Source organism: Nocardia sp. 2TAF39, assembly GCF_052114905.1.
GTDB lineage: Bacteria > Actinomycetota > Actinomycetes > Mycobacteriales > Mycobacteriaceae > Nocardia.
In genome coordinates this window covers 1-57,671 of sequence record NZ_JBFRFQ010000057.1, presented here as the reverse complement: position 1 = coordinate 57,671, position 57,671 = coordinate 1, and the positions used below count along the sequence as shown (strand labels likewise).

The window sequence follows — 57,671 nt, the reverse complement described above, 5'->3', positions numbered from 1 at the left end:
ATCGACGCGGCTCGGCTTCCGGCCGTCCTCGTTCGGTCTTCGCCCGACGAGTAGACCAACCCGGTCAGGTGTGAGCAGCCCCTGACGTGTATCCGTTGACAGCCCGGAAGAGCCGTAGGAGTAGATCCAGTCATGTCCGACGCCAACCTTCTCGAAGCCGCCGTACGCACCGAGTTCGGCAAGGGCGCCGCCCGCCGCACCCGTCGCGCGGGCAACGTCCCGGCGGTGCTCTACGGCCACCAGGCCGACCCGCAGCACCTCTCGGTCAACGCCCAGGCTTTCGCCGCCATCCTGCGCGAGCACGGCACCAACGCGGTGCTGAACCTCGTCATCGACGGTAAGAAGCAGCTTGCGCTGACCAAATCCGTTGTGGTGCACCCGATTCGCCGCTACATCGAGCATGCCGACCTGCTGATCATCAAGCGTGGCGAGAAGGTCACCGCCGACGTGATCGTCACCGTCGTCGGCGATGCCGCCCCGGGCACCCTGGTCACCCAGGAGGCCACCACCGTGTCCATCGAGGCCGATGCGATGAAGCTTCCCGAGACCATCGAGGTCTCCGTCGAGGGCGTCGAGCCGGGTACCCAGATCACCGCGGGCGCGCTGGAGCTGCCCGCCGGCGTCGGCCTGGCCGCGGATCCGGAGACTCTGATCGTCAACGTTATCGCCGCTCCGGCCGCCGCGGCCGAGACCGAGGGTGCGGTCGGCGAGGCCGAGCGCGCTGAATAACACCGAATCGTCGACCGGGCCCGCGCTCGTCGTCGGACTGGGGAACCCAGGTCCCGAATACGAGCGCACCCGGCACAATGTCGGTTTTCTGGTCGCCGACGTGCTCGCGGAGCGCGTCGGCGGCCGTTTTGGTGTGCACAAGAAATCCGGCGCGGACCTGCTGCAAGCCCGGCTGGACGGCCGTCAGGTGTTGATCGCCAAGCCGCGGTCGTTCATGAACCTGTCCGGGCGGGCGGTGGCCGCGCTGGCCAGGTTCTTCTCCGTGTCGCCCACCGAGGTGATCGTCGTGCACGACGAACTCGATCTTCCGTTCGGCGCTATCCGGCTCAAGCGGGGCGGCGGCGAGGGCGGCCACAACGGGCTCCGCTCCGTCTCCAGCGCCTTGACCACCAAGGACTACCTGCGCACCCGCATCGGCATCGGTCGTCCGCCGGGGCGGCAGGATCCGGCCGACTATGTGCTGAAGCCGTTTTCGGCGCCGGAACGCAAAGAGGTCCCGGTGATCGTCGAGCAGGCCGCCGACGCGGTGGAACTGCTGCTGCGGGTCGGCCTGGAGATCGCGCAGAACCAATTGCACTGAGCGGGAACCACTCTCGCCGCTGTAGGCGGGAGTGGTCGGATCGCTCGCCCGATCGCGCGACAGAGCTGTCGCCTCGGGAAGCTGTCGCTATCGCCCGGAATACCTCGGGGCATCACCCGTGCGGCACATGGATCGCCGTCGCGGTCCTGCGCAACTTGCCCGACGAGGTCTTCGGCAGTGCTCCGGGACCCAGCACCGCCACGGTGCGCGGCCGCACGCCCACCTCGGAGAACACCTCGTGCACGATCTCGTGCTCGATCCGTTTGACCTCGTCGGGGTTCTGGTGGCTGTTGCTCTCCACCACTACGGCGAAGCTCTCCCGCTTCTGGCCCGCGTCCAGGCGTACCGCGACCGCGTTGCCGGGTCGGACACCGGTCACCTTGGTCGCGGCGCGTTCGATGTCGGTGGGATAGATATTGCGGCCGCCCATGATGATGACGTCCTTGATCCGGCCGCACACCACGATCAGACCCTGCTCGGTGAAGTAGCCGATGTCGCCGGTGTCCAACCAGCCGTCGGCGTCCTGGGCGGGACGGAATCCGTCCGTCGTCACGTAGCCGGATGTGACCGCGGGGCCGCGCAATTCGATCACACCCACCGAGCGGATCGGCAGCGGCTGACGGTCGCTGTCGACGATCCGACCTTCCAGATTGTCGACCAGGTAGCCCAGGGTCGCCAGCCTGCGGACGTTGCCGGCGTGCCCGTGCGCGTCCGGCACCGGCACCGCCTTGCCGATCGCTTCGAGCAGGTCGGCGTCGATCACGTCCACCACTTGGCCGAGGCCGGGGTCGGGGACCGAGACGGCGAGCGTGGTCTCGGCCATGCCGTAGACCGGGGTGAGTGCCATCGGGTTGAGACCGAACCGTCTGCCGGCCGTGGCCAGCGCGTCCATGGTGTCCGGGTCGACCGGTTCCGCGCCGTTCCACATGTAACGCACGCTGCTGAGGTCGACCGCGCCGTCGTCGGCCTGTCGCAGCCGCCGGGCCAGTAATGAGTACGCGAAATTCGGTGCGGCGGTGACGGTGCCGCGGTATTTGTCGATCAGCTCGGCCCACAGCAGCGGGCGGGTCAGGAAGTCCAGCGGTGTAACGCAGACCACTTCCGCGCCGAATTGCATAGGGACGGTGAGGAATCCGACCATGCCCATGTCGTGGAACAGCGGAAGCCAGCTGATCATCACGTCGTCATCGAGCTGGAACTTCACCCGGTCGAACATGGCATACGCGTTGACGAAGAAGTTTCCGTGCGTGATCCGCACCGCCTTCGGCGAGCCGGTCGAGCCGGAGGTCAACTGCTGCAACGCGATATCGTCCTCGTCGGTGGGTACCGGGTCCATGTCGGGGCCGTCGGCCAACTGGTCGATGCGCACCACGGTGATGCCGCGCTCGCGCAACAGCGGCTCGGCCGCCTCGAACGGCGCGCCGAGGACGACGGCGCGCGCCTCGATCATGGTCAGCACAGTCTCGGTGTCGCGTGCCCAGAGGACGAGATCGGTGCGCGGGGTCGGTTGATGCAGCATCGTGATCGACGCGCCGCGCATCCAGATGGCTTGGCAGGCCGGGGCGATATCGACCGGCATTCCGGCCAGCACGCCGACCGCGTCGCCGTGTCCGATTCCCGCCGCAGCCAAGCCGCCCGCCATGCGGCGGGCGATCCGGTGGATCTCCGCCCAGGTGCGGCGCTGCGGGGCGGTCGGCTCGCCGGTCACCAGGCCCCGCTCGGAGGTCTGCGCCGTGGCGTACATCTCGTCGGTGAACCTGCTCAAAACCTCAACTCCTCATCACCAACCCGTCGGCCGAGACCCGGCCTCCACCAACTATCCCGCTATCGCCGCGCTGCGTTAACCCCCCTTCTGAAGAACCCAGGTCAGGACCGTATCGCCGGGGCATCGAAGGGCCGCGTATCGGTCGACGTAGCACCGGCGCGGCAGCGGCACCGGGGCCGATCGATCCGCGCGAGCGCGAGATGGCCCTGTGGACCAACCTGCACGGTATCGCCGCTTTACAGGCCAACCGCAGCCTGCGCCTGGTCGGCCCGGGTGTCGACGTCGCGGCACTGGTGGCCAGGACACTGGACGTGCATTTGGCCTGAAAGGGGCTACTCTGAGGCGCTTTCCGGGCGCACCGGGTCCTAGAGGGCCGCGACCTCGGCTACGAACCGGTCCAGTTCGTCGAAGCTGACGAAACAGTGCGGAGAGGCGCGGACTACCGATGCCAGGCCGCGGCCCGTCATGTCCAGCAGGGTCGAGCGGGCGTGGCTGACCGTGACCGTGATGTCCTGCGCCAGCAGCCGGTCGCGCACTTCGGTGGATTCGATGCCATCGACGGTGAACGACACGATGCCGCTGTGCCGGATGCCGATGTCGCGCACCGTCACGCCGGGGATCTCCGGCAGTTCCTTGCGCAGATGCTCGGCGCGAGCGGCGATCGCGGCGTACACATTGTCCGGACCCAGATCGAGCAGATACCGCACCGCGGCGCCTAGACCCAGCCGCCCTGCGACGTCGCACTCCCAGAACTCGAAACGGCTGGCATCCGGTGCCAGGCGGTAGTCGTCCGGGCCGGTCCACTCCGCGCCGTGCAGGTCGAGCCGCTCGGGCTCCATGTGCTGCGCCAACTCGGGCCGCAGGTACAGGAATCCGGTGCCGCGGGGGCCGCGCAGCCACTTGCGACCGGTGGCCGACAGCGCGTCGACGCCGAGCTCGGCCACGTCCAACGGCAGCTGCCCGGCGGACTGGCAGGCGTCCAGCAACACGAGTGCGCCGACCGAGTGCGCGATTCTCGTCGCCTCGGCGGCCGGGTTCACCAGGCCGCCGTTGGTCGGCACGTGCAGCACCGAGACCAGCTTGACCCGTTCGTCGACCAGCGCGGAAAGCGCGTCGAGGTCGATCTGCCCGCTGCCGTCGCTCGGAATCTTCTGCACGGTCGCGCCGGTGGCGCGGGCGCGCTGCAGCGCGGCGATGGCATTGCTCGCGTAATCGGCCTCGGAGACCAGGATGCGATCGCCGGCCGCCAACGGAACCGAGTAGAAGAAATCCGCCCAGGAGCGGGTGGCGCTGTCGCTGAGCGCGATGCTCGTAGGTGCGGCGTTGATCAGCGTGCCGATCGCGGTCTTGACCGCGGCGAGATCGCTGAGCCGCTCGTTAGCGGCGCGGTAGCCACCGATCTCCGCCTCACGCAGCAGGTGACCGATGACGGTGTCGGTGACGACCTGCGGCGGCAGCGAGGATCCGGCGCTGTCGAGAAACACCGGACCGAGTTCGGATCCGGACGCGCATCCGGGAGTGTCGGCTCGTACACGATCGTCATCCAGCATGCCGCCGACCTTATCCGGTGTGAAGTTCGGCTTCTCGTCGGTTTCTTGTCAGTTGCCGTGACTACCCTGGATGGATCGCCGCGCTCGGAATCCGGCATCGGAGTGGAATAGGACCGAGTGGTATGGGGATTACCGAATAACAGCGGACTCGAGACCACTATGACTCGGAACGCACAGTGGAGGTTGGCATGGCGGTCACGCTCAATACACCTGAGTCGGCCCATTGTGCCCCAGAGCAGGGCGAACTATCTTCCCGCGCGGCGGCGGAGGCCTACGTCGGCGGCGTCTGCTTCAAGCTCGGACCACCCCGTCTGATCGGTGCCGAACTCGAGTGGCTCACCGTGCAGGGTGAGTGTTCGGCGTCCGGCCCCTCGGCTGCCCCGCGTCCGCCGCTGGCTGCTCTGGCGGACGCTCTCGGACCGTACGCGCCACGGTCCATAGCCCCCGATTCTCCGGCGCTCGCACTGCCGGGGGGCAGCCGGGTCACCCTGGAACCCGGTGGTCAAATCGAACTCTCCAGCGCCCCTTACGCTGATGCCGCGCGGCTGTGCGACCGACTGCGCGACGATGCCCGCCTGTTGCGGAACCTCCTCGAAACCCGATCCATCCGTACCGTTTCTCATGCGGCTGACGCGGACCGCCGCCCCAAACGAATCCTCCAGCTGCCGCGCTACCGCGCCATGGAGCATGCCTTCGGTGGCGTCGGCCCGTTCGGCAAGTTGATGATGTGCAATACCGCCGCCGCCCAGGTCAGCGTCGACGCGGGCACCGACCGCGCGGAGGTGACCGCACGGTGGACCGCACTGTATGCCGTCGGTCCCGCTTTGCTGGCCGCCTTCGCCTGCTCGCCTGTCCTGCGCGGGGCCCCGGCCGGCGCCTGGGCTTCGCAGCGCATGCGAGCCTGGCTGCGGCTGGACAACGCGCGCACCCGCCCGCCCGTGATGGACTGGACCGACCCGGTGGCCGGGTACGGCAAATGGGCGCTGGACGTCCCGTTGCTGTGCGTGCGAAGTCCCGACGGAGGTGGAGACGGCCGCGATACCGGGTGGTTGGCTCCGCCCGGCGTGACGTTCGCCGACTGGCTGTCGGGCGCACTGGACGACGAGGTGGGGCGCCGCCCCGACGTCAGCGACCTGGACTACCACCTGACCACGATGTTCCCGCCGGTACGCGCCTCCGGGCATCTGGAGGTCCGCTACATCGACGCCCAGCCCGGCGACACGTGGACCACGCCGGTCCAGGTGATCGAAGCCCTCATGTCGAGCCCGTCCGTGGTCGCGGAGGCGACATCGGTCGCCGCGCCGCTCGCGGGCCACTGGCTCGACGCCGCCCGCTACGGCCTGGCCGACCATGACATCCGGTCCGCTGCGGTCGACCTGCTGCGGCTCGCCGCCGCCCACGCGGCCACCGCGGCGGGCGCAAGGGAGATCGAATCCGCCGCCGAACGATGTCGCAGCGGCCGCACCCCGACCGAGGACCGCACCGGGAACGGCGCAAGGCCGGACCGGCCGGGAGCCGTCGCGTGACGGCGCACCCACCGCGCATCGTCGGCCGCGCGCCGGTCGACCTGGCCGGCAAAGGCCGAATCGTCGTGCACCGCGGACTCGTTCGCGACTGTGACGACCCCGATCAGAACCGATCTCGGAGACGTTCCTCGTGACCACTCAGTACCCCACCCCGACCGACCGTTCCGGCACCGAACAGCTGCGGGGCCGGATCGCCGACGTACTCACCCGCGCGCGGCAGCGCACCCTGACTCTCACCGGCTGTATCGACGAAGCCGAGCTGGTGGCCCAGCATTCGCGCCTGATGAGCCCGCTGGTCTGGGATCTCGCGCACATCGGCAACCAGGAAGAACTGTGGCTCGTCCGCGACGTCGGCGGCCGCGAACCCGTGCGCGCCGACCTCGACGAACTCTACGACGCTTTCAGGCACGTCCGTGCGAACCGTCCCGCGCTGCCCCTGCTCGATCCCACCCAGGCCCGCGACTACGTCGGCGCGGTACGTGACAAGGTATGGGATGTGCTGGAGCGCAACGAGTTACAGGGAAAGCCGCTGATCGACGGTGGTTTCGCGTTCGGAATGATCGCCCAGCACGAGCAGCAGCACGACGAGACCATGCTGGCCACCCACCAGCTGCGCACCGGTGCCGCCGTGCTTTCCGGAGCGGCCGCGCCGACCACATCGGCTCCGGTCGCCGGTGAAATCGTCATTCCCGCAGGCGAATTCACCATGGGTACCTCGACCGACGTGTGGGCGCTCGACAATGAGCGTCCCGCCCACCGGGTGTCGGTGCCCGGCTTCACGATCGATGCCGCGCCCGTGACCAACGAGCAGTACCTGGCCTTTGTCGACGACGGCGGCTACGACCGTCCCGAACTGTGGTCTGTGCGCGGCTGGGCGCACCGGACGGAAGCGGGCCTGGTCGCGCCACAGTTCTGGGAGCGCGACCCGGCCGGGCACTGGTGGCGCCGGGTGTTCGGGGTGATGACCCCGCTACGCCCGCACCAGCCGGTGGTGCATGTGTGCTGGTTCGAGGCCGAGGCGTACGCGAACTGGGCGGGCAAGCGGCTACCCACCGAAGCCGAATGGGAGAAGGCGGCCAGGTTCGACCCGGCGACGGGCGCGTCCCGTCGATTCCCCTGGGGCGACACCGATCCCGACGTCGGCACCGCGAATCTCGGTCAACGCCATCTGGAACCTGCGGAGGTCGGCGCCTATCCGGCCGGTGCGTCCCCGGCAGGTGTGCACCAGTTGATCGGCGACGTCTGGGAGTGGACCGCCTCGAGCTTCGAGCCCTACCCGGGTTTCCGCGCCTTCCCGTACAAGGAGTACTCCGAGGTGTTCTTCGGCGGTGACTATCGCGTCCTGCGGGGCGGTTCTTTCGGCACCGACCCGGTCGCCTGCCGCGGCACTTTCCGCAACTGGGACCACCCGATCCGCCGCCAGATCTTCGCCGGTTTCCGCTTGGCGCGGGATCTACGACCGGGAGAAGGCGAGTGAGCGACGCCCGTCCTGGCAGGTCGCGGACCTGGGGACCGTGCGACGTGGCAATCCGTCCGGGAACGAGGGCAGGCGATGTGTAGACATCTGGGCTATATCGGCCCGCCGGTCCGGGTCGGCGACATGCTGACCCTCGGATCGCATTCCCTGCGCACCCAGGCATGGGCTCCCCGAGACATGCGCTGGGGTGGCACCATCAACGCCGACGGTTTCGGTGTTGCGTGGTGGCGCGAGACCGAGGACGACTCGGTCACCGTCAGCCGGTACCGCAATGCCGCGCCGATCTGGACCGATCCGGCCGTGGACGAGGTGCTGCCCCAACTCGAATCCTGGGCGGTGCTCGGCGCGGTGCGTTCGGCGACCGTCGGGATGCCGGTGGAGCGGTCCGCGTGCGCGCCGTTCACCCGAGGGCGCTGGGCCTTCAGCCACAACGGCGTGCTGCCGGACTGGCGCGGCACGCTGAGCGCGGTGGCCGCGGAGTTCGCGCACACCGCCGTCGAACTCGGCGCCGAGGGACTGTTCGCCCCGAATCGGTTGCTGGAGGCAGAATCCGCCACCGACACCGCCGCGCTTTGGGTGATCCTCTGCGACCTGCTGGCGACCGGATCGCCGGACGGTGCGTGGTCGGCCGCCCCGGCGGCACTGAAGCTGCTCGTCGGCGCGGTGCTCGACCGCGTACCGGACGCGCGCCTGAATTTCCTGCTGTCCGACGGTGCGCAGCTGTGGGCGACGACCTGCCACCACTCGTTGTCCGCACTGGTCACCGACACTTTCGCGATTCTGTCCTCCGAACCGTTCGACGACGATCCCCGATGGCAGTCGATCCCGGACCGCAGCCTGGTCACCGCGAGGCCCGGCGCGCTATCCGTCGAAGCCCTCCTCTGACACCGAAAGGTCCGTGCCATGACCGCACCGACGCTGGAGATCCACTTATCCGACGACGACCTGACCGCGGCGTTGCGCTCGGACGCCCGGCTCGGCCTCACCGTGAACCCCAAGTGGCTGCCGCCCAAGTGGTTCTATGACGCCAGGGGTAGCGAGCTGTTCGAGCGGATCACCGAACTGCCCGAGTACTATCCGACACGTACCGAGCGCGCGCTGCTGGAGCGAGTGGTCGGCGAGATCGCGTATGCCGCGCAGGCCGAGGTGCTGGTCGAACTCGGCGCCGGTTCGGCGGCAAAGACCAGGCTGCTACTCACCGCGCTGACCGCGCATGCCCCACTGAAAACCTATGTCCCGCAGGATGTTTCGGTGGCCGCGCTGCGCGCGGCGGCGGATGCCGTCGCGACCGATTTCCCCGGGTTGGCCGTGCACGGTGTGGTCAGCGATTTCACCGACACCCTGCACAACCTGCCGCGCGGAGGGCGCAGGATGATCGCTTTCCTCGGCGGCACCATCGGCAATCTGGTCCCCGAAGAGCGGGCCGAATTTCTGACGAGCATTCGCGACGTGCTGGAGCCGGGCGAGCAGTTGCTGCTCGGTGCGGGCCTGGTCATCGACCCCGCTGTGCTCGTCCCCGCCTACGACGACACGGCGGGCGTCACCGCCGAGTTCAACCGTAACGTGCTGCATGTGCTGAACTCCCGGCTCGACGCCGACTTCGCCCCGGAGAAGTTCCGGCACATCGCGATCTGGGACTCGGTGCACGAGTGGATCGAGATGCGTCTCGAGGCCACCGAAGATATGACGGTCACGGTCCGCGCCCTCGACCTCACCGTGCGGTTTGCCCGCGGCGAGCAGATGCGCACCGAGATCTCGGCGAAGTTCCTGGTCGATGGCCTGAGCGCCGAACTGGCGGCCGCAGGTTTCGACACCCGACACGTGTGGACCGACCCGGACGATCGCTTCGCGCTGGTGCTCGCCCGCCGACGCTGACGGCGCACATCCTCGGCGGGGTCGGGCCGAGGCCGCGCGTCACCACGACGGCGCGCCGCCGACCACCGCCGCCAGCCATTCGATCAGCGGCCGCGTCGTCTCCCACGCGGCGCGGACCTCCTCGGCCGCGCGTGGCGTGTCCAGCCAGGCCGGTGCGCCGAATTCCTTACCGCACGTGAGGGACTTGTGCCGTAGCAGGTCGATGCGCGGATGGTCGGCGCTGTAGCCCTTCGGCTTGGTCTTCAGCTTCTCGCCGCCGACCGTGAAGCCCACCTTGGTGAGTTTCGCGAGGATCGCCGCGAGTTCGGGCCCGCGCACATCGTCATCGATGGTTGCGCGCAACTGCGCGATCTGGGCGGGGGAGCCTTGGTAGAAACCGCCGCCGACGTACAACCCGGCGGCGCCGATCTGGACGTACCAGCCGACGTTCTGCGCGGCGCCGACCACCGCGCCTTGGGCGGTCTTATATGGCGACTTGTCCTTGGAAAATCTGACATCACGATATGGGCGGAAGACCTTGGCCGCTCCGAAATCCGACTCCAGGTCGGCGAGCAGCGCGGTCATCGGCTCCTGCACCGCTCGCGTGTAGGTGTCCTTGTGCGCGGTCCAGAATGCCTTCGAGTTGTCGGCCTCGAGGTCCTCGTAGAAGTCCAGGCCCGCCAGTGGAAAGCCCGCGAATCCGGTCATGACCGGCCCCCGGTCGCGCTGGTAGCGGCCAGCGGGAATCCACCGAATCGACGCATACCGAGAATCTACGTTGTCAAGTCTCCGGAGAACACGACGAATCCGACGATGAAGCCGATCACCGTGCCGATGGCTGCCGCGATGGCCGCCCATTTGCCGAGCGATTCGCCCTTGTTGTGCCCGACCACGCCGAGGACGATCCCGGCAGGCCCGAACAGGATCGGGCAGAACAGCACCGCGATCGCCGCGCAGACGAATCCGATGATCGAGTACACCTGACCGCCCGGCTGCCGCGGCGGCTCGCCGTACGGCTGATACTCCTGCTGAGGATAGGACGGATAGCCGCCGTACTGCGGATTTTGCGGTCCCGCGGTCGGAGGGTAGTTGTAGACGCCGCCCGCGGGGTACTGCGGTTGACCGCTTCGGGGCTCCAGCGGTGGCTGCCCGCCCGGGGGGTACTGCGGTTGACCGGTCGGCGGATACTGCTGCTGGGGCTCCAGCGGTGGCTGCCCGCCTGGGGGATACTGCGGCTGACCGCCCGAGGGGTAGTGCGGCTCACCGCCAGACCCGTACTGCGCGTGGTCGCCGGGCGTGAATGGCCGGGTCGATTCGCCGGGCGGCGGTGTCGAGCCGCCCGACGCGGCGCCGCCCCACGGCTGACCGGGTGCGGCGGGTTCCGCGCCCCACGACTGCTGACCGCTGTCGGCTCCCCACTGACCGCTGTCGGCTCCCCACTGACCGCTGTCGGCTCCCCATGCTCGGGGTTCGGCCGGCTGCCCGCTCGGCTCCGCGCCCCACTGCCCACCCAGCGGTCCCGCGGGCGGAGCGTTGGTGGGCTGCCACCATTGCCCGACGGGCTGTCCCGCCGCGGAGCCGGGTGCTTGCTCGGTGGGTGGCTGTGCGCCGGATTCGTCGCTGGAAACGGCCGACGCGTCATCGGAGGTCGGCGGCGCGGGCTCCTCGCCGGCCGCATCCCCGGCGTTCTTCGGCAGCGACGGTGACGCGGCCTCCTGCTCCGGCGCGTTGTTTGTGGGTTCCGGATCCTTCGGCGCGCTCATCGCACCCTCCTCATATCGTCCCGGTCACCTATGCGTACCACGGCAAACTCTTCGCCAGCGCCGATTGCGGCAGCGTGGCGCGCGTCGGGTCTCAGAGATCCTCGTCGTTCACGATCTCGATGGCGGCCACCTCGGCGGGCCGGTCGTCCTCTTCCGCGGCGTCGGCACGTTGCCCGCGCCGCGTCCACTCCTGATCGAGCTCGTCTCCGATGCCGAGCCTGCCGTCGTCCTCGTTCTCGCGATAGGGGATGAGCAGGTCGTCGGGCGGATCCTCGACGTTGCGCTCATACGCGCGGATCTCGTCCTCCTGGTCGTCGTCCCCCATGTCGGTATCCAACGGGTCACGGTCCATACCGTCAGTATCCCCTGGGATCGCCGCAACTAACCGGCCCCCGACGTGAAAAAGGCGGCCCGGACCGGAGTCCGAGCCGCCGTTTGCGGGACAGTCGCCTATGCGTTGCCGTTGAACAGGCCCGTCACCGAGCCGTTTTCGAAGACCTCACGGATGGTGCGGGCCAGCAGCGGCGCGATGGAGAGCACGGTCAGCTGCGGGAACTTCTTCTCCTCGCTGATCGGCAGGGTGTTGGTCACCACTACTTCCTTGGCGCCGCAGGAGGCGAGGCGCTCGGCGGCGGGCGGGCTCAGCACGCCATGGGTCGCGGCGATCACCACGTCACCGGCGCCTGCCTCCTTCAGCACGCTGACCGCGCCTGCGATGGTGCCACCGGTGTCGATCATGTCGTCGATCAGGATGCAGGTGCGTCCCTCCACTTCACCCACCACCCGGTTGGACTTCACCTGGTTCGGCACCAGCGGGTCGCGGGTCTTGTGGATGAACGCCAACGGCGAGCCACCCAGCGAGTCGGCCCACTTCTCGGCGACGCGCACGCGTCCCGAGTCGGGGGAGACGACGGTGATGTGCTCCAGGCTGTAGTTGTTGCGGACGTACTCCGCCAGCTGCAGCTGGGCGTGCATGTGATCGACCGGGCCGTCGAAGAAGCCCTGGATTTGATCGGTGTGCAGGTCGACGGTGATGATCCGGTCCGCGCCTGCGGTCTTCAGCAGGTCGGCGACCAGACGAGCCGAGATCGGCTCGCGGCCGCGGTGCTTCTTGTCCTGGCGGGCGTAAGGGTAGAAGGGCAGCACCGCGGTGATCCGCTTGGCCGAGCCGCGCTTGAGCGCGTCGATCATGATGAGCTGCTCCATCAGCCACTGGTTCAGCGGCGCGGGAAAGCTCTGCAGGACGAAGGCGTCGGATCCGCGCACCGACTCCTCGAACCGGACGAAGATCTCGCCATTGGCGAAGTCGCGGGCGGTCTGCGGCGTGACCTGCACGTCGAGTTCCTTGGCGACCTGCTCGGCCAGCTCAGGATGGGCGCGTCCCGAGAAGAGCATCAGGTTCTTCTGGTTGTCGATCCATGACGCGGTCACTGCTGTTTGCCATCCTTTTGCTCGATTGCCTGACCCGACATCTCCTTGGCCGCGATGGCTTTCGCCGCCGCGAGCGCCGCGTCCGTCCCTGGACGGTGTTGCTGCACCCAGCCCTCGATGTTCTTCTGCGGTCCGCCGGACACCGCGAGAGCCCCGGGCGGAACACTTCTGCGCAGTACAGTACCCGCCGCCGTGTACGCTCCGTCACCCACCGTCACGGGCGCGACGAACATGGTGTCGCTCCCGGTGCGCACATGGGAGCCGACTGTCGTGTGGTGCTTGGCCACACCGTCGTAATTGACGAAAACGCTGGAAGCACCGATGTTGCTGTGCTCACCGATGGTGGCATCGCCGACGTAGGTCAGATGTGGCACCTTGGAATGCGCGCCGATCGAGGCGTTCTTGGTCTCCACGAAGGCGCCGAGCTTGCCCGAATCGCCGACCACTGTGCCAGGACGCAGATAGCTGAACGGGCCGATGTTGGCGTGCGGCCCGACGGTCGCGCCCTCGCCGTGGGTACGGACCACCTTGGCGCCGTTGCCCACGATGACGTCGGTGAGCGTGCTGTCCGGGCCGACCTCGGCGTCCTCGCCGATCACGGTGGTGCCGAGCAACTGCACCCCGGGGCGCAGGATCGCGTCCCTTCCGATCCGCACGCTGGCATCCACCCAGGTGGAGGCCGGGTCCATGATGGTGACGCCGGCGCGCATGTGCCGTTCCAGGATGTAGCGGTTGAGCCTGCTCGCCGCCGAGGCCAGCTGCACCCGGTCGTTGACGCCGGTGACCTTGGCCGCGTCGAGCAGGCGCGCCCCGTGCACGGGGTGGCCTGCCTCGTGTGCCAGTCGCAGCACGTCGGTCAGATACAACTCGTGCTGGGCGTTGGCGGTAGAGAGCCTGCTGATCATGGTCCGCAGTATCGCGGCGTCGAACGCGTAGACGCCGGAGTTCACCTCGGGGATCGCGGCCTGCTTCGGAGAGGCGTCGGCATGCTCGACGATCTCGACCAGCTGGCCGTTCGCGTCGCGCACGATGCGGCCGTACCCGTTCGGGTCGTCGGGCACGAAGGTCAGCACGGTGACCGCCGAACGTTCGGCGTAGCTGCGGTGCTCGTCGAGCAGAGCCGAGAGCGTGTGCCCGTCCAGCAGCGGCACGTCGGCGGAGGTCACCAGGACGTCGCCGGTGAAACCGACCGGCAGCGCGGCCAACGCGCACTGCACCGCGTGCCCCGTGCCGAGCTGCTCCTCCTGAATGGCAGTTGTGATGCCCCGGCCCAGGTCGTCGGCGATCGCGGACACCGCCGCGCCGACTTGTTCACGGTCGTGCCCCACCACGGTGATGAGGTACCCGGGGTCGATCTCGTTCGCCGCATGCAGCGCGTGCGCGAGCATGCTCCGACCGGCCAGCGAATGCAGCACCTTGGGGGTCTTCGACCGCATTCGTGTCCCGGCACCGGCTGCGAGAACGACGACGGCGATCTGCTGTGGCATGAATCTCCCTCGGCTGCCTGTCCTCGTGCTGGGCTGTCGTCGTGCATGGTCAGCGATGTGCGGGCCAACGATAGTCATCGTGCTCTCGAGCTCCGCCGCCAGGACTCGAACCTGAACTCTCTGAACCAAAATCAGATGTGCTGCCATTACACCACGGCGGATTGCCACATCGGCGGTTCGGGAAACCCCGCCGCTGTGCCACGGCACGGGAAAGATCCTCGCATACTCGCCCGCTTCCCCGCGAATGCTGTCCCGCCTCTCCGAGTTTTCAGGCCGTACTAGTCGGGTGACTTGGGGCTAGCGTTCAGGTCCTGCGTTGGGTGGCGGCCCCAGTTCTGGGCGTGCCCGGTGAGTTACCCATGTTCGTGCGAGATCAGGTGTTGCGTTAGGGAGATCTGCGCACACCTCTGGGTTGGTGATCTCGGATCTCGTCGTTCGGGCCGGACGTGTCCGAGGTGTCCCGCCGTCTCGGCGGTCACCGGGGCCACGGGGGGCTCGGCCATCCGCTGGTGGCCAGATGTGTGGAACGGGCCGCAGAGCCGTTGTTGTCGGACTGTAATGTCGAGCGTGCGGGGTGGGCCATGCACACCGTGTAGTTCCAAACGCAACGGATGATCTCGCACGGACATGGGTAACTCACCGGGTACGCCCAGAACTCAGCTGGGCACGCGACCGTCGGCCCGGCGCGAAACGGTCGAGGCACCCACGACCGGCAAAAAACGCGGAGAGGCGGAATTGTGTCTTCGGGTGAGTCGCATCGGGTGTCCCGGCCGCGGATGACGGGTACCCAGCGGCGCCAGCAGTTGATCGAGATCGGGCGCGCGCTGTTCGCCGAACGCGGATACGACGCGACGTCGATCGAGGAGATCGCGCAACGCGCCCAGGTCTCGAAACCTGTGGTGTACGAACACTTCGGCGGCAAGGAGGGGTTGTACGCGGTCGTCGTCGATCGCGAGATGTCGATGCTGCTCGACATGATCACGTCCTCGCTCACACAGAATCGGTCCCGAATTCGGTTGGAACAGGTCGCGCTCGCGCTGCTGACCTATATCGAAGAACGGACCGACGGGTTTCGAATTCTGGTGCGAGATCAGCCCGCAGCCGCTGCCGAAGGCCGGTATTCCAGCCTCCTCAACGAGGCGACCAACCAGGTAGCGCACATACTGGCGGGCGATTTCGAACGCCGCGGTTTCGACACCAGCCTGTCCACGCTCTACGCACAGGCACTGGTCGGTCAGGTCGCCACCGCCGCCACCTGGTGGCTCGACGAGCGCACACCGTCGAAAGAGGTTGTCGCGGCACATCTGGTGAACCTCTGCTGGAACGGACTCAGCCATCTGGAAGCCCATCCGCGACTCAGCTCGGAATGGCGCGCGGGCACTGGGGAGTGACTCAGATGTTAACCAGCAAATTGCGCGGTAGGTCTGATCGAATTCTCGAATTCGCTGCCGGGCGGGCACCTGATGGTACGGTTCACCCATCCTCTGGGTGCTGTTCGAGCGGTAAGTCGGTCTACTTCGGGATGTCGGTCTACTTCAGGATGGCTGGTTTTGGGATGACAGGCGGATCTGATGGCTAGGCAAGCGCGCGCGGAGATCACCCGCGATTCCGTCCTTGCTGGCGCTGCCGATGTCTTTCTGCGCTTGGGATATGCGAACGCGAGCCTGAGCGAGATCATCGCGCAGTCCAACGTAACCAAGGGCGCCTTGTACTTTCACTTCGGCTCGAAGGAAGAGCTGGCGCGCGCCGTAGTCGACCAGGGCAACGAGCGACTGATCAGCTCGTGTCAGGGCTTCTTCGATCCCAGAGTGCCCGCGCTGGAAGCGTGCATCGGCATCACCTACGTCGTTGCCGACCTATCGATGAACGACCCTATGGTCGGCGCCATGCTGAAGCTGACCCACCAGATCGGCGACTACCGCGGCGCGCAGGGCGACAACATCGCCAAAACCTGGGGCGACACCTACCGGCTGCTCTCCGAGCGGGCCATCGCCCAGGGCGATCTGGAGCCCCACCTCGACCCTGAGGTCATCGGCCTACTGCTGCAAGAGGTGACCGCGGGCGTGCACATCACCGCAGTCGGCACCGAGACCATCGACCCGGCTGAGCGRCCGACGCTGGCGACTTCGTCGCGGACGCGTCGGCCGCTCAGCCGCGAGCCGGGCCGCGAACAGGGGAATGCTCGGTCTCGCTTCGCTCGGAAGCGGGGGTTCGGCCGGTGTGGTTGAGGGAGGAGGCGAGTGCCCTCGTTGTGCCCTCGTTGTGCCCTCGTTGTGCCCTCGTCAGTGGGGGCGCGTGTTGGTGACGCGTTTGTGGCTGGTGTCCGGGCGACGGCGGCTGGCGACTTCGTCGCGGATGCGTTGGTCGTTCGGACGCGAGCGGGACTGTGCGAGTCGTGCAGATGACCGCCAGCGCTCACTAACCCCGAACGGCCTCGACCAGACCACACGAACGCCCCCGCCACCTCAACTGTCCGTCGGAACAGCCCACCACCTGTACTGGGGCCCAGTTCACCCGCGATACGATCAACCCTTATCAGCGCTCGGTCTCCTGCGGCCAAGTCACAAATCCACTAGATCACCACTCGCCCCCACCCAGGTCGGGTGCGCCAACGCCGCCCGTGCCTCCGCCCTCAACCCCACCGGCCGAACCCCCGSTTYCGCGCGAAGCGAGACCKAGCATTCCCCTGTTCGCGAGCCACAAGGGGGCCGCGAACCCGCCGCGCCCGCGCGGCCGAAAACACAGCCTGCAAAAATGAAACCGCCGCTCGAAATGCCCGCCTGCGCTCAGGAGTTGTCGATGTTCACCCACCGCCCGCCGTTGGCGGGACTGGCCGCCGTGGCCGGTGCCGATACCTCGCTGCGGACTGTCGCGGAGCTGATCGGCACTGCGTCGGTCGAGTTGGTCGCGCCGTCCGCGGTGCGGCCGTTCGTGGCGGCGACCCTCGCGGCCGAGCGGCCGCTGGTGGTGGTCACCGCGACCGGGCGCGAGGCCGACGATCTGACTGTCGAGCTCGAGGAGATGCTCGGCGCCGCCGTCGCGCAGTTCCCGTCCTGGGAGACGCTGCCGCATGAGCGGCTCTCGCCCGGCGCCGACACGGTGGGGCGCAGGCTCGAGGTGCTACGCCGGATCGCGCACCCCGACGATTCGACCTTCCCGGAGCCGTTGCGCGTGGTGGTGACCACTGTGCGGTCGCTCATGCAGCCGATGGCGGGTGGGCTCGGCGACATCGAGCCGATCGTGCTGCGCGTCGGAGTCGAACTCGACTTCGACGAACTGCTCACGCGTCTGGTCGAATTCGCCTACACCCGGGTCGACATGGTGGGCAAGCGCGGCGAGTTCGCGGTGCGCGGGGGCATCCTGGACGTCTTCCCACCGACCGCCGATCATCCGGTGCGCGTGGAGTTCTGGGGCGACGAGATCACCGAGCTGCGGCCGTTCGCCGTCGCCGACCAGCGCTCACTGCCGGACGTCGCGGTGGATGTCGTCGTCGCGCCGCCGTGCCGGGAACTGCTGCTCACCGCCGCGGTGCGCGAGCGCGCCGCCGAGGTCGCCGTCGCCAACGCGGCGGACGCGGCGCTGGTCGAGATGCTGGAGAAGCTGGCGCAGGGCATCCCGGTCGACGGTATGGAGGCGCTGCTGCCGGTACTGCAACCCGGACAACTGCGCCTGCTCACCGAGGTGCTGCCCGAGGGAACCCACGTGCTGCTCTGCGATCCGGAGAAGATCCGCACCCGCGCGGCCGATCTGGTGCGAACCGGCGAGGAGTTCCTGGAGGCATCCTGGACGGCGGCCTCGTTCGGCGGCGCCGCTCCGCTCGGTGGGCACGGACTAGACCTTGCGGCCTCGGCCTACCGTCCGCTGCCCGAGATCCACGCCAGCGCCGACCGGCAGGACCTGCCCTGGTGGACGCTGAGCCCGCTCACCTCCGGCGACCCGGCGGAGGTCGTCCTCCCGGTGCTGACCGGTCCCGCCGCACGTGGTTCCGACGAGCTGGTGGCGACTATCTTCGCCTCGCTGCGCGCGCACGTGTCCACCGGTGGCAGGGCCGTCGTGGTCGTCGCGGGACATGGTACGGCGCAACGCATTCTGGAACGGCTCGCCGATGCCGACGTGCCCGCGGCGGCGCTGGAATCGGGCGCCGAGCCGGGCGCGGGCATCGTCGGCGTGCTGTGCGGCTCGCTGCACGACGGTCTGGTGTTCGACGACGCCGGGCTCGTGGTCGTCGCCGAGTCCGACCTCACCGGCAATCGGGTCACCGCCCCTGCCGAGGGCAAGCGGATGCCCGCCAAGCGGCGCAACCAGGTCGATCCGCTGGCGCTCAACGCGGGCGACATGGTGGTGCACGATCAGCACGGCATCGGCAAGTTCGTCGAGATGATCGAGCGCACCGTAGGCGGCGCGCGGCGCGAATACCTGGTTATCGAATACGCGCCGAGTAAGCGCGGTCAGCCCGGCGACCGTTTGTTCGTGCCGATGGAGTCGCTCGATCAGCTCTCCCGCTACGTCGGCGGCGAGATGCCGAGCCTGTCCAAGCTCGGCGGTTCGGACTGGGCCAATACGAAACGCAAGGCGCGCAAGGCCGTTCGCGAGATCGCGGGCGAGCTGGTGCAGCTGTACGCCGCCCGCCAGGCCGCACCGGGACACGCGTTCGGGCGGGACACGCCATGGCAGCAGGAGATGGAGGACGCGTTCGCGTTCACCGAGACCGTCGATCAGATGACCGCCATCGCCGAGGTGAAGGCGGACATGGAGAAGCCGGTCCCGATGGACCGCGTGGTGTGTGGCGATGTCGGCTACGGCAAGACCGAGATCGCGGTGCGCGCCGCGTTCAAGGCGGTGCAGGACGGCAAGCAGGTCGTCGTGCTCGTGCCGACCACGCTGCTCGCGCAACAGCATCTGCAGACCTTCACCGAGCGGGTCTCCGGCTTCCCGATCATCGTGCGAGGGCTGTCCCGCTTCACCGACCCGCCCGACGCCCGCGCCGTGCTGGAGGGCATGGCCGACGGCAGCGTCGACATCGTGGTCGGCACCCACCGGCTGCTGCAGACCGGCGTGCGCTGGAAGGACCTCGGCCTGGTGGTGGTCGACGAGGAGCAGCGGTTCGGCGTCGAGCACAAGGAACACATCAAGGCGCTGCGCACTCACGTCGACGTGCTCACCATGTCCGCGACGCCGATTCCGCGCACCCTGGAAATGAGCCTGGCCGGCATCCGCGAGATGTCCACGATCCTCACGCCACCCGAGGAACGCCACCCGGTGCTCACCTATGTCGGCGGGTACAACGACAAGCAGGTCACCGCCGCTATCCGGCGCGAGCTGCTGCGCGACGGTCAGGTGTTCTACGTGCACAACCGGGTGTCGTCGATCGACAAGGCGGCCAAGCGGATTCGTGATCTCGTGCCGGAGGCGCGGGTCGTGGTCGCGCACGGACAGATGAACGAGGACACGCTGGAGTCCACCGTGCAGGGCTTCTGGCAGCGCGAGTTCGACGTGCTGGTCTGTACCACGATCATCGAGACCGGATTGGACATCTCCAACGCCAACACGCTGATCGTGGAACGCGCCGACGCGCTCGGCCTCTCGCAGCTGCATCAGCTGCGCGGCCGGGTCGGGCGCAGCAGGGAGCGCGGCTACGCGTACTTCCTGTACCCGCCGGAGAAGCCGCTCACCGAGACGGCTTATGACCGCCTGGCCACCATTTCGCAGAACTCGGACCTGGGTGCGGGCATGGCCGTCGCCATGAAGGATCTCGAGATCCGCGGTGCGGGCAACGTGCTCGGCGCCGAACAGTCCGGCCATGTCGCGGGCGTCGGCTTCGATCTCTATGTCCGTCTGGTCGGCGAGGCGGTCGAGGCCTATCGCGCCGCCGCCGACGGCAAGCCGATCACCACCGAGGAGATCAAAGAGGTGCGCATCGACTTGCCCGTCGACGCGCACATCCCGCCCGATTACGTCGCCAGCGACCGCCTTCGCTTGGAGGCGTATCGGAAACTGGCCGCCGCCCAGGATGATTCGGCGCTCGCGCTGGTCGTCGAGGAACTCGTCGACCGGTATGGTCCGCTGCCGGTCGAGGTGGGCCGCCTGGTTTCGGTGGCCAAGCTGCGGCTTCTCGCCCGTGAGTACGAGGTCACCGAAATCGCCGTCACCGGAACGACGTTGAAGGTCTCGCCGCTTCATCTGCCGGATTCCAAACAGCTGCGTCTCAAGCGGATCTACCCGAGCGCGGGATACCGTGCCGCCTCCGGCGTGGTGCAACTTCCGCTGCCGCGTGTGGAGGACAGCGTCGGGGCCGAGCGGGTCCGAGACGTGGTGCTGCTCCAATTCGTGGCCGACCTGCTGCTCGCCTTGGACGGAAAGGCCCAGGGCGCGGTCGATCTCACCGTTGCCACCGAAATGGCGGCCCGATGAGTTCGGCTCGCGACGAATCCGTCTTGCGTGCCGCACGGCACGCCTCCTTCGGCCGAACGCCGTCCAACGGTGATCGGCGGGCGCCGAGTGACACTGCGGTTGTCGCGGCCGGTCTCGCCGGAGCCGTCGAGGTCATGGACCGCCTGTGGAATTTCGGCGGTTGGGAGGTCACCCAGACACACGACTCCTTGCGCCCATACCTGCTCGAGGAAACCTACGAACTCCTCGACGCCATCCAGCACGAGGATGCCGTGACCATCAAGGAGGAACTGGGCGACCTGCTGCTCCAAGTCCTCTTCCACTCCCGAATCGCCCAAGCCGCAGGCGAATTCACTGTCGACGACGTAGCCGCCGCCCTGGTCGCCAAACTCGTCAACCGCAGCCCGCACTTGCGTGACGCCGATTTCGCCTCGGACGCCTCCGTCGAGGAGAAGATCGCCGCTCAAGAACGCGCCTGGGAGGAACGTAAATCCGCCGAGAAGTCCCGCCGCTCGTGCCTGGACGGCATTGCCATGGCCCAACCCGCCTTGGCTCTGGCTGAAAAGATCATCTCCCGCAGCACCAAAGCGGGCCTGCCACCCGACCTCATCCCGGAAGGGCTGCGCGTCGTCCATCTCGGCGGCACGGATAGTGCGGAAGAGCGTCTCCGCAAAGCGACTTCGGCATTCGCTGCCACCATCCGCGCGGCTGAAGACGCGGCTGAAGTCGCCCGCGGCCACCGCACCCCACTGACGCCCGACGACTGGCGTGAGTTCTGGTCGTGAATGCCGGCAGCGCCATGTCGTGGTCGGGTGGTTCGACCGTATTCCAGGTGAGGAGCACAAGGGCGATTGCGATGATTGTGCCGATTCGCAGAGGCGCAGCCTGATCCGGCGTATCGCCCCCTGAATGGGGTTTCGAGGCCCGGTCTCAATCGGCACGGGCCGTTGGTATCGCCCTGTTCGTAGGCGAGCGTGGCGCGCGGGCCGACTTCGGTCCTAGCAGATCACGGAGTTGTACGGTGGTCCATCCAGAAGGTATTGAGCCGCCTGCCGCAGCCGGTCGATGACAACCGCACGGTCGTCGTAGCCCTCTTCCCAGTCGACGTTCAAAACCTCGAAGTCAGTGGCCAAGTCGTGGAGCGCAGCATCCAAAGGCTCGGGCGCGTGTGCCAACCGGTGTAGCAGCGAGGCAATGTCCTCGGAGACCTCGCCGGGCTCTCCGATACCGGTCAGTAACCGTGTGGCATGCTGCCGGGCCCGGCCCAGAAGTACCCGAGCCTGCCGACTCGACCAGTCCACCTCGCTCACGTCTGCCAGGCCCAGCTCGACCAACGCCGTGAGAAACACGTGCGGAGCATCGCGGCAGTCACTTCGATGTATACCGGCCAACTCCCGCAATGCCGGCGAATCGACACCGCGAGCCAAGGCCACAGCAGCAGCCATCGGAAGATCCTCACGACAGATCTCACCCACAGCGAACCGGTCCGCAGCGGCACTCAACTCCTCCACCCCGCCAGCCTCTCCGAACACCGACATGCGGTCAACCGGGTTGATCCATCAACTCTTCCGGACGAGACGTCGGCCGAGGAGGGGCGTCGCTCACACCGGCGGCCCGTGGCTCTGGTACCTGATCGGCAGCGGGGTGAATTCGCTTCCGCCACAGGCGATTCGCGGACGTCGCAACGGCGACACCCGTCGGTTCGTTTGCGTGACGGATGCTGAAGATATTGCGGACAGCTGGCCCGGGGAAGGCTTCGGGTTGCGTACATGTGCGATTATTGGCCAGAAATAAGAATTATCTTCATGATGCTGGCGTATTAGTGAATAATATTCATACTTCTGACGAGGGGCGATTCGCTTCGCGCGGATCATCGGCAGCCGCCCGTCGGCGATCAGGAGTGCAGGTGAAAATCGAAATCCCCGCCGGGGTCGACAACGGTGCGTACCGCCTGGTGCGCACGCCGACGGGCGCGTATGATTCGAACATATGTTCGAGTAATGTGGCTTCGGAGATGCGGATGTTGGCAGATCCGTGGCACGCCGCTGTCGCCCGACCCGCTAGACGCTTCACTGCTGTCTCGATATCGAGTCCAGGTGGGATTCCTGCCTTCGAACAGAATCGGTTGATAGTCAAATGACCAGTACCTCAACGGTTTTGGATGATCCGCAAGGTGCGGTGTCGGCTGCGTGTCGACGTCGCGAGGGAGTGCGCCATCGTGGGGGCCGACGGTCCTGGCAATCGTGGGAATTCGAGTTCTGGGACCCGGCGTCGTGGCAACCGCGGGTATTGGCACAGCGGTTTCGGTGCTGGGTCGACGCCACGCGCCGACGGCGCAGGATCGCGTGGTTGCTGGCGATCACTCTCACGCTGTTCGTCGTTCCCGGGGGTGTCGGCGCGGTGGCCGTGGCGCAGACGCTGAGCGGTATGACGGAGTGTCCAGTAACGGGTCGGTCCAGCATCGCCATGCTCCGCTGGATGGAGATCAGGGACTCGTCCGGGGTCCAGTTGACCGACTATGTGTTCGCGACCAGCCACGGCAACGTGTCGAATCCGTTGGAGACGGTCGTGTCGATGGTGCTGGGCTTGGAGTTCGTCGGCTATTTGGTCCTCGTGACCTCTGCGGTGTGGTTGATCGGTTTCGCGATCAGTTTCCAGTGGCTGGATCCGTTCGGTCGAGCGTTGACCGGGGTCGCCGACAACCTGACCGGCCAGATCGCCACACCCATCATGCTGACCGTCGCCGCGTCGATCGGCGCGTTCTTCGTCGCCTGGTTCATGGTGCGCGGATTCGTCGCCAAGGCCACGATTCAGGTGGTGACGATGCTGGGGGTAGCCGTGCTCGGCCCGATCGTCCTGGCGGAGCCGTTGGCTGATGTCTTTTCCTCGCACGGTCTGCTTGCGCAGGGCCGCAATGTGGGCATCGCGGTGGCGGCCGGGCTCAACGGCCACGCGAGCCCGAATCCGAACCAATTGGTCGCCACCATGCAGGGCGATCTGGCCGACAACTTCGCACGCCGCCCGGTGCAGGTGTGGAACTTCGGTCACGTCGTCGACGAGTCGCCGCGGTGCGCCGCGGCGTGGTCGGCGGGCGTTCGATCGGGTGACGATTCCAGGGTCTTGAACGGCATGCGGGCGTGTGGTGACGCGGCGGCCTATGCCACGGCCGGCAATCCGAGTTTGGGGCAGATCGGCTCCGGCCTGGTGCTGTTGCTGTGTGGAACGATCATGCTGGCGTTCGGGGTGTCTCTCGGGGTCAAGATCATCCGTGCTGCGCTGGACTGCAGCTACCACGCATTCCTGGCCATCTTCGGTTTCGCGGCAGGTGGATTCGTCTACGGACCGACCCAGACGTTTTTGGTTCGCAGCATCGTCGATGCGGTCGTCTCGGCGGGACGAATGGCGGCTTACACAGTCTTCCTCGGTGTCTACGTGTTGTTTCTGGGCAACTTGTTCCGGCAGGCCGGAGGCCAGGTCGGGCTGGTACTTGTCCTGGGCGCCGTAGTGGAGGTCATCGCCATCCTCCAGCTGAAGCGCCTCGGTGCGAGACTCGGCAACGGCAACGACTGGGTCGCCAACCGATTCGCCCTCGCGATACAGGGCGCGGGTGGTTCTGGTGGAGGCGGCGGTGGCACCGCGCTGGGAATGGGCAACACGGGAACCGGCCGCAGTCTGCCGCAGGCCGCGCTCGCCGGAATCTCCGCCGTCAACACCGTCGCCGCCAGCCCGATCACCGCGATGCTCTTCGGCAGGCGGGCGCCGTTCGAGCCCGACTCGAAACTGCGGAATCAGATCGACCTGCTAAAACTCGAGGCAGACAAAGAGATATACGAGAAAGGCTGGTCACTGAACCAATCCCGGGTCCGAGAAGGATATATCGAAGCCGCCAGATCAGCCGCCGAGGAACACGGCTACACCCATCGCGGCGCGGCCGTAGCTGTGGACCGCATAATAAGTCGCGGCGGATTTCTGGGCGACGCCACCACCTGCCTGACGGATGCCGGCTTCACAGACAAAGGCATGATGACCGATGCCGTGCAGGCCTACCACTACCGGGAGCAGCTCGGTCCGAGTATGTGGGATGGAGATGCGTTCATCGGCAAGGCCATGGCCTCGATGTCGATGCTCAAATCGGAGAAATCTCCAGCAAACATGGCTATCTTCCGACATACCGCGCACCGTCTGGCAAACCAGCGCTTTCGCGACCGCAAGTCGTGGTCCGCCCTCACTGAGGACGAACAGAACTATCTTCAGGGCTACTTCGAAAACCCCACGCAGGAGAGGCTCGGGGGCATAGTGGCTCTAGCGGGTGGCAGGAAGACCGTGGGGCAGAACCAGCTGCCAAAGGAGCTCGAGACCTGGAGTAAGCAGAGCGGCGTGCGGATGAACGATGCCATCATGCCCTATCTCAGCCATAAATACTTGGCGGCCGCCGAAGCCGGCGACCTCCACAAAGCTACAGAATATTTGCGAACCATGGCGCTTACCGAAATCTGGGCCAGCACTGGCACATTGACTCCATCGAAGGCGATTCCACGATTCTGATGCGATCGACCGTTTTGTGTCGGTGCCGAGGGAATTCGACGGGATCGGGATGGTGCGGGGCGAGTACGTGATCGACTTGGTGATGCGCACGGCGGCCTCGGCGGGCGTCGAAACGGCTGTCGCGGGATATCTGCATCCCGATCTGGTCGCCGTCTGCGCGATGCAGGCGTAAACGAATGCGTGATCCACTGCTCGGACCTGCCCGATGTGCTCGGCCGCGCTGGGCGGGTCTCCCGGAACTCGATGTGTTGCACTCCATCAAGCGGAAGACCCGCGCCGCGATCGCGGAATTCGAAAGCCGTCAGACGTTGACGCCGTAGTCGCGGGCGATACCACCGAGACCCGACGCATACCCCTGACCGATGGCGCGGAATTTCCACTCGTTGCCGTGACGGTACAACTCACCGAACACCATCGCGGTCTCGACGGAGGCGTCCTCTGTCAGATCGTAGCGAGCCAACTCGACGCCGGTCGCGGCGTCCACCACCCGGATGAACGCGTTGCGGATCTGGCCGAACGACTGTCCCCGCGCGTCGGCATCGTGGATGGACACCGGGAAGAAGATGTTGGTGATCGTCGGCGGGGTGGCCGTGAGATCGACGTTGATCACCTCGTCGTCGCCTTCGCCCGCGCCGGTGAGATTGTCGCCGGTGTGCTCGATCGATCCTTCGGGCGAACGCAGGTTGTTGTAGAAGATGAAATGCTGGTCGGACAGCACTTTCAGATTCGGTCCGCACGCGAGCGCGCTTGCATCGAGGTCGTAGTCGGCGCCGGTGGTGGTGCGCACGTCCCAGCCGAGACCCACCGAAACCTTGGTGAGATTCGCCGCCTGCTTGGACAGCGAAACGTTGCCGCCTTTGGCCAAAGTGACGCTCATGATCCCCTTCCGCGCGGCACACCGGTGCCGCCTGTCTCCGTTGCTATCGGGAACTGTTGTGCCGGTTCAGTTCTGGTTGTCTATCCAGGATTGCAGCGTGGTCACGCGCCCTTTCAGTGCACGCAGCTCGCTCTCGTCGTCGAGCACCGTGCGCTGAATGCCCTGCGCGACGGCGAAGGCCGACTGGCGGTGGTCGTCGATCACCTCGACATCGATCCGGACCGCCACGTAATCGGCGGCGTCCGGCATCTCCTCGGCGACGACGTGTGCGGTGCCCCGTGCGCACATCGCCACGTTGCCCCCACCAAGGATCAGTAGCGCAACCTCGGGCCGCTCCCGGAGCCGGGCCAGCGAGCCGCGGTCGAACTTGAGGCTGATCAAGATCTGCCGATTGCCCGCACGCACCGGCCAGGACACCGGGATCGCGTGCGGCGCGGGATCGGTCGTGACCAGCACGCCGATTGTCTCCAAGGGCCATTCCGGGAGCACGTCCAGCTCGGGATGATCTAACGAGTGGTCTTGACGTTGAACGGGGCTCGCTCCGGCTGCCATCTTCGTCACCTCATGGATCGTCGCGCGCGGCGGGCTGTGCCACACTTCATAGCAGTCTAGTACCGCGTCGGCGCCTGCCCGAGTGAGTCCTGGTAGGTCTGGCATATGGTGTCGGGATCGGATTGTGGCTGAGCTGATTACCCGCCATCAGTGCTTATGGCCTTCGGACATGGCTTTCGCGCGCGCACCGGGCGGGCCACGGAATCACCGAGTACGTGGCATTGCCGCGGCGATCTCGCGCCGTGACCGGAGGTCGAGTTTCGCCAAGATATTCGACACGTGTGACTGAATCGTGCGACGCGACAAGAACATCTGCGCCGCAATGTCGGAATTGGAACAGCCTTCGGTCACCAGCGCGGCGACCTTGCGCTCAGTATCCGTCAGGGCAGCCCACCCGGACTTCGGGCGGTTACGCGGACCACGGACACCCAGCCGAATCCCGTATGGCCGAACGCGTGCCACCGCGCGACCGGCGTCCCACGATGCGCCCAGTCGGCTGTAGAGACCTATCGCGGTTTCCAGCGCGCTGCGGGCGTCGGCATCTCGTCCCGCGGCAGCGAGCAGCACGGCGGCGTTCTCCTGTGCCTGCGCTTCGTGGAGCGGCCAACCGGACTGCTGGAATGCGTGGACGGCCATGGAGAGGGCGTCGGGATCGTGGTCGGCCAGACCCCGGCACAACAGGGCCGTTCCATTTCTGCCTGCGGTCGCCCGTCGCGCCACGAGCTCGTCCGCGCCGACTACCACCGACCGGGCCGCATCCTTGTCACCGACATCCGCGGCCAGCCGGGCGATGTCCGGGAAGATGTAGTGCAGCGTGGATGCGGTCATACCATCGGCCAGTCGCTGATGGGTGTCGACGAGCAGTTTCAGCGCCAGGTCCGGGTGACCGCGGGCCTCGTGCGTCAAGGCCTTGACCCAGGGGTGGAGCTGCGCATAGCCGGTGCTGCCCAAGCGGTTGTCCGGTGCCGGAATACCCTCCGGGTCCGGCAGAAAGGTGCCGCGGTGAATTCCGATGAGCGCCGCCAGGCTGTGCGCGACCGGCGCGTACCCGAGCGCGTCGGGCGCCTCCATGCTCGCCGTGCATTCGGCCAGCGCATCGTCCCAGCGGCCGTCCAGTAGGTACAGTCGCGCCTTGGCGAGCAGGTTAGGGGACAGGTACACGCCGTGCATCCGGCGGTTGTGCCCGATGGCCTTCCTCAGCGTCTCTTCGGCGTCGGTGAGTCGATCGAGTTCGATCATGCAGTGTGCATACAGCACGTAGGGATCGAACTGGTCCGATCCGGTCCCGTCCTCGAAGATGTCTAGGATCCGAGTGCTCAGATCAAGCGCCTCGTCGAGGTGGCCCTGGGTGTAGCGCACCGCACCCATCGCCATGAGACCGTATCCGGTGGCGAGCGGGTTCCCACTGCTGTGCCCCATCGACACCGCTCGTCGGCCGGCTTGCTCCGCCGCCTCGAACCGTTCGAGAAAGAAATTGTTCAGTCCGCACATTCCCAGGAATCGGCCCGCGTCCTCGGCACCGAGATCCATGGTGGACAGCGCTGTTTCGGCGACGGCGACAGCGTCGGCCAACCGGCCCTGCGCTTGGCAGACTTGGACGAGCAGCCACCGCAGCTCGACCTCGTGGCCGTGTTCTGTTCGCGTGTGCAGCGCGGCGCGCACCACGGCCTCGGCCTCGGCGGCGCGGCCGTTCCACAGCAATGCCCGGGTCTGCCAGCGGATCAGCACCGAGCGCTTGGCGCCGTCGAGGTCCGTCGCGGTCGCTACGCGGTTCAGCAGCTGTACCGCGAGCTCGGGCGCTCGCACGATCAGCTTGTCGGCCACGGCCACCAGCCAATCGAGAGTCGTCTTGTCGAGGTCGTGGCCGCCGGCCGACAGGTAGTAGGCGACTCGCTCGATCGGCGCATCGGTTGCTTGCAGGACCTGCCCTGCCCGCCTGAGCAGATCCGAGCGCAGCGAAGCGGGTACCTGATCGGCCAGCACGTCGCGTATCAGATCGTGCCGGAACACCAGTTCTGAATTCACTCGAGTAAGCAGCCCGCCGTCCGTCGCCTCGGTGACGGCGCTCCAGACATCCAGGAGGGGGCTGTTCAGCACTGCCGCCAGTTCCGCGACATTGATGGTCGGTCCCAGGGCAGCGGCCATCGGCAGCACGTCTCGCGTCGGGCGGGACAGGAATTCCAGCCGCTGTGCGATCGCGTCCGCCAGCGAGGCGGCAGGACCGTCGCCGGCAGCCGCTTCCGTCGGGGCGGCGGTTTCGGCGATCACCGTGATCGCGTCATCGCGCAACAACGCGGCCACCAATTCGGTGATGTGGAGCGGATTGCCGCCCGCACCGGCCAGCTTTCGCAGTAGGTGCGGGCCAGGGGCGGCACCGACCATGTGCCGCACCAGTGTCGCCGCAGCCGAGTCGGGGAGCGCGTCGAGCCGGATCATCGGGGCGCGTCGTTCGACCAGTTCGGCCGACAATGCGGCGAACGCCTGGTCTCGGGGCAGCGGTCGGGCCGCAAGCAGTAGCAGGAGCGGCAGCGGTTCGATGAGGGCGCAGAGCCGGCGCAACACCAACAGGCTCGACGCGTCCGCCCAGTGGATGTCGTCCATGATCAGTGCGACCGGAGCGGCGACACACCAGGTGTCGATGTGATCCAGAATCGCCTCGGTGAGGGTGAACTCGTGGGTGGCCGCCGCGTCGCCCGCCCGATCCCCGCTGTGGAGCAGCGCGCGAATCGGATCCGACTCCGGGCAGGATGGGGTGCCGTCGCCGTCCAGCCAGGAGCGCACCGCGGCGAACGGCACGTCCCGCTGCAGTTCGATGGCGGCGCCGGCGCGCACCTGCAGGCCCGCTGTGGCAAACCGGATCCTGGCTGCTTCGAGCAGCGACGTCTTGCCGATACCGGGCTCGCCTTCCACGAGCACCACGGCCCCCTGCCCCGCGGCGACTCGGTCCGCGAGGGCCGCCAGATTCTCGATCTCGGCATCACGACCGACGAAGACTGTCGCGAAGGACTCCTGCATGCAGGTGAGCTTAAGCATCTCGGGCGAAGACGGCCGGTCGAAATGTGGTGATGGGGCCTGACCGTACGGATATTTCGCTCCGGTGCGACGGATGTTCCGCTCCCGCGCGTGCCATAGCGTCCCTGACAGCGGCCCGATACCCAGCACTCCGTCGGGCGCGGCGATCGAAAACCACCGAGTCGAGGAGACATTCGTTGGCGTCCAGTGCTGCCACCCGTAACCCCGTGCCGGAGGTGATGCGGGGGGTTATCCGCATAGGTGGTCACGTCGCCAAGGAATCGCTCACATGGCCGCGGGCCCGTGCCGCGACCGACGTCCCGGTGAGCGGCCGTGAGGTGACAGTGGAATGGCTGACCGCGGTGCTGTGTGCCGGACATCCCGGCGCCGAGGTCGAGGCGTTCGACACGCAGGACCTGAGCGCAGGCACCTCCACCCGCTGGAAGCTCGGCGTGACCTACAACGACGCCGGCCGGGCCGCGGGCCTGCCGGAGCAGCTGTTCGCGAAGACCACCGCGGGCTTCAAACAGCGCCTCACCTTGGATCTGGCCGGAATCCTCGGCGGTGAGCCGGGTTTCTTCAGCTACGTGCGGCCGACGCTGGACATCGAAGCACCGCGCGGCTACCACAGCGCGATCGACTATCGGTCGGGCCGGACGATCTCGTTGCTCGAGGACATCGTCAGTACCAAGGGCGCCAGCTTCTGCACGCCACAGACTCCGATCGACCGCACTCAGATCGAGGATCTGTTGTGCACCATGGCGACCTGGCATGCCCGCTACTGGAACGATGCCGAGCTCGAGCAGCATCGGTGGCTGAAGCCGCCGCGGGCGCACTTCGCCAATCTCGACCGGTTGATCGGCATGTCGAAACGTGCCCAGGTGGGAGCCCGGCGGGCAGCCGCGGTGCTACCGGAAACGCTGCCGGGTGACCATGATCGGCTGTATCGGGCGCTGCGACGGTCCTTGGAGATCGCCAGCACCGGTGCGCAGACCTTCTTGCACGGCGACAGTCACATCGGCAACACCTACATCACCTCCCGCGGTCGCATGGGGTTTACCGACTGGCAAGTCGTCCTACGCGGCAGCTGGGCATACGACTTCGCTTATGTGGTCGGCTCGGGCCTCACGGTGCACGACCGGCGGGACTGGGAGCGCGAGCTGCTGGCCGGGTATCTCGAGCGCTTGGCGGCCTGCGGCGCTCCGGCACCCGATTTCGACACCGCATGGCTGGCCTACCGACAGCAGGCGTTGTATCCGTATTTCATCTGGTTGTCGACCATTGGCCACAGCGCCATCCAGCCGAAGTATCAACCGGACGAGATCTGCCTCGGCATCATCGAGCGCACCGCCGGCGCGGTGCTCGACCTCGATGCCGTGAAAGCGATCGAGGAAGCGGGGTAGTCCGTGCAGATCATCAGTAATCGTTGCCACACGTTCGAATACATGGTGACGGAGCCGAGCCCGTGCGCGGTCGATCTGGAGCCGTCGGCCGTCTGGGTGCGCAGGTATTTCCACGATTGTCTACTCGTGACCGTCGGCGTCGGCCACGGGGATCGCACCTTGGCGAGCGCGGCGGTGCAGGTCGTTCGGCACATCGTCGACGAGACCGATGCGTGGCAGGTTGTCGTCGACGGCGTAGCCCACCTGCCGGTGCCCGGTGACATCGCCAATGCCCCAGTAGATGTGCTTTCGGAGCTCGCCGACACCCTCGACGTCCTGGCGGAATTCGCCGAACGCCTGGAGGAACGCGGCGAGCGAGTCCATCTGATGCCTTTCGGCTGGCACAAGACCTGCCGCGTCGATGCCATCGCGGGACCGCGAGCACGGCAGGTTCTCCAGCTGTCGGCGGATGGCGCCGGCGCCAATCATGTTCCCCCGAATCCGGTGTGTCTCAGCATGTACCCCTTGACCATGCGACCACACGGCGGACGCCACGCGTCCAGATCCTGGTAATTCGAGCGCTTCTCCACCGGAATACCGGTGGGGAGTACTGCGCCTTCCAGGCGAATATGGTGAGCCTATCCTAATTAAACACCTAGGGTGTGTCGCGGACAGAGTTCGCCGGTCAAAGCAGCAGGTGGAAACCGAACGTTCCGATTGACGTAATGCCGTCCGCGTTGCATCATTCGTAACGGAGCCCCGTTTGTCGAGGCCGTCCACTGTTTTGCTGCCGGCCGATGACTGTCCGGCCCGGCGTGCTGCGGCTCGCGCCTCATCGGCGTCCCCGCGCACGAGTGCAGCGCTTCCATCTATGACGCTTCGGCGTCCGGCCGTGAGTGAGGTGAAAACGAAATGGTTTACCAGTCGTCTGGATATCAGGTGAGCAATTCGTTCCTGCGCTTCGGCACCATTCCCCACTTCTTCTGAATGTCGCGCCGAGCGCGGCCTACCTGGAGCCGATGCCGCGGCATCGACTCCAGGTAGGCCGCCCGACTTCGGCGCGGACCCGGATATGAACGAAAACCGGTGTATGGACGGATGTGGAGACAGCCATGATGGAAAAGGGAGCAGTGAATTCGGGGACGGTAGAAATGGTGGCGCGGCCGACGGCGGCCAATCTCGCCGTGTCGACTGCGATGATCGAGGATCTCGGCTATCTGCGCGCGGAATTGGCGGCGGCGGAGGTGCCGTTCCTGCTGGTGCGCGACAGCCGAGACCGGTTCGTGCTCGCGGCCGACTCGGCGCACCATCTCATGGTGCGCCGGGTGACGGCGGCGGCGATGTCCGCGGGATTCTCTTGTATGGAACTGGGGCACAACGTATTCCGGCTCGGTCGCGACCGTGACCCGGCCCACCACGTCGATCTGGAACTGTGGGAATACCACGGTGACACGGTGATCTGCCCGCGCCCGAACGCGTTGACGCGTCCCGTCTTCGACCTCGCCGACGTCCAGGCCACGCAGGTGCGTTTGTTCGACCGCGCTTGGCCGACCCTGGTGGACATGTTCGCGCCCCAGCCGACCGACGTCGACTTCGACATCGACCTGGTGTTCTCCTGGGTGGACGGCTCCGATCCCGAATTCCGCGCCCGCCGAGCCGGAATGCTCGCCCAGGTCGTGGTGGGGGAGGGTGACGACGCGGACGCCAGGATCCGGCAGATCGACGAGCTGAAGTACGCGCTGCGGTCGGTGCACAAGAACGCACCGTGGATCCGGCGGATCTTCATCGCGACCGATTCCACGGCACCGGATTGGCTGACCGCGCATCCGAAGGTGACGGTGGTTCGCGCGGTCGACCATTTCCGTGACACCGCAGTCTTGCCGACCTTCAATTCACACGCAGTGGAATGCCAGTTGCACCACATCGAAGGACTCAGCGAGCACTTCCTGTACGCCAATGACGACATGTTCTTCGCGCGCCCGGTGCGCCCGTCCATGTTCTTCACTCCGGCCGGGATGAGCCGATTCATCGAGGCGGACACCAGGATCGGCCCTGGACCGAACGACGAGCGGCGCAGCGGATTCGAGAACGCCGCACGGGTGAATCGCGCACTGCTTGCCGAACATTTCGGCCATGTCATCACCCGACATCTGGAACATACGCCGGTTCCGTTGTGCCGCAGCGTATTACTGGAGATGGAGGAGGAATTCGCGGCCGATTTCGCGCGAACCAGCGCGAGTCGATTCCGATCGGCGACCGATATTTCGGTAACCAATTCCCTGTACCACTACTACGCGCTGCTGACCGGTCGTGCGGTGCCACAGGAGGCGGCGAAGGTCCGCTACGTCGATACGACGAGCCACCGGGGCCTTGCCCTGTTGGCTGGGTTGACACGCCATCGGGACGTCGACTTCTTCTGCCTGAACGACGGCAGCTTTCCCGAGATCGCGGAGGCCGAGCGGGTCCAGGCGGTGTCGGAGTTCCTCGCCGAGTACTACCCGGACACCGCGCCATGGGAGCGGCTCAGCGCACCGCCTCGTCATCCGATTCCGGAGTCGACGCCTGGCGCCGCATGACCTGCGGGATGCCCGCGGCGGGCGGTATCACGATGCCCTCCTCCGCCAGCTTCCGGTTCGCTTCCTCCGGCGTCGCTGAGGTGCCGACGGTGCGGCCACGGTCGATGGGGACCACGGAGTGCACCACGGTGTCCGGGTAGACGTGCACGTAATTGAAGGCCTGTGCGCCGTCCCGGCCGCGCGTGCCACCCTGCGCGACGCCGAGGTCCTGGCTGTAGCAGGTCGCCGACGCCACCGAGACGGGGATGCCCGCGAAGGTGGCGCTGGTGGAGTAGTGCAGGTGGCCCGCGAGGATGGCGCGCACGTCGCTGCCGTCGAGCACGTCGGCCAGCCTGCGCTGGTCGCGCAGCTCGACGGTGACGGCGAGGTCGAGCACACAGGGGACGGGCGGGTGGTGCATGGCCAGGATGGTGCCGAATGGGGCGGGTTCGGCCAGCACCGAGCGCAGCCAGGCCAGCTGGTCGTCGGTGATCTCGCCGTGGTGGTGTCCGGGGACAGAGGTGTCCAGGGCGATGACGCGCAGGCCGTCGATCAGGTGGACACGGTCCAGCGGTGAGGTCGAAGCGCGCTCACCGAGCAGCCGGGTGCGCAGCGTGGCGCGGTCGTCGTGGTTGCCGGTGACCCACACAATCGGCGCGCGCAAACTTCTAGCAAAAGGCTCGACGATCGCTTTGAGCTTGTCGTACGCGGCGGGCTCACCCTGGTCGGTGAGGTCGCCGGTGAACACGATCGCGGTCGGCCGGATGTGGCTGGCAGCGGCCTGCTCCAGCAGCTGCCGTAACCGCAGGTCGGCGTCGACATCGCCGTACAGCGCGTCGTCACCGGCGAGGAGATGAGTGTCACTGAAATGGAACAACACGTGATCCGGACGCGGGTGCTCCGCGACTCTGGTGATGGGCACCGGACCGAACGTCCCTCCCGGCGGTTTGCCCGCCATTGGCTTGGATTCCATCGCCAGGATAGCGAGGACTATGGACAGGATTCCCGTCGCCTGGTGACGGCAAGCTTGCGGGAAGGTGAGAGTTCGGTGTCGAAGAGCGCGAAATCAGCCTGCTGACCGGACCGGCGGGCTCACCGCCTGCCGAGCGCGTCCGCGGTGCGCAGCGCGTCGACCACCATCGGAACGTCCACGGTGAACGGCTCGTTGTGGATCGTTTCACCAGGGGCGGTCGCCCGGGCTGCGATAGTGGTGACCGTTTCCTGGTCGGCATCGTCCAAGCCGAGCGCGGCAAAGGTAGTGGGCAGTCCGACCGCTACGCAGAAATCGAGCACCGTGCTGAACTCGGCCGCGGGTGCCCCTTCCAGCACCAGCTGGGTGAGGACGCCGAAGGCGACCTTCTCGCCGTGCAGGTGTGTGCGCGTGCACGCGGCGGCGGTGAGGCCGTTGTGCACGGCGTGCGCGGCGGCCAGGCCCGACGATTCGAAGCCGAGTCCCGACAGCAGTGTGTTGGCCTCGACGATGCGTTCCAACGCGGGAGTGACGGTGTGGTTGCGTACCGCGGTCAGCGCCTGCGGCCCGTCGGCGAGCAGGGTGCGGTAGCAGAGTTCGGCGAGTGCGGCGGCGCTGCGCGTCGTCGCGCCGCCGCGCATGTTGCGCACCTGCGCCACACTGCATGTGCGTGCCTCGAACCAGGTGGCCAGTGCATCACCCATACCGGCGACGAGCAGCCGGGCGGGCGCCTGCGCCACGACCGCGGTGTCCACGAGCACCAGTGCCGGATTGCGTCGGACCAGCTGGTAGGACTCGAACTCGCCGGACTCGGTGTAGATCACCGACAGCGCGCTGCACGGCGCGTCGCTGGAGGCGGTCGTCGGGCAGCTGATCATCGGCAGGTCGAGGTCGTCCGCGACCGCACGCGCCGCGTCGAGCACCTTGCCGCCGCCCGCGCCCAAAACGACTGTGCTGCCGGTCTCTTCGACGGCGCCGGCGATCCTCGCGATCTCCGCCCTGCTGCATTCACCGCCGGACAGGTGGATCGAATACGCGACTTTCGCGTCGGTCAGCGACCGCTCCCATGTCGTGGCCAGTATCCGAAAGGCGCTGGTTCCGGCCACGATCAGCACTGGGCCACCGATTCCGAGACGCGTCATCTCCGTGCCGAGCGCGGCCGTCGCGTCCCGGCCCTGCACATAGTGTCCCGGCGAGGAGAACACACTCAGCATCTGGCACCTCCCGATCCCGGGCACCGTGAGCCGTACCGAATCCCGTGCACGCCACTGCTGCCCGACCGACGACTTCCTACGCTACGCGCCCGGCATCTGCCTCGGCCGAGCTTGCCCGACTCGGTTGGGTACACGTAGCCCGGCACTCAGCCGTGTCTGTGCCGGGCTTGTACCGGGGCTTCGTTCTTGCCCATCCAGGTCCGATGACCAGCGAATGGCCGCGTCGGATCGATGCCGATGCGGGTATCCGATCAGCTCGGGGCGGTGAGGGTTTCCGGGAGTAGGCGTGGCCGGTCGCGCTCCTTGCTGTCGAGCAGCGCGAAGTAGCGGCGGAGCATGAGGATCGCGGTGGTGGCCAGGCCCGCGGTGAGCCCCCACCACACGCCCGCGGCGCCGAGACCGACCGGGAATGCGAGCAGCAGGGCGGCGGGCAGACCGACAGCCCAGTAGCCGATCAGCGAGAGCCGGAAGCCCGCGTTGGTCGCTTTGAGTCCACGCAGCAGACCGGTGCCGATGTTCTGGGCGGCGTCGAAGAACTGCAACACGATCCCGATCAGCAGCAGTGTATGCGCGATCCGGATGGTGTCTGTGTCGGAAGACTCCAGGAAGGGGCGCAGCACCAGGTCCGGGGAGATCACATACACCGCGCCGGTCACGGCCGTTACCACCGCCGCATGCCGCAGCGCGAGCCGGGCCAGTGCGCGGGCGTGCCCGAATTCGTCGCGGGCGACAGCGTGGCTGACCAGGATCGACGCACCGTGCGAGAGGCCGATCGCCACCTGGAAGACGATGTAGATGATCTGATAGACGACGTTGTGCGCGGCCAGCGCGGCGGGTCCGATGCTGCCCATCACGAGGGCGAGCACCGAGAACATCCCTGCCTCTGAGCCATAGGTGAGCGCGATCGGCGCGCCCAGCGTCAGTTCGGCGCGGACCGTAGCCGGTCGCACCGGCAGCGGACGCATCGGGAGAGTACGGCCGAGTTCGCGGTCGCGCCACACCATCGCCCAGAACACGCCGAAGGTGATCAGGAAGACCAGCGAGGTCGAGACACCGATGCCGGTGAGTCCCAGTGCGGGCAGCCCGGCTCTGCCGTGGATGAAGCCGAGCGCGAGCAGCAGATTCAACACGACCGACCCGAGCGTCACCAGCAGCAGTGCCTGCGGGCGCTGCATGCCGACGGTGTATTGGCGCAACACCTGGAACCACAGGCAGGGCAACAGACCCGGCGCGAGCGCCACCATCAGCGGTCGCGCGTCGGCGAGTACACCGGGGTCCTGCCCGAGCCAGCGCAGCGCCCAGCCGAGCCCGATCAGCAGCGCTCCACCGGCGATTCCGGCGACCGTGGCGATCAGGAAGCTCGACCGCAACAGGTCCCGGATCTCTCGATCCGGCGCCTCGCCGCGCTTTCCGGCGGCGCTCACCGCGGTGGCGATCTGGTTGCCACTTGCGGTGATCAACCCGACGCACATGGTGCGGATCTGGTTGAACAGCACGATCGCCAAACCACCCGCGGCCACCTGCCGCATGCCGAGCGTGCCCATCAGTGCGATGTTGGTGGTGGAGACCGCGATCTGCGCGAGCTGGGTGAGGGCGATCGGGGTTGCGAGCGCGGTCAGTTGCCGTCCGTCGGCGCGGAAGCTCGACAGGTTCACCAGCTCTCCTCGGCGGGCGATGGGCTCATCGTCGAGCCCGGTGTCACTGCAATTACCAGACCGCGCGAGATCACACAGGCCGAGGAAGCCACGCGATGGTGACTCATCGCACCCTGTGTTCTGCGGGGGTTCCCGCACACCGTCGGCTCGACGAGCGCTGCGCGATTGTGTCTCATCGAGCCTCCACGAGGCCGCCACGCCGGGCGGCGGGGGTATACCGCTCCAGCATGTCCAGGACCTCGCGTTCGGCGTCGGTGTCGAGCAGGTCGCGGTCGTTCATCCAGTCGTCGTCGAAGACAGTGTCCAGGTACTTCTCCCCGCCGTCGCAGACGATGGTGACCACGGTGGAGCCGGGCGGGAACTCCTCGAGCCTGGCGAGCGCGGCATGCACCGAACCCCCTGCGGACCCGCCGATCATCAGGCCGAGCTTGTTCGCCACCGCGCGCGCGGTGGCGAACGCCGCCACGTCGGAGACCTTCACGCCTTCGTCGAGCAGCGCATAGTCCACGGCGGTGCCGATGGTGGCGCCCGGCGGCGTGCCGGTGCCGGACTGCCAGTACGGCCCGCCGGGTCCGCCGAACGCGATCGAACCGATCGGCTCGACACCGATCACATAGGGCGTGCAGCCGAGCTGGCGCAGCCGGGTCGCGGTGCCGAACAGGGAACCGCCGGTGCCCACCGCCGACAGCAGGATATCGACCCGCTCAACGTCCTCGAGCAATTCCTCGGCCACCGCGTAGTAGCCGACCGCGTTGGCGTCGTTGTTGTGCTGCTCGGTGAAAAACGCGTTGTCCCGCTCGGCCGCCATCGCCTCGGCCAGATCCTCCCGCGCCGAGGTGGCCAGCGTGTCGTCGTCCGCATCGGCGACGAACACCAGTTCCGCACCCATTGCTCGCATCGCGCGCAGTTTGTCCTTGCATGCGTGGTGGTCGACTACCGCGGTGAAACGATATCCACGTTCGGCAGCCACCACAGCCAGGCCGAGCCCGGTGTTCCCGGATGTGGATTCGATGATATGCCCGCCATCGGCCAGCAAACCGCGGCGCTCGGCATCGAGCACCATTTCGCGCGCCATTCGGATCTTGGCCGCGCCGGTCGGGTTGAACTGCTCCAGCTTGAGCAGTAGCCGGGTACCGGTCGAGGTGGCCGCGAGCTCGAACAGCGGCGTGCGGCCGATCAGATCCGTCACACGCGTGACGAGCGGCATGGGTAGAACTCCTCGTTCGTGTCGGTCAGGGAACTAGCTACCGTCGCGGGTCCAGCGGAAGTGATCGCCGGATGCGTCGTGCAGTACGACCTTGGGTGGGATCGGCAGTTCGTGGAAGGCGGACTCGTTGGAATCCATTTGGTAGCCAGCGGTATTCGGGTAGATCAGCAGATCGCCGAGCTCTGCGGCGCGGGGCAGCGGCACGCGACGCCAGCTGAGCATGTCGGAATCCAGGCAGGTGGCCGCCCCGACGCTGGTCGGCGTCGGTGTGCCGGGGCGCGTGGGCCACAGCATCGGATCGGGCAGGTATTCGCTGTCGAACCACTGCTCCGAGAGGCTCAGGCTGCTGCCGTCGACCGTGAGCAGCCGGTACGGCTGCCCGTGCGCGTGCCTGGTCTTGCTGCCCTGTACACGGAAGACGGTGCAGCCGGCGTGTGCGAGCAGGGCGCGTCCGGGCTCGATCGCGAGCCGGATGGCGTTGTCGCGCAACCGACCGGCGAGATCGTCGTGGTGCAGGATCCGGGCCAGCATGGCCGCCCCGGGAGCGGGAAAATGGTACGGATAGTACGAATCGAACGACTTGCCCGAGTGGAACCACTGCCTGCCGACCCGCTCGGTGAACTCCGCGGCCGCGTCGGCCGGGACGTAATCGACGCCGAACCCGCCGCCGATCGACACGGTCGTGGCCGGATGCCCGAGCGTGCGCGCGTGCAGACACCGGGTGATCAACTCGCCCGCCAGTTCGGCCCGCGCCACCGCGTCGTATCCCGACAGGTGGAAGCTGAAACCCTCCAGACGGATCGACTCGCTTTCGCCGAGCAGCGCGAGCGCGCCATCGATCTCGTCGGAGGTCATGCCGAACCGGCTCGCCGAGGCGGCTGGCAACACCCGGAGCAGCACACGTGTGGGCGCGGCGGCGGAACCCAGCGCGGCAAGCCGGCCGAGCTCCCCGAGATCGTCCACGGCGATCAGCGCGCCGTGCCGGGTGGCCAGCCAGAGCAATTCGTCGGCCTTGGCCGGGCCGGTCACCATCAGTTCGTCGCCACGGACACCATGGGCGAGCGCGGCCCTCAGCTCGTCGGCACTGGAGACATCCACGCCCGCACCATTTTCCGCGCAGGATCGGGTGACGCACGCGGCCTTGTTCGCCTTCTTGCCGTAGTAGAGGACACCACGCACCGCGGCCTTCTCGAAAGCGGCATGGAATTCCCGGATGTTGTGCGCCACGCGCGGCGGGTACATGACGTGAAACGGCCCGCCGATCGCGAAGGCGATGTCGCCGAGCAGGTTCGGGTCGTCGAGCAGGCGGCACTCCCATGGATCGAGATGCGCGGGCATCGGCGCCGCGCTGACACAGGCGTGCGCGGTGCTGCCCGAGTTGTGCACGGCGCTTCGCGCCGCATCCTCGGCCGCGACGGATACCGGGCCGCCGACCGTGGGTGTCTCGCTGCGGAGGCCCGCCTCTAATCCCACAGGGGCACCTCCGTGCCACGGCCCTCCGCGATGGCGCGCTCCGCCAGGGCATGGGCGACGGCGATGTCGGTGAGCACCAGCCCGCTGTTGTAGACGAAGATCCGCTCCTCGTTCGTGCGCCGCGCCACCGCGCGCCTGGTCAGGATCCGCGGTAGTTCCGCGTCCACCGGCCGCAACGTCCCGTCGGGGCCCACCATGTCGGTGCCGGTCAGTGCCATTTGCTCGGCGCTGGTTGCGATCACGCGGTCCGCGTCGACCAGCGTCGAGGGCGCCAGCCCGTAGCCGACCAGTACCGCTACCGAACCCGGTGCGAGATCATCGGATTCGAGTGCGACCTCGGTACCGGGGCCCGCGGTGGCCAGCACGACATCGGCGGTCGCCGCCGCGGCGCGCGGATCCTGCACCGTCTCGAGCAGAGCGTGCGGGTAATGCTCGGCGAGGTGGCGACGCACGGCTTCCAGCCCCTCCGGGTGCGTTCCGTACAGCATCAGTTTGCGCAGCTGCGGGTTCGCGGCGAGCAGGTGCGGAAGAGCGTTGCGGCCCTGGGTTCCGGTGCCGATCAGCAGCACACTCTCCGCTCCGCGGCGCACGGTCTCACGCACCAGCAGTGCAGATACCGCCGGTGTGCGTAGCGCTCCGACCCTGGCGCAGTCCATCATCGCGATCGGCGCCCCGGTGGTGTCGTCGTAGAGCGTGATGGTCGTGTAGTACCGCTTGGTGCTGCGGTCGTGGCCGGGGTCGAACTTGTAGGAGGTCTTCATCGCCACCACTCGCCTGCGGCCGTCCCGGCCGAGCATGGCGTAGGCGACCGACCAGCCGTCCGGGTTCGCGACGCTGAGTTTGCGTGGATTATCCGAATCGCCCGCGGCGAACGCCAGATACGCCTCTTCTACGGCGCGTACGACATCGGCTGGCGTGATGGGCACGTCGGCCAGGTCGCTGCGGCTCAACACCCGCAGGGGTGTGCTTCGGTCACGAGTGCTCAAGGGTTCCTCGATCATTCGGTACTGCGTCCCACTCATGAGTGCCACGCTCGATCGGCAGGGTGCCTGCCGATCGGAACGGGGCGACGATCCGTTGCCCGTAACCATTCTCGTCGGCTTCCGCAGTTCGCCGCTGTCGTTCCGGGAGACGGATGTTCACCCGCTTCAGCCACCGATCGGTGCCGTCGTAGCGCGCCGTGAACGGCACGCGCCCGTGCACGGCGACGTCGTTGTCCACCAGCAGCACCTCGCCGGGAGCGAGCGCGGCGGTCACGCAGACCCGCTCCAGCTCCGCGGTGAGTCGTGCGTAGGCCGTGCGGAACTCGGGCGCTGCGTCGTCGAGTGGGGTGTATGCCGGGTCGTAGCGGAGGGTCTGTTCGTCCGGGCCCGCCGCACTCCAGAGGGTGGGTAGCGGTGTGGCCGAATACTTTTCGTGTCCGAAACCGTAGGAGACGTCGGGCAGGATCGGCAGGATGGGTGTGCTCAGCAGTCCGCGTTGTTCGGCGGAGAGCTCGACCCGGCGCACCGACGACACCGTGGTGCCGACCAGATCCGGGTTGCGCAGACAGCCGAGCATCAGCAGGTGCGCCCGCTCCGGATGGAACGCGTCCTCGGTGTGCGGGCTCAGCAGCGTTTTGCTGCTGGCGCCGGACTGCTCGTGCTCGTGCCCCGCCGCCGGGACGATGTTGTTGACCAGCCGCCCGTCCTGCTGGCCTTGCCAGCCGAACGGCTCACCCGCGCTGCGTGCGAGCAGCAGCATGACGAGGTCGAACTGGAACGAGTTCGCGCGCGTCGCCGGCTCGCCGCTCCATCGCGCGGCCTCGCGCCAACTCGGCGGGGTAGGGCCGAATTCCTTGTCGCTCAGAGGAAGACGGCTGATGATGGTCGCGCCGTGCGCGGTGGCAGGCGGGCGCACGGCATGGCGCACCTCGGGGGGCAGTTCCGCGACCCGGGCATCGATCTGCTCGATCAGCGCCGGATGGGTGAGCGTGCGCGCGGCGTCGGCTGCGCCGAGGGCGGCGTCGAGTCTGGTGGATATTTCTCTGGCGAGCTCGCGCACCGCCTGGCCTGCGGCCGCGGGGAGCTCACGTCGTTCGATGTCTTGCGGGTGAAGCGTCTTACGTTCGGAGAGAACGCCTTTCACCGGGATTTCCCTTCTTCGCATAGGTTCGAAAAGCAGGGTGACGATTCGATCTGCGAAGTTAGCCGTTCTCGCAGAGCCAAGCAAGGCTTACCTAAGCGCGCCCGTAAAATATAGCCGAGTTGCATAACTGCGATGCGACCGAGGTTAGGCTGCTGATGGCCGCGGTGGAGCTGTTTTGTGGCTTTGCGCGCGCGGTCTACCCTGTCGCTGCCATTTCGTGGCGGTATCGGCGAGTCTTCTGCATGATTAGGCTAGCCTGTCCTGATCTGTTCTCGAAATCATGCCGGTGGGGTTCGGATTCGTCCAGGAAGAAGGCAGCGCAATGGGTTTGAATCGACGGCAGCTGTTGCAGTCGAGTCTCGGGATGGGAGCCGTACTACTGGTCGCCGGGTGTTCCGACGGCGCGGAGTCGTCCGGACCGGCCCGGCCTGGCGGCACGCTGCGGGTCGGTGCGCTCGGCACCTCGGCGCGCATCGAACGTGATCCGCACGCCAACCTCAGCAACGACAGCGACTTCCTGATCACCTCGCTGGTCTACGACGCCTTGACCGTGCCGGGAGCCGACCCGAATGTCGCACCGCGCCTCGCCACCCGGTGGGAGCCGGACGCCGATCGGCGCCGCTGGAACTTCACCCTGGCCGAGGGCGCGACCTTCCACGACGGCACGCCGGTCACCTCGGAGGACGTGGTGTGGTCGCTGCGTCGGCTGCGGACGGTCGGCGGGGCCTCGAAAATGCCGGTGGCCGTGGAAGATATCACCACCGACGGACCGAATCGGGTGGTGCTCGCGGTGCCCGAGCCGAACACCCAGCTTCCACTACTGGTCCGACTGATGACCTTCATCGTCAAGAGGGACGCCGCCGACTTCACGAAGGCCGTTGGCACCGGGCCGTTCCGCCTGGAGTCCTACCAGGGCGGCAATGCGCGGCTGGTGCGCAACGACCAGTGGCACGGCACGCCGCCGCTGCTGGACGCGATCGAGGTCACCATGTTCGAAAGCGTGACCGCACTGGGCAACGCCGTGCTCGGCGGACAGATCGACCTCGCCTCCAACGTCGGTGCCATCGCGGGCCGCGCCGCGGAGGGGCGCGGCGATTTGGCGGTGCTGCGTCGCGCGAACGACACCATGGTCGGAGTAGCCATGCGCACGTCTGACGGGCCCTTTGCCGACGTGCGGGTTCGTACCGCGCTGCGGCTCGGCGTCGACCGCAAGGCCCTGGTCACCCAGGTGTATTCGGGCTACGGCACGGTCGCCAACGACATTCTGGGCACCGGCGACCCGGTCTACGACACCTCGATCACGCAGCGCACCCAGGATGTCGAACGCGCGAAAGCCCTGCTGCGCGACGCCAATTTCGACACAGGACGCAGCTATCCGCTGGTCACCAAGGCTGAAGCGCCCGGCGAGGTCGAATCGGCGAAGGTCATCGCCGCCCAACTCGCCGAAATCGGCGTCCGGCTCGGCGTCGTCCCCCAGGAGCCCAACACCTTCTACGACCAGACCTGGCTGAAGGCCCCGCTCTACACGGTCTCCTGGGGCACCAACGACTCCACGCTGTTCTTCGCGAGCAAGCTGATGGCGAACGGGTCCAACCGCAACGAAACCGGGTTCAAGGACGCCGCATTCGACGCTGCGACCGCTGAAGCTCTCGGCGCACATACTGATTCGGAGTACTCCGCTGCCAGTCGTGAAGTGCAGCGCATCCAATACGACCGCGGTGGATACCTGGTGTGGGGGATGGCCGACGGCATCGACATCGCCGCCGCCCGAGTGCGCGACCTGCCGACGCTCGGCGGGTACGCCAGGGTCCAGCTGGAACGGGCCTGGCTGGCGGAGTGATCTCCTTCGCGCGACTCGTCATCCGGCGTGTCACCCTCCTGGTGACGCTGCTGGCGACCGTGTTCGTGGCCGTGGACCTGCTGCCGGGTAACACCGCCCGCGCCGTCCTCGGTCGCGAGGCCACGCCGGAACAGATCGCGGCCAAGGAGCACGAACTCGGTGTGGACCGACCACTGGCGGTGCGCTTCTGGAGCTGGATATCCGGCGTGGCGACCGGTGATTTCGGCCGTACCGCACGGGGGCGTTCGGTCAACGAATTGCTGGTCGAGAAGTTCCCGCCGACACTGCTGCTCGGCGGAACGGCCCTCGCGGTGACCGTGCTCGCGTCGCTGGCGCTCGGCGGGTGGTGGGCCGCGCGGCAGGGCAGCGCTTCGACGCGACTGTTGCAACCCGTGACGACGATGGCGGTGGCGGTCCCCGAGTTCGTGGTCGCGACCTTGCTGATTCTGGTGTTCGCGCTGGCACTCGGCTGGTTGCCCGCGGTCACCATCACCGGCCGGTCCGGGTTCCCATCCCGCCCCGACATGCTGGTGCTGCCGGTGCTCGCGCTGGCGGTGCCGCAGATCGGCTGGAACACCCGGGTCGTGCGCGCCGCGCTGGCCGACGCGGCCCAGGCGCCGCACGTGGAAAGCGCAGTCCTGGACGGGCTTTCGACCCACGTTGTTCTCGCGCGACATATCCTGCCGTTCGCACTGCCGACGATCGTCGCCAGTTTCGCCACCACGGTCGGGATGCTGCTCGGCGGCTCCCTGGTGGTGGAGACCATCTTCAACTACCCGGGCCTCGGGGCGGTGCTGGCCGGTTCGGTCGCTGACCGCGACACCTCGGTGGTCGCCGCGGTGGTCGCGCTGTCCGGCGTGGTCATCATGGGCATGCTCGCTATCGCAGACGGCATCCGGGCCTGGGCACTGCGGGGGAGCCGATGACCGGTCTTCGTTCGATCGACACCGTCGGTCCGCCGAAGCGAGGGCTCGGCGTGTTGACCATCGTGCCCGCCCTGCTGGTCACCGTGCTCGCGGTACTCGGGCCGACGCTGGCGCCGCGCCCGGCTGAGGCGGCAGTGGGTATGCCGTTCGACGATCCGGGCGACGGCGCCTGGCTCGGCACCGATCGGCTCGGTAGGGATGTGCTCAGCGAACTGTTGTACGGCGGTTGGGGATTGCTGCTGCTTTCGGCAGTCATCGCGGTGGTGGTGACCGGGTTGTCGTGCGTGCTCGGCGCGGTCGTCGCGCTGCGCCCGCGGATCGGTGCCGTGATCGAACTGGGCACCGACTTCGTCATCCTTCTGCCCGCGGTGCTCGGCATCCTGCTGGTGTTGACTTCCTGGCCGGACGCGGGCGTCTATGGGCTGATCGTCGTGGCGCTGCTGTTCGGGGTCCCGTACTGTGGGCGGGTCTTCGCGGCTGCGGCCGCGGGGGTGGCGGCGTCGGGGTACGTGGAAAGTGCTGAGGCCGGCGGTGAGTCGCTGCCCCATCTGGTTTTCCGGGAAGTGATCCCGAACCTTCGTGCCGTGCTCGCGACTCAGCTCGGCCTGCGTTTCGTCGCGGCGGTCTACCTGGTGAGCACCGCGTCGTTTCTGCAGCTGCCCACCACGCTGGGTGCGAGCAACTGGGCGGTCATGGTGCGCGAAAACGCCTCCGGGATGCTGCTCAATCCCTGGGCGGTGCTGGCACCGAGTCTGGCGATCGCGATCGTCGCGGTGAGCGTGAACCTGGCGGTGTCCGCGTTCGGGCAAGAGAAGCGGACATGAACATCGCCGCGAGCCTTTTCGTCGCCCTTGCGGCAAAGGTTGATTCGTACCGGTCCGGCGGCCGTCGGACGGCTCGGCGGGGTGCGGAGAATGAGTGATCTCGTCCTTGTCGACAGGCTGACCGTACTCGGTTCGAACGGGCAGCAGTTGGCCGGCCCAGCAACCTTCCAGATACCCGCGGGCACGGTCACCGCGCTCACCGGGCCGTCCGGGTCGGGCAAGACCACGTTGATGCGCGCGCTGCTCGGCCGGCTGCCGTCCGCCACGGCCCGGGCCACGGGGACGGCATCGGTCGCCGGAAAGGACGTGTTCACGCTGAATCGCGAGGCACTGCAGCGGCTCCGGCGTCGCCACATCGCGTATGTCGGGCAGGACCCCGGGTCCGCGCTGAACCAGCTGCTGCGGGTGCGCACCCTCCTGCGCGAGGTCGCGCCGGACGCCGCCACGGCCACCCTGGTCGACACGCTCGCGCTGGTCGGCCTGTCGGCGGAGTACCTACGCCGCCGTCCGAGCGAACTTTCCGGTGGCCAGCAACGTCGAGTCGCCCTCGCCAGGGCGCTGATCCGCGACACCGACGTGTTTGTGCTGGATGAACCACTCGCCGGGTTGCACGGCGCGCTGCGCACCGACATCGCGGGACAGCTGGTCGACATCGCGCGGCGACGTTCGGCGGCGATCCTGCTGTCCGGCCACGACACCACACTCGTGCACTCGATCGCCGACCAGATCGTCGAACTCGGCGCCGTCACCGACATATCCGAGGCCCCGCCGCCACGAGCGATGGTCCCCTCCGGTCATCGGGCGGGTCGAACGGCGAAGTCTCGGAAGGCAACCGGCACCCAGGCGAGAATTGCGGACGCCTTCGTCGAAATGGCGCACGCCTCGCCGGTCGTCACGCTGCGCGACCCAGCTCCTGAGGTGCCGGTTTTGCTCGACGCGGATTCGGTCGGCGACCGGACAGGCGATCATCCGATCGGCACCGACGTAGAGCCGGTCCGCAACGGACGGCGCGGTCCGTCCGGCACCGCCGCGGAAGAGGGATTCACCCAGGACGAATTCGCGTTGCGCGCACAGGGAATCGACGCATCGTTCGATGGCCACCAGGTGCTGGCCGACATCGACTTCGAGCTGTTCAGGGGTGCGGCCCTCGCGGTGGTCGGCGCGTCCGGCGCGGGCAAGACCACCTTGGTGCGCGTCGTCGCGGGCCTGCACCGCTGCGCGACCGGATATCTCGAATTGCGCGGCGCGTCGATCTCGGTGGGTGGGCGGCGGCGAATCTCGCACGGCGCAGGTGGTATTCAGCTGGTCACCCAGAATCCGAGATCGGCTCTCAACCCGCGCCGCACTGTCGCGCAAACCCTCGGGCGTCCGCTGCGTCGCATCGGCGGCGTTTCGAAACGACGACTGCCACAGCGCGTCACCGAGCTCCTCGACTCGGTCGAGCTGTCCGCCGACCTCGCCGCTCGCTACCCGCACGAGCTTTCCGGTGGCCAACGTCAACGAATCGCGCTGGCCCGGGCCCTGGCCGCCGAACCAGCCGTGCTGCTCTGCGACGAGATCACCTCAGCCCTCGACCACACCACCGCCACCTCGATCATGGCTCTCCTCGACCGCATCCGCGCCGATCACGGCACCGCGCTGCTGATCATCAGCCACGACATGGCCTTGGTCGCCGCACACTGCGCTCGCCTTCTCGTCCTGGACCACGGCCGTATCGTCGAGTCGGGTGACACCGGAACCGTTCTCGCCGCGCCGACCCGTACCGCCACCCGCGAGCTGCTCGGCTGAGTCTGCCGCGCGGAACGAATATTGGGCGCCGACTGATGAGGTCGCCACCGATGGTTGCGTCGGCGATCGACATGGGACTCGGGCGGCGCCCATCTGGATGATGGAAGGTGTGTTCCTGAAGAAGACCGGCGCCTTGGCCGCCGCCATGGTGATCCTCGCGCTCGCCGGTTGCGGGATCGATCGCGACCACACCCCGATCCCGGAGGGCATTCCGCCCGGGCCGGGCACCCCGCTGCCCGCCATCGACCTGGACGCGCCCGGGCGCACTGCCGTCCAGTTGCGCGGCTGGGCCGACGAGCAGGCGGATCGGCTGGGCATTCCCGCCGTCGCGCTGGAGGCGTATGGCTATGCGGCGGCGGTGCTGGCCAGAGCACGTCCGGACTGCGGCATCGCGTGGACGACGCTCGCGGGCATCGCCAGCGTGGAGAGCAAGCACGGCACCCACCGCGGGGCGGGGGTCGGCGCCGACGGCACGGTCCGCCCGCCGATCATCGGGGTCGCCCTGGACGGATCGCCCGGCGTCGCACTGGTCGAGGACACCGACGCGGGTGCGCTGGACGGAGATCCGGTCTTCGACCGGGCCGTCGGCCCGTTGCAGTTCATTCCGGAAACCTGGAAGCGCTGGGGCGTCGACGCCAACGGCGACGGGGTCGCCGACCCCCAGAACATCGATGACGCAGCGCTCACTGCCGCCCGCTACTTGTGCACCAGCGGCGGCGATCTCACCTCCGAGCGCGGCTGGCAGCAGGCGTTACTCACTTACAACCAGTCGCACAGCTATTTGCGCGCGGTGCGCTATCGCGCCGCCGTCTACAGCGTCGGGCGCAGAGCGTGATCCGCCGCTCGCCGGAGTGCCGGTTACCGACCCGGCCGCGAGGACGATAGGCTCGCAGCGCACGGCCAATCCCGTAAGACCTACCGTGTCCGCAGCCTAAGGAGTGTCGTTTTCGTGGCCATCATCGAACAGGTCGGAGCTCGCGAGATCCTTGATTCGCGCGGAAACCCCACCGTCGAGGTCGAGATCGCCCTCGACGACGGCACCCTGACCAGGGCAGCCGTGCCGTCCGGGGCGTCCACCGGTGAGCACGAGGCCGTCGAGCTGCGCGACGGTGACGAGCGGTACGGCGGCAAGGGTGTGCGGAAGGCCGTCGAGGGTGTGCTCGACGAGGTCGCGCCCGCCGTCATCGGTCTGGACGCGGTCGAGCAGCGCACCGTCGACCAGGTGCTGCTCGACTTGGACGGCACCCCCGACAAGTCCCGCCTCGGCGCGAATGCCCTGCTGGGTGTTTCGCTGGCCGTGGCCCGCGCGGCCGCCGAGTCCTCGGGCCTGGAGCTGTTCCGCTACCTCGGTGGCCCGAACGCCCACGTGCTGCCGGTGCCGATGATGAACATCCTCAACGGCGGCGCGCACGCCGACACTGGCGTCGACGTCCAGGAGTTCATGGTCGCCCCGATCGGCGCGCCGACCTTCAAGGAGTCGCTGCGCTGGGGTACGGAGGTCTACCACGCACTCAAGTCGGTGCTGAAGTCCAAGGGCCTGGCCACCGGCCTCGGCGACGAGGGCGGCTTCGCCCCCGACGTGGCGGGCACCCGGGACGCGCTGGACCTGATCAGCTCGGCCATCGCGAAGACCGGCCTGAAGCTGGGCAGCGACGTGGCGCTCGCGCTCGACGTCGCGGCCACCGAGTTCTACACCGCGGGCAGCGGCTACAAGTTCGAGGGCAGTCTGCGTTCGGCCGAGGAGATGGCGCGGTTCTACGCGGACCTGCTCACCGGCTACCCGCTGGTCTCCATCGAGGACCCGCTGTCGGAGGACGACTGGGACGGCTGGGTGGCGCTGACCGACGAGATCGGCGACAAGATCCAGCTCGTCGGCGACGACCTGTTCGTCACCAACCCGGAGCGCCTGGAAGAGGGCATCGCCAAGGGCGCGGCCAACGCGCTGCTGGTCAAGGTGAACCAGATCGGCACGCTCACGGAGACTTTGGACGCCGTCGAGCTGGCCCACCGCAACGGCTACAAGACCATGATGTCGCACCGTTCCGGCGAGACCGAGGACACCACCATCGCCGACCTCGCCGTCGCGGTCGGCAGTGGTCAGATCAAGACCGGTGCTCCCGCGCGCAGCGAGCGTGTGGCCAAGTACAACCAGCTGCTGCGCATCGAGGACGCACTCGGGGATTCGGCGCGCTATGCGGGCGACGTCGCGTTCCCTCGATTCGCGTTCGAGGGCTGACACCCCCGGTGCGAGAGACGGGCCCGCAGGCGGTAGCTTGCGTGACCACGGAGGGCCCCGGGAGCACCGCAGATTAGACACCGCGATGCGAGAGACGGGCCCGCAGGCGGTAGCTTGCGTGACCACGGAGGGCCCCGGGAGCACCGCAGATTAGACACAGGGGCAGGACATGACGGAGCGACGTGCGCGTGGTACCAGTCCAGCCGGACGCGGAGACCGCCGCACGTCGCGTGCCGCCAGATCGCGCCCGGCCGACGCCGCGGCCAAGCGCAGCCGCAGGCGGGCCGAGCCCGCGGAGAAGAAGCCGGGGCCGCGCAAGAGCGAGCGGGGTTCCGCGGGCGACAAGCACGACCACACCATCCTCGGTCTGTCCACCGGCAAGGCGGTGATCCTCGCGATCGTGGTGTGCGGGCTCGCCCTCACCCTCGCCGTGCCGATGCGCACCTACTTCACCCAGCGTGCCGAGGCAGCCCAGCTGGCGCAACAGCGCGACGAGCTGGAGGCCGATCTCGCCCGATTGCGCGATCGCCGTGCGCAGCAACAGGATCCCGCCTACATCCGCTCGGAGGCGCGGGACCGGCTTCGTCTGGTACTGCCCGGCGAGACGCCGTACATCGTGCAGGTGCCCGGCATCGAGGCGCCGGCACCGCCCGCGGCGCCGACCAAGTTCAGGGAGCCCGATCCCTGGTACACCCAACTGTGGCGAAGCATCTCCGAGCCGCAGCCGACGCCCGCGGCCGCGCCGCCAGGACGGGAAGGACCCAGGTGACCGCACCGAACGACCAGGATCTCGCGATCATCGCCGAACAGCTGGGCCGTACACCGCGCGGTGTGCTTGCCATCGCTTACCGCACCCCGGACGGGATCCCGGCCGTTGTGAAGACCGCTCCTCGGCTGCCGGACGGCACCCCTTTCCCGACCCTCTACTATCTGACCGATCCTCGGCTCACCGCGGAGGCGAGCAGGCAGGAATCCGCCGGTGTGATGCGCGAGATGACCGAACGGCTCGGCGCCGACCCGGAATTGGCCGCCGGCTACCGCGCCGCCCACGAGAGCTATTTGGCCGAGCGCGACGCGATCGACTCGCTCGGCACCGATTTCACCGGTGGCGGGATGCCCGAGCGGGTCAAATGCCTGCACGTCCTGATCGCGCACTCGCTGGCCAAGGGGCCGGGAGTGAACCCGCTCGGCGACGAGGCGGTGGCCCTGGCCGCCGACCACGGCTTGCGCGGCACCGCGATTCCGGCGGACTGGCCGAAGTACAAGCCGAGCGGCCTACGAAACAAGGAAGTGCGGTAATGAGTAACCGGGTAGCCGCCGTCGACTGTGGCACGAACTCCATCCGACTGCTGATCGCCGACGTGCTCGGCGACGGCCGCTTGGCCGATGTGCACCGCGAGATGCGGATCGTCCGTCTCGGCCAGGGTGTCGACGCGACCGGCTCGCTCGCGCCGGAGGCGATCGAACGCACCCGCGTCGCCTTGGCCGACTACGCGGCGCTGATGCGCGAGACAGATGTCAGCCGGGTACGGATGGTCGCTACCTCCGCGACCCGGGACGCCGCCAACCGCGAAGATTTCTTCGCCATGGCGCGTGCCGAGCTGGGCAAGGTGGTGCCGGGCGCCGAAGCCGAGGTGATCACGGGTAACGAAGAGGCGCGGCTGTCATTCGCCGGTGCGATCGGCGAATTGTCCAGTGAGGCGGCACCTTTCGTGGTCGTAGACCTGGGCGGCGGCTCGACCGAGCTGGTGTTCGGCGACAACGCGGGCGTGCAAGCCGCCTATTCCGCCGACATCGGCTGTGTCCGGATCACCGAGCGCTGCCTTACCGGCAATCCGCCGACGGCCGAGCAGATCGCCGCGGCTCGCGCATTCGCCTCCGAGCGGCTGGCGGAAGCGTTCGCGCATGTTCCCGTAGCGGGGGCACATACGTGGGTCGGTGTCGCGGGCACGATGACCACCCTCGCCGCGGTCGCGCTCGACCTCCCCGAATACGACCCGGAGAAGGTTCATCTCGCGCGGCTGACACTGGACCAGGTCCGCGCCGTCTGCGACCGGCTGGTCGCGATGAACCACGACCAGCGCGCCGCCCTCGGCCCGATGCACCCGGGCCGGGTCGACGTGATCGGTGGCGGCGCGGTCATCACCGAGGTACTCGCGGAGGAATTGTCCCGTCGCGCCGGAATTTCCGAGCTGGTCGTCAGTGAACACGACATTCTCGACGGCATCGCACTGTCCATCGCCTGAGCATCCCCTGGGCAACTGGGCTCAGGTACGTGGGCTGTCCCGATCGCCATCGGCTGTGGCGCGCGATCTGCCGACCACGATATCGGCGAGCCTGGACAGGGATTCCTGATTGCGCGGTAGCAGCAGCAGTTCCTGGATGATGTCGGGCACCCACGTGCCCGGGCCGTGCTTGGTGTGCTCGTACATGCGGATCCGGGTCCGGTCAGGTGCCGTCTCGGTGAGTTCCAATCGGATCCACGCCGAGCCGAACGGTCGAAGCTTGGCCTCCAGTTCCAGCAGTCGCGGCGGCTCGACCGCGCTGACCTGCGTGATGTCGTCTACCGTGAACGGCCACACACCGGCGCGGTAGTGCAGCTGGGTGCCTTCCGCGGGCCAGCCGGGGTCGACGTCGCGGATATGGGTGGCGCCGACCACCCAGGCCGCGTACGACCAGCCGTCGGAAAGGACGGCGAAGGTGTCTTCCGCCGATGCCTGCACCATGTGTTCGACGTGGACCATGAGCACAACGCTTTCTGGGCGGGGGCTGATCGCGGCCGGCTGCTGCCTCCTGGGTGCCCTGCCGCGGAAGGGACAAACGTTCAATACGTTCAGTGTCAGTTGCCTGCGGAATCGATGACTTGCGTGCGATGGTTCGAGGATGGTTGAAGCGGCAACATCGCAGGAATCAGTGCAGACCCGTACTCTGTTCGGCCACCCGATCGGGCTGGTCAACCTCTTCGGAGTCGAGCTGTGGGAGCGGTTTTCGTTCTACGGGATGGTCACCATCCTCGGGTACTACCTGTACTACTCGGCGATCGACGGCGGTCTGGGTCTGGCCAAGGACACTGCGGTCGGCCTCGTCGGCGCCTACGGCGGTCTGGTCTACCTGTCCACGGTGCTCGGCGGCTGGATTGCCGACCGACTGTTCGGTATGGAGCGCACCCTGCTCTACGGCGGCGTCGTGGTCATGGCCGGGCACATCGCGCTGGCTGTGCTGCCCGGACTGGTCGGCGTCGGGGTCGGCCTGGTGCTGGTCGCGCTCGGCAGCGGTGGGCTGAAGGCGAACGCGTCTTCGCTGCTCGGCACCCTCTATGCGAAGGGGGACGCGCGCGCCGACGGCGGATTCACGCTGTTCTATCTGGGCATCAATCTCGGTGCGTTTTCCGGCCCGCTGCTCACCGGTCTGCTGCAGACCAACCTCGGCTTCCACTTCGGCTTCGGCGCGGCGGCGATCGGTATGGCGCTCGGCCTTGCCCAGTACATGGTGTTCCGCCGTAACCTCGGCACGCATGGCCGCGCGGTGCCGAATCCGCTCTCGCGTAACGCCGTCGGGCCATTGGTGGCCGGAGTGATCGGCGCCGCGGTGCTCGTCGTGGTGGTGTGGGTGACCGGGCTGGTTACGCTGGACAACCTCCCTGAGGTGACGACCGGCGTCATTGTCGCCGCTTCGGCCGGGTACTTCGCCGTGCTGCTCACCAGCGGCAAGGTCACCGAGCTCGAGCGCAGCCGGGTGCGCGCGTTCCTTCCGCTGTTTCTGGCCAATGCGGTGTTCTGGTCGCTGTTCAAGCAGATCTTCACGGTGTTGGCGGTCTACTCCGACGAACGGATGAACTGGAGAATCTTCGGTTGGACCGCGCCCTCGAGCTGGATCGGCTCGGTCCAGCCGGTATGGGTCCTCCTGTTGTCGCCGGTGTTCGCGCTCCTGTGGACCAAGCTGGGGCAGCGCGCGCCGAGCACGCCGCGGAAATTCGCGCTCGGCGTGATCGGCATGGGTGTCGCGTTCTGGTTGTTCGTGCCCATGTCCGGTAGCACCGGGCGCGCCGTGCCCGCACTGCTGGTGCTGGCGATCATGGCCGTGTTCGCGATCTCCGAGCTGCTGCTTTCGCCAGTCGGTCTCGCGGCCACGACCCGACTGGCACCGGAAGCTTTTCGGGCTCAGATGATGGCGTTGTATTTTTTCTCCGTTGGCCTCGGAACGTCGATGTCGGGTACTTTGGCTCGGTTCTATGACCCAGGCCACGAATTCGCCTACTTCGGTATCACCGGGACGGTCGTGGTGTGTGCGGGGTTGATCGTCGCTGCTGTCGCGCCGTGGATCAGCAGGTTCATGGCGGGCGTGCATTAGCGCCGCCGAGGTTGGAGAACAGATGCTCAACAGCAGTATGAAGGAGGACGCGTGACGAACCCCAGGCCTCGAGCCGGCATCACGGGTGATGTCTCGTCTCGATGGGGCGGTCTGTTCCGCACCAAATCCGTCGAACAGTCGATTCGCGACACCGACGAGCCCGACTCGAAACTACGCAAAGATCTGACCGCCTGGGATCTCACCGTCTTCGGTGTCGCCGTCGTGGTCGGCGCGGGCATCTTCACGCTCACCGCCCGCACCGCGGGCGACGTCGCGGGCCCCTCCGTCTCGATCGCTTTCGTCTTCGCCGCGATCGCCTGCGGTTTGACGGCGCTCTGCTATGCCGAGTTCGCCTCCACCGTCCCCGTGGCGGGCAGTGCGTACACGTTCTCCTACGCCACCTTCGGCGAGATCGTCGCCTGGATCATCGGCTGGGACCTGATCCTGGAGTTCGCGCTCGCCGTGGCGGTGGTGGCCAAGGGCTGGTCGCAGTACCTCGGTGAGGTGCTCGGCACCACCTCGCCGGTCGCCCACTTCGGCCCGGTGTCCTTCGACTGGGGTGCGGTGCTGCTGATCGCCGTGCTCGGTGTGCTGCTCGCGACGGGCACCAAGGTGTCCTCGCGGGTGTCGGCGGTGGCGGTGGCCATCAAACTCGCCGTGATCGCGCTCGTACTGGTCGTCGGCTGCACCTACTTCAAGGCATCGAACCTCACGCCGTATATCCCGCCGTCCCAGGCCGGAAAGGAAGGCGAGGGCCTGCGGCAGTCGCTGTTCTCCTATCTGACCGGCGCCGGACACAGCAACTTCGGCTGGTACGGCCTGCTCGCCGCGGCCAGCCTGGTGTTCTTCGCGTTCATCGGTTTCGACGTCGTCGCCACCACCGCGGAGGAGACCAAGAACCCGCAGCGCGCGGTCCCGCGCGGCATCCTCGGCTCGCTGCTGATCGTCACCATCCTGTACGTCGCGGTGTCGCTCGTACTCACCGGCATGGTGCCCTACACCGAGCTGACCGGCAAAAACGCCACGTTGGCCACGGCGTTCGCCATCCACGGCGCGACCTGGGTGAAGAACATCATCTCGATCGGCGCACTCGCCGGGCTCACCACCGTCGTGATGGTGATGTTCCTCGGGCAGACCCGCGTGCTCTTCGCGATGGCGCGCGACGGCCTTGTGCCGCGCAAGCTCGCCCACACCGGCAAGAAGGGCACGCCGGTGCGCATCACCGCAATCGTCGGCGCGGCGTGCGCGCTGCTCGCCGGGTTCGTCGACTTCGGCACCCTGGAAGAGATGGTCAACATCGGAACGCTCTTCGCCTTCGTGCTGGTCTCCATCGGCGTGCTCATCCTGCGCCGCACCCGCCCCGACCTGCCACGCGGCTTCCGCGTCCCGCTCGTCCCGCTGATCCCGGTCCTCGCGGTGCTGGCCTGCCTGTGGCTGATGCTGAACCTGTCGGTGGAGACCTGGCTGCGCTTCCTGGTCTGGATGGCTATCGGCTTCGTCATCTACTTCACCTACTCCCGCCGCCACTCTCTGCTCCGGCAAACTCCCGCCGAGTAGCCCGCGACCGGGACATGGCGGTGGTGAACCACGACAAAGCCCCACCACCATGTCCCGGTCCGGGAGCGAGGGATAGCCTGGCGCGGTGTCACAGCGTGAGTTGGTTGTTCTCGGGACCGCTAGCCAGGTCCCGACGAAACAGCGGAACCACAACGGTTACCTGCTTCGGTGGGATGACGAGTCGGTCCTGTTCGATCCGGGGGAGGGGACGCAGCGGCAGATGACGTATGCCGGTGTCACCGTCACCGGTCTCACCCGTATCGGCATCACCCATTTCCACGGCGACCACAGTCTCGGGCTGGCCGGAATAGTGCAGCGGATCAATCTCGACCGAGTGCCGCATCCGGTCGACGTGTGGTTCCCTGCCTCGGGCGCCCACTACTACGACCGGCTCGTCAACGCGACCTCCTACTATCACCGCGCCGAGCTGCGGCCTCGCCCGGTTATCGGCCCCGGCGTGGTGGACCTGCCCGGCACGCCTTTCACCGTCACCGCTGCCCAGCTCTCCCATCCGGTCGACACGTTCGGCTACCGGCTCAGCGAGCCGCCCGGCCGCCGCATCCTGCCGGACCGGCTGCGCGCCCTCGGCCTGCACGGCCAGGTCATCTCCGAACTGCAACAGCAGGGCACCATCGAATTCGACGGTCGCACAATCACTCTGGACGAGGTCAGCGAGCCGCGCCCCGGCCAGAACTTCGCCTTCGTCATGGATACCCGGCTCTGCGACGGCGTCCAGGAACTCGCCGCCGACGCCGACATGCTCGTTATCGAGGCCACCTTCCTGGATGCCGACGCCCACCTTGCCACCGAATACGGCCACCTCACCGCGGGCCAGGCCGCCAGGGCCGCCGCCGACGCAGGCGTCCGCACCCTCGTCCTCACTCACTTCTCCCAGCGCTACCGCGACCTCGACGAGCACCTGACCGAAGCAGCGAAGTACTTTCCCGGCGAAATCCACATCGCCGCAGACCTCGCGCGAATCCCGCTGCCACCTCGCCGCTGAACTTCGTCCCATCGAATTCCGCCGCCGACGCTAACGGCTCGACCGCCACCACCGATCTAGATCTCTGGGACGCCCGCCGAACCGAGCCGAACGACAGCAGTCCGCACCGATCGCACCACCGAACCGACCACCACCTCGGCAACGGCCACGCCCCGCCACCCGACGAACACTCGGGATTCCGGTACATCCGTACGACTCGGTACGCTGTCCCGGACGGCCCCTATAGCCCAATTGGCAGAGGCAGCGGACTTAAAATCCGCCAAGTGTCGGTTCGAGTCCGACTGGGGGCACTACGACGTCGCAGGTAGATGACCCTCTGTCGCATCCTTGTCAACTTGGTCGGCCACCTCGGTCCGCAGTGAGTCCGCAGCAGCCATCGCGCCCCGGTTCATTGCGTTGGCGACCGGGTCCAGGTCGTCATCGAACAGATGTCCGTACAGTCCAAAGTCAGTGTCGCAGGCTTGTGGCCCAGCATCTTCTGCACGATCTTGATGTTCGCGCCCGCAATGATCGCCAGCGACGCCGCATTCGGATTCAGGTTTCGGTGTTCGGGGTTAGTTTTCGTGGGTTGTTGCGGAGTCCGGACATAGTTTCGGTTCCGAGGACGTAGCCCGGTAGGAGCGGGCAGACTGCGTGGCCGTGTCGGGCCTGATGGTGGCCGCGGGCGGGGAGTTCGCCCCTACTTCGTTCATAGCCCGCGCCGCCGACGACCTACGCGATGACGCCACGCGACGCTACTCATCGGACGTCGACGCACGCATCAGGAACCGCATGCGGGACACGGTCGTTGCCACGCCGATGCCAGCAACGAGGATCGCCCCCAGCCCAGTTCGGCGGGGTGTTTTCGTGCTTAGAGCGCATCTGAGAGCTCGGCGTTTGGTCGGCGTGTGAGGCGTGGGATCTGAGAGGACTCCCGGTACGACTGAGGTTTCCACACCAAGACGTCACTACCGAGAGTCCCTGTGCCAGTGTCGCTTACCTGCTCGTGTTCGTCGTGCCCGGCCCACGGCAAGTCGCCGGCCGACT

General features: G+C 67.4%; 47 protein-coding genes and 2 tRNA genes. 29 read left to right on the top strand and 20 right to left on the bottom strand.

Features of this window, described 5'->3' with window-relative positions:
- Window positions 1-132 precede the first annotated feature (132 nt).
- Both AB4Z47_RS27100 and pth read left to right on the top strand, forming a co-directional pair.
- Window positions 133-729, top strand: a complete 597-nt coding sequence (locus tag AB4Z47_RS27100) for a 50S ribosomal protein L25/general stress protein Ctc (protein ID WP_441954889.1) — start codon at window positions 133-135, stop codon at window positions 727-729.
- Window positions 698-1,309, top strand: coding sequence for an aminoacyl-tRNA hydrolase (pth, locus tag AB4Z47_RS27095; RefSeq protein WP_441954887.1), 612 nt, complete (start codon window positions 698-700; stop codon window positions 1,307-1,309). Before AB4Z47_RS27100 ends, pth begins: the two co-directional genes overlap by 32 nt.
- A gap of 112 nt (window positions 1,310-1,421) precedes the next feature.
- On the opposite strand, the gene AB4Z47_RS27090 is transcribed toward pth, so the two are convergent.
- The gene (locus AB4Z47_RS27090) at window positions 1,422-3,074 is read right to left on the bottom strand and encodes a fatty acyl-AMP ligase (protein ID WP_441954885.1); all 1,653 of its coding nucleotides are present in this window, start codon (window positions 3,072-3,074) and stop codon (window positions 1,422-1,424) included.
- A 200-nt stretch (window positions 3,075-3,274) separates the two neighbouring features.
- On the opposite strand from AB4Z47_RS27090, the gene AB4Z47_RS27085 reads away from it, so the two are divergent.
- Window positions 3,275-3,400 carry a hypothetical protein gene (locus tag AB4Z47_RS27085; protein WP_441954883.1) on the top strand — a complete coding sequence of 42 codons (126 nt, stop codon included), beginning with the start codon at window positions 3,275-3,277 and terminating at the stop codon, window positions 3,398-3,400.
- Window positions 3,401-3,439: 39 nt separating this feature from the next.
- Here the strand turns inward: AB4Z47_RS27085 and AB4Z47_RS27080 are convergent, their stop codons facing one another.
- The gene (locus AB4Z47_RS27080) at window positions 3,440-4,624 is read right to left on the bottom strand and encodes an aminotransferase class V-fold PLP-dependent enzyme (protein ID WP_441954881.1); all 1,185 of its coding nucleotides are present in this window, start codon (window positions 4,622-4,624) and stop codon (window positions 3,440-3,442) included.
- Window positions 4,625-4,812: 188 nt separating this feature from the next.
- Here AB4Z47_RS27080 and egtA point away from each other — a divergent pair, with 188 nt between their 5' ends.
- From egtA to egtD, 4 genes are all read left to right on the top strand, one after another.
- On the top strand, window positions 4,813-6,150 hold the full coding sequence (gene egtA / locus AB4Z47_RS27075; protein WP_441954879.1) for an ergothioneine biosynthesis glutamate--cysteine ligase EgtA: 1,338 nt from the start codon (window positions 4,813-4,815) through the stop codon (window positions 6,148-6,150).
- Between the two features lie 130 nt (window positions 6,151-6,280).
- Entirely contained in the window at window positions 6,281-7,627 is a 1,347-nt protein-coding gene (gene egtB / locus AB4Z47_RS27070; RefSeq protein ID WP_441954877.1) for an ergothioneine biosynthesis protein EgtB, read from the top strand.
- Window positions 7,628-7,702: 75 nt separating this feature from the next.
- Window positions 7,703-8,512, top strand: a complete 810-nt coding sequence (egtC, locus tag AB4Z47_RS27065) for an ergothioneine biosynthesis protein EgtC (RefSeq protein ID WP_441954875.1) — start codon at window positions 7,703-7,705, stop codon at window positions 8,510-8,512.
- Window positions 8,513-8,530: 18 nt separating this feature from the next.
- The gene (gene egtD, locus AB4Z47_RS27060) at window positions 8,531-9,502 is read left to right on the top strand and encodes an L-histidine N(alpha)-methyltransferase (protein WP_441954873.1); all 972 of its coding nucleotides are present in this window, start codon (window positions 8,531-8,533) and stop codon (window positions 9,500-9,502) included.
- 39 nt (window positions 9,503-9,541) lie between these two features.
- Here the strand turns inward: egtD and AB4Z47_RS27055 are convergent, their stop codons facing one another.
- From AB4Z47_RS27055 to AB4Z47_RS27030, 6 genes are all read right to left on the bottom strand, one after another.
- On the bottom strand, window positions 9,542-10,189 hold the full coding sequence (locus AB4Z47_RS27055) for a DUF2461 domain-containing protein (protein ID WP_441954871.1): 648 nt from the start codon (window positions 10,187-10,189) through the stop codon (window positions 9,542-9,544).
- A 65-nt stretch (window positions 10,190-10,254) separates the two neighbouring features.
- Entirely contained in the window at window positions 10,255-11,244 is a 990-nt protein-coding gene (locus AB4Z47_RS27050; protein WP_441954869.1) for a hypothetical protein, read from the bottom strand.
- A 91-nt stretch (window positions 11,245-11,335) separates the two neighbouring features.
- A complete protein-coding gene (locus tag AB4Z47_RS27045) occupies window positions 11,336-11,596 on the bottom strand; it encodes a hypothetical protein (RefSeq protein ID WP_441954867.1) in 261 nt (86 codons plus the stop codon).
- A 98-nt stretch (window positions 11,597-11,694) separates the two neighbouring features.
- Window positions 11,695-12,675, bottom strand: a complete 981-nt coding sequence (locus AB4Z47_RS27040; protein WP_441954865.1) for a ribose-phosphate diphosphokinase — start codon at window positions 12,673-12,675, stop codon at window positions 11,695-11,697.
- Window positions 12,672-14,162: a bifunctional UDP-N-acetylglucosamine diphosphorylase/glucosamine-1-phosphate N-acetyltransferase GlmU gene (gene glmU, locus AB4Z47_RS27035; protein WP_441954863.1), complete on the bottom strand. Its 1,491-nt coding sequence runs from the start codon at window positions 14,160-14,162 to the stop codon at window positions 12,672-12,674. Before glmU ends, AB4Z47_RS27040 begins: the two co-directional genes overlap by 4 nt.
- A 90-nt stretch (window positions 14,163-14,252) precedes the next feature.
- Window positions 14,253-14,323: transfer RNA gene (locus AB4Z47_RS27030), tRNA-Gln, on the bottom strand.
- Window positions 14,324-14,938: 615 nt separating this feature from the next.
- Here AB4Z47_RS27030 and AB4Z47_RS27025 point away from each other — a divergent pair.
- The 4 genes from AB4Z47_RS27025 (at window position 14,939) to AB4Z47_RS27010 (ending at window position 21,337) form a co-directional block, all read left to right on the top strand.
- Entirely contained in the window at window positions 14,939-15,553 is a 615-nt protein-coding gene (locus AB4Z47_RS27025) for a TetR/AcrR family transcriptional regulator (RefSeq protein WP_441954861.1), read from the top strand.
- A 180-nt stretch (window positions 15,554-15,733) separates the two neighbouring features.
- The gene (locus AB4Z47_RS27020) at window positions 15,734-16,390 is read left to right on the top strand and encodes a TetR family transcriptional regulator (protein WP_441954859.1); all 657 of its coding nucleotides are present in this window, start codon (window positions 15,734-15,736) and stop codon (window positions 16,388-16,390) included.
- A 571-nt stretch (window positions 16,391-16,961) separates the two neighbouring features.
- A complete protein-coding gene (gene mfd / locus AB4Z47_RS27015) occupies window positions 16,962-20,573 on the top strand; it encodes a transcription-repair coupling factor (protein ID WP_441954915.1) in 3,612 nt (1,203 codons plus the stop codon).
- Between the two features lie 134 nt (window positions 20,574-20,707).
- Window positions 20,708-21,337 carry a MazG family protein gene (locus tag AB4Z47_RS27010; protein WP_441954913.1) on the top strand — a complete coding sequence of 210 codons (630 nt, stop codon included), beginning with the start codon at window positions 20,708-20,710 and terminating at the stop codon, window positions 21,335-21,337.
- A gap of 213 nt (window positions 21,338-21,550) precedes the next feature.
- Here the strand turns inward: AB4Z47_RS27010 and AB4Z47_RS27005 are convergent, their stop codons facing one another.
- Window positions 21,551-21,997: a hypothetical protein gene (locus AB4Z47_RS27005; protein WP_441954857.1), complete on the bottom strand. Its 447-nt coding sequence runs from the start codon at window positions 21,995-21,997 to the stop codon at window positions 21,551-21,553.
- Between the two features lie 904 nt (window positions 21,998-22,901).
- On the opposite strand from AB4Z47_RS27005, the gene AB4Z47_RS27000 reads away from it, so the two are divergent.
- Both AB4Z47_RS27000 and AB4Z47_RS26995 read left to right on the top strand, forming a co-directional pair.
- Window positions 22,902-25,097: a hypothetical protein gene (locus AB4Z47_RS27000; protein WP_441954855.1), complete on the top strand. Its 2,196-nt coding sequence runs from the start codon at window positions 22,902-22,904 to the stop codon at window positions 25,095-25,097.
- 16 nt (window positions 25,098-25,113) lie between these two features.
- A complete protein-coding gene (locus tag AB4Z47_RS26995; RefSeq protein ID WP_441954853.1) occupies window positions 25,114-25,269 on the top strand; it encodes a hypothetical protein in 156 nt (51 codons plus the stop codon).
- Window positions 25,270-25,398: 129 nt separating this feature from the next.
- Here AB4Z47_RS26995 and AB4Z47_RS26990 read toward each other — a convergent pair whose 3' ends face one another.
- The 3 genes from AB4Z47_RS26990 to AB4Z47_RS26980 form a co-directional block, all read right to left on the bottom strand.
- Window positions 25,399-25,974 (bottom strand): TerD family protein, encoded by a 576-nt coding sequence (locus tag AB4Z47_RS26990; protein ID WP_441954851.1) that lies wholly within the window; start codon window positions 25,972-25,974, stop codon window positions 25,399-25,401.
- Window positions 25,975-26,040: 66 nt separating this feature from the next.
- A complete protein-coding gene (locus AB4Z47_RS26985; RefSeq protein ID WP_441954911.1) occupies window positions 26,041-26,526 on the bottom strand; it encodes a hypothetical protein in 486 nt (161 codons plus the stop codon).
- A 204-nt stretch (window positions 26,527-26,730) separates the two neighbouring features.
- Window positions 26,731-29,541 carry an ATP-binding protein gene (locus AB4Z47_RS26980; protein ID WP_441954849.1) on the bottom strand — a complete coding sequence of 937 codons (2,811 nt, stop codon included), beginning with the start codon at window positions 29,539-29,541 and terminating at the stop codon, window positions 26,731-26,733.
- Window positions 29,542-29,735: 194 nt separating this feature from the next.
- On the opposite strand from AB4Z47_RS26980, the gene AB4Z47_RS26975 reads away from it, so the two are divergent.
- From AB4Z47_RS26975 to AB4Z47_RS26965, 3 genes are all read left to right on the top strand, one after another.
- On the top strand, window positions 29,736-30,941 hold the full coding sequence (locus AB4Z47_RS26975) for a phosphotransferase (protein ID WP_441954847.1): 1,206 nt from the start codon (window positions 29,736-29,738) through the stop codon (window positions 30,939-30,941).
- 42 nt (window positions 30,942-30,983) lie between these two features.
- Window positions 30,984-31,493, top strand: coding sequence for a hypothetical protein (locus tag AB4Z47_RS26970; RefSeq protein WP_441954845.1), 510 nt, complete (start codon window positions 30,984-30,986; stop codon window positions 31,491-31,493).
- Between the two features lie 539 nt (window positions 31,494-32,032).
- Window positions 32,033-33,496, top strand: a complete 1,464-nt coding sequence (locus AB4Z47_RS26965; protein WP_441954844.1) for a stealth family protein — start codon at window positions 32,033-32,035, stop codon at window positions 33,494-33,496.
- Here AB4Z47_RS26965 and AB4Z47_RS26960 read toward each other — a convergent pair.
- The 7 genes from AB4Z47_RS26960 to AB4Z47_RS26930 all read right to left on the bottom strand — a co-directional run bounded on the left by AB4Z47_RS26960 (window position 33,444) and on the right by AB4Z47_RS26930 (window position 42,121).
- The gene (locus tag AB4Z47_RS26960; RefSeq protein ID WP_441954909.1) at window positions 33,444-34,433 is read right to left on the bottom strand and encodes a phosphodiesterase; all 990 of its coding nucleotides are present in this window, start codon (window positions 34,431-34,433) and stop codon (window positions 33,444-33,446) included. The two genes, AB4Z47_RS26965 and AB4Z47_RS26960, sit on opposite strands and share 53 nt — an antisense overlap.
- Window positions 34,434-34,567: 134 nt before the next feature.
- Entirely contained in the window at window positions 34,568-35,659 is a 1,092-nt protein-coding gene (locus AB4Z47_RS26955; RefSeq protein ID WP_441954843.1) for a glycerol dehydrogenase, read from the bottom strand.
- Window positions 35,660-35,910: 251 nt separating this feature from the next.
- Complete coding sequence (locus AB4Z47_RS26950; RefSeq protein ID WP_441954841.1) at window positions 35,911-37,314, bottom strand: MATE family efflux transporter; 1,404 nt, start codon at window positions 37,312-37,314, stop codon at window positions 35,911-35,913.
- 172 nt (window positions 37,315-37,486) lie between these two features.
- On the bottom strand, window positions 37,487-38,521 hold the full coding sequence (locus tag AB4Z47_RS26945) for a PLP-dependent cysteine synthase family protein (protein ID WP_441954839.1): 1,035 nt from the start codon (window positions 38,519-38,521) through the stop codon (window positions 37,487-37,489).
- 33 nt (window positions 38,522-38,554) lie between these two features.
- A complete protein-coding gene (locus AB4Z47_RS26940; protein ID WP_441954907.1) occupies window positions 38,555-39,859 on the bottom strand; it encodes an alanine racemase in 1,305 nt (434 codons plus the stop codon).
- A 125-nt stretch (window positions 39,860-39,984) separates the two neighbouring features.
- Window positions 39,985-40,995 (bottom strand): ornithine cyclodeaminase family protein, encoded by a 1,011-nt coding sequence (locus tag AB4Z47_RS26935; protein WP_441954837.1) that lies wholly within the window; start codon window positions 40,993-40,995, stop codon window positions 39,985-39,987.
- Window positions 40,967-42,121, bottom strand: a complete 1,155-nt coding sequence (locus AB4Z47_RS26930) for a TauD/TfdA family dioxygenase (RefSeq protein WP_441954835.1) — start codon at window positions 42,119-42,121, stop codon at window positions 40,967-40,969. The genes AB4Z47_RS26935 and AB4Z47_RS26930 overlap by 29 nt, the downstream gene beginning before the upstream one ends.
- A 322-nt stretch (window positions 42,122-42,443) precedes the next feature.
- Between AB4Z47_RS26930 and AB4Z47_RS26925 the strand changes: the two genes are divergently transcribed.
- The 9 genes from AB4Z47_RS26925 to AB4Z47_RS26885 all read left to right on the top strand — a co-directional run bounded on the left by AB4Z47_RS26925 (window position 42,444) and on the right by AB4Z47_RS26885 (window position 51,981).
- On the top strand, window positions 42,444-43,961 hold the full coding sequence (locus AB4Z47_RS26925; RefSeq protein ID WP_441954905.1) for an ABC transporter substrate-binding protein: 1,518 nt from the start codon (window positions 42,444-42,446) through the stop codon (window positions 43,959-43,961).
- Entirely contained in the window at window positions 43,958-44,887 is a 930-nt protein-coding gene (locus AB4Z47_RS26920) for an ABC transporter permease (protein ID WP_441954833.1), read from the top strand. Before AB4Z47_RS26925 ends, AB4Z47_RS26920 begins: the two co-directional genes overlap by 4 nt.
- Window positions 44,884-45,711: an ABC transporter permease gene (locus AB4Z47_RS26915; RefSeq protein ID WP_441954831.1), complete on the top strand. Its 828-nt coding sequence runs from the start codon at window positions 44,884-44,886 to the stop codon at window positions 45,709-45,711. The genes AB4Z47_RS26920 and AB4Z47_RS26915 overlap by 4 nt, the downstream gene beginning before the upstream one ends.
- A gap of 90 nt (window positions 45,712-45,801) precedes the next feature.
- Window positions 45,802-47,499, top strand: coding sequence for an ABC transporter ATP-binding protein (locus AB4Z47_RS26910; RefSeq protein ID WP_441954829.1), 1,698 nt, complete (start codon window positions 45,802-45,804; stop codon window positions 47,497-47,499).
- Between the two features lie 97 nt (window positions 47,500-47,596).
- Window positions 47,597-48,334: a lytic transglycosylase domain-containing protein gene (locus AB4Z47_RS26905; protein WP_441954827.1), complete on the top strand. Its 738-nt coding sequence runs from the start codon at window positions 47,597-47,599 to the stop codon at window positions 48,332-48,334.
- A gap of 114 nt (window positions 48,335-48,448) precedes the next feature.
- Complete coding sequence (eno, locus tag AB4Z47_RS26900) at window positions 48,449-49,735, top strand: phosphopyruvate hydratase (protein ID WP_441954825.1); 1,287 nt, start codon at window positions 48,449-48,451, stop codon at window positions 49,733-49,735.
- A gap of 169 nt (window positions 49,736-49,904) precedes the next feature.
- Window positions 49,905-50,504, top strand: a complete 600-nt coding sequence (locus AB4Z47_RS26895; RefSeq protein ID WP_441954823.1) for an FtsB family cell division protein — start codon at window positions 49,905-49,907, stop codon at window positions 50,502-50,504.
- The gene (locus AB4Z47_RS26890; RefSeq protein ID WP_441954821.1) at window positions 50,501-51,034 is read left to right on the top strand and encodes a DUF501 domain-containing protein; all 534 of its coding nucleotides are present in this window, start codon (window positions 50,501-50,503) and stop codon (window positions 51,032-51,034) included. Before AB4Z47_RS26895 ends, AB4Z47_RS26890 begins: the two co-directional genes overlap by 4 nt.
- A complete protein-coding gene (locus tag AB4Z47_RS26885; protein WP_441954819.1) occupies window positions 51,034-51,981 on the top strand; it encodes a Ppx/GppA phosphatase family protein in 948 nt (315 codons plus the stop codon). Before AB4Z47_RS26890 ends, AB4Z47_RS26885 begins: the two co-directional genes overlap by 1 nt.
- A 21-nt stretch (window positions 51,982-52,002) precedes the next feature.
- Here the strand turns inward: AB4Z47_RS26885 and AB4Z47_RS26880 are convergent, their stop codons facing one another.
- On the bottom strand, window positions 52,003-52,479 hold the full coding sequence (locus tag AB4Z47_RS26880; RefSeq protein WP_441954817.1) for an SRPBCC family protein: 477 nt from the start codon (window positions 52,477-52,479) through the stop codon (window positions 52,003-52,005).
- A 139-nt stretch (window positions 52,480-52,618) separates the two neighbouring features.
- Here AB4Z47_RS26880 and AB4Z47_RS26875 point away from each other — a divergent pair, with 139 nt between their 5' ends.
- From AB4Z47_RS26875 to AB4Z47_RS26860, 4 genes are all read left to right on the top strand, one after another.
- Window positions 52,619-54,085 carry a peptide MFS transporter gene (locus AB4Z47_RS26875; protein ID WP_441954815.1) on the top strand — a complete coding sequence of 489 codons (1,467 nt, stop codon included), beginning with the start codon at window positions 52,619-52,621 and terminating at the stop codon, window positions 54,083-54,085.
- A 51-nt stretch (window positions 54,086-54,136) separates the two neighbouring features.
- Window positions 54,137-55,642 (top strand): amino acid permease, encoded by a 1,506-nt coding sequence (locus AB4Z47_RS26870; RefSeq protein ID WP_441954813.1) that lies wholly within the window; start codon window positions 54,137-54,139, stop codon window positions 55,640-55,642.
- Between the two features lie 85 nt (window positions 55,643-55,727).
- Window positions 55,728-56,645: a ribonuclease Z gene (locus AB4Z47_RS26865; protein WP_441954811.1), complete on the top strand. Its 918-nt coding sequence runs from the start codon at window positions 55,728-55,730 to the stop codon at window positions 56,643-56,645.
- Window positions 56,646-56,861: 216 nt separating this feature from the next.
- Window positions 56,862-56,935 (top strand) — tRNA-Leu (locus AB4Z47_RS26860).
- The last annotated feature ends 736 nt before the right edge of the window (window positions 56,936-57,671 follow it).

Bases quoted from the DNA above. Each gene is read 5' to 3' on its own strand.
- AB4Z47_RS26935 (WP_441954837.1), bottom strand. From the start codon at position 40,995: ATGATCGAGGAACCCTTGAGCACTCGTGACCGAAGCACACCCCTGCGG.
- AB4Z47_RS27085 (WP_441954883.1), top strand. From the start codon at position 3,275: ATGGCCCTGTGGACCAACCTGCACGGTATCGCCGCTTTACAGGCCAAC.
- AB4Z47_RS26965 (WP_441954844.1), top strand. From the start codon at position 32,033: ATGATGGAAAAGGGAGCAGTGAATTCGGGGACGGTAGAAATGGTGGCG.
- AB4Z47_RS27045 (WP_441954867.1), bottom strand. From the start codon at position 11,596: ATGGACCGTGACCCGTTGGATACCGACATGGGGGACGACGACCAGGAG.
- AB4Z47_RS27080 (WP_441954881.1), bottom strand. From the start codon at position 4,624: ATGCTGGATGACGATCGTGTACGAGCCGACACTCCCGGATGCGCGTCC.
- AB4Z47_RS26885 (WP_441954819.1), top strand. From the start codon at position 51,034: ATGAGTAACCGGGTAGCCGCCGTCGACTGTGGCACGAACTCCATCCGA.
- glmU (WP_441954863.1), bottom strand. From the start codon at position 14,162: ATGCCACAGCAGATCGCCGTCGTCGTTCTCGCAGCCGGTGCCGGGACA.
- AB4Z47_RS26915 (WP_441954831.1), top strand. From the start codon at position 44,884: ATGACCGGTCTTCGTTCGATCGACACCGTCGGTCCGCCGAAGCGAGGG.
- egtD (WP_441954873.1), top strand. From the start codon at position 8,531: ATGACCGCACCGACGCTGGAGATCCACTTATCCGACGACGACCTGACC.
- AB4Z47_RS26960 (WP_441954909.1), bottom strand. From the start codon at position 34,433: ATGGCGGGCAAACCGCCGGGAGGGACGTTCGGTCCGGTGCCCATCACC.
- AB4Z47_RS26980 (WP_441954849.1), bottom strand. From the start codon at position 29,541: ATGCAGGAGTCCTTCGCGACAGTCTTCGTCGGTCGTGATGCCGAGATC.
- AB4Z47_RS26970 (WP_441954845.1), top strand. From the start codon at position 30,984: ATGGTGACGGAGCCGAGCCCGTGCGCGGTCGATCTGGAGCCGTCGGCC.
- AB4Z47_RS26875 (WP_441954815.1), top strand. From the start codon at position 52,619: ATGGTTGAAGCGGCAACATCGCAGGAATCAGTGCAGACCCGTACTCTG.
- AB4Z47_RS27050 (WP_441954869.1), bottom strand. From the start codon at position 11,244: ATGAGCGCGCCGAAGGATCCGGAACCCACAAACAACGCGCCGGAGCAG.
- AB4Z47_RS26880 (WP_441954817.1), bottom strand. From the start codon at position 52,479: ATGGTCCACGTCGAACACATGGTGCAGGCATCGGCGGAAGACACCTTC.
- AB4Z47_RS26925 (WP_441954905.1), top strand. From the start codon at position 42,444: ATGGGTTTGAATCGACGGCAGCTGTTGCAGTCGAGTCTCGGGATGGGA.
- AB4Z47_RS26940 (WP_441954907.1), bottom strand. From the start codon at position 39,859: ATGCCCGCGCATCTCGATCCATGGGAGTGCCGCCTGCTCGACGACCCG.
- AB4Z47_RS27010 (WP_441954913.1), top strand. From the start codon at position 20,708: ATGGACCGCCTGTGGAATTTCGGCGGTTGGGAGGTCACCCAGACACAC.
- AB4Z47_RS26910 (WP_441954829.1), top strand. From the start codon at position 45,802: ATGAGTGATCTCGTCCTTGTCGACAGGCTGACCGTACTCGGTTCGAAC.
- AB4Z47_RS26905 (WP_441954827.1), top strand. From the start codon at position 47,597: ATGATGGAAGGTGTGTTCCTGAAGAAGACCGGCGCCTTGGCCGCCGCC.
- AB4Z47_RS26990 (WP_441954851.1), bottom strand. From the start codon at position 25,974: ATGAGCGTCACTTTGGCCAAAGGCGGCAACGTTTCGCTGTCCAAGCAG.
- egtA (WP_441954879.1), top strand. From the start codon at position 4,813: ATGGCGGTCACGCTCAATACACCTGAGTCGGCCCATTGTGCCCCAGAG.
- egtC (WP_441954875.1), top strand. From the start codon at position 7,703: ATGTGTAGACATCTGGGCTATATCGGCCCGCCGGTCCGGGTCGGCGAC.
- AB4Z47_RS27005 (WP_441954857.1), bottom strand. From the start codon at position 21,997: ATGGCTGCTGCTGTGGCCTTGGCTCGCGGTGTCGATTCGCCGGCATTG.
- AB4Z47_RS26945 (WP_441954839.1), bottom strand. From the start codon at position 38,521: ATGCCGCTCGTCACGCGTGTGACGGATCTGATCGGCCGCACGCCGCTG.
- AB4Z47_RS27025 (WP_441954861.1), top strand. From the start codon at position 14,939: ATGACGGGTACCCAGCGGCGCCAGCAGTTGATCGAGATCGGGCGCGCG.
- AB4Z47_RS26955 (WP_441954843.1), bottom strand. From the start codon at position 35,659: ATGCTGAGTGTGTTCTCCTCGCCGGGACACTATGTGCAGGGCCGGGAC.
- AB4Z47_RS26895 (WP_441954823.1), top strand. From the start codon at position 49,905: ATGACGGAGCGACGTGCGCGTGGTACCAGTCCAGCCGGACGCGGAGAC.
- AB4Z47_RS27055 (WP_441954871.1), bottom strand. From the start codon at position 10,189: ATGACCGGATTCGCGGGCTTTCCACTGGCGGGCCTGGACTTCTACGAG.
- mfd (WP_441954915.1), top strand. From the start codon at position 16,962: ATGTTCACCCACCGCCCGCCGTTGGCGGGACTGGCCGCCGTGGCCGGT.
- AB4Z47_RS26985 (WP_441954911.1), bottom strand. From the start codon at position 26,526: ATGGCAGCCGGAGCGAGCCCCGTTCAACGTCAAGACCACTCGTTAGAT.
- AB4Z47_RS27100 (WP_441954889.1), top strand. From the start codon at position 133: ATGTCCGACGCCAACCTTCTCGAAGCCGCCGTACGCACCGAGTTCGGC.